The sequence below is a fragment of the Paractinoplanes lichenicola genome, from assembly GCF_016785085.1.
In the GTDB taxonomy this organism is placed as follows: Bacteria; Actinomycetota; Actinomycetes; order Mycobacteriales; family Micromonosporaceae; genus Actinoplanes; species Actinoplanes lichenicola.
This window is the reverse complement of record NZ_JAENHO010000018.1, coordinates 1-57,671: the sequence shown is the minus strand read 5'-3', so window position 1 is coordinate 57,671 and position 57,671 is coordinate 1. Positions and strand designations below refer to the sequence as shown.

Sequence of the window (57,671 nt, the reverse complement as noted above, 5' to 3'; positions counted from 1 at the left end):
TCCTCGCGTTCGGCCGCGTTGACGCGCACGTCCTCCACGAAGCTACGCACCGACTCGACCAGGCCGCCAGCGGATTGCGACAGCGAGGTGGCGATGCCGGTAGGGGTGAACTCGTTCGCCTTCTGAGTGAGCTTGCGAACGACGATGGCGCCGACGGCGAGGCCGACGCCCAGCCAGAGCAGCCGCTTCATGGCGGGTTGGTTCCCTTCTTTTCGATTAGCGGCGGGCTGCCTTGCGGCGCTGCTTCATGGTCTCGCGTACCTCGCGAGCCTCGTCGGCGTTGCGGCGAGCCTGGACGGTCTTGCGCAAGCCGTACCCGAACGAGGCCACCTTGACCAGCGGGTTGGCCGCGGCGGCGGCCACGACGGTGGACAGGTTGGCCACGTTGGCGGTGACGTGGGCGGCGTGCTCGGTGATCGTGTCGACCTTGCCGAGCTGCACGTTCACACCGTCCAAAGAGACCTGCACCTGACCGAGCGCGACGTTCACGCCACGGACGGTCTCGTTGACATCGGTCAGCAGCGGGCCGGTGCGGTCGGTCACGTCGTTGATGGCCCTGGTCGCGGCGTCGACCGTGCGCCCCAGCTTGAGCAGCGGAACGGCGAGCACGATGACGAGCATCAGAAAGGCGCCCGCCGCGATCAGGCCTGCAATTTCTCCGGCGTCCATCAGGCGCGTCTCCCTCAAAAAGTCACGGGTGGGCGGGTCAACGTGCAGACCCTACCGTCCGTGACCACAGCCCGCGTCACGACGCTGTGGGTGTCGGCTCCAAGAGAGGATCGAGATCGGAGATGACCGGCTCCGGCGTCTCCCCGGTGAACGGGCTCTTCTCGGGATCCACCTTGCCCCGGGTGTCGGCGATCGCGGTCTGCACCTTGATGCTGACGTTCGAGCCGTTGCACGAGCCCGGAGCCGGCGGGGTCGGGGCCACCGAGCCCGCGACGGCCGGGTCGTTCGCGGTCACCTGGTCGACCTGGCAGTCCGGCGGGCTCACCTGCAGATCCAGTGTGAACTCGTCCCGCTTGAAGCAGGTGTACGTGCTCTCAGCCGGGTTGACGGCCTGCTCCGGGCAGTCGGCGACCTTCCAGGGCTGCCACCCGGCCGCGGTCAGGGCCGACGTGTAGGCCGCGGTGGTCTCCTTGAACGGCCGCTGCGAGTCGGCGGTGCGCTCGCGGAACGTGCACTCCTCGAAGCACCACTGGCTGCCGAACTGCTGGTCGTCGACCTTCTGCTCGGCCCACGAGGGCACGTTCAGCGAGTCGAGCGAGCCGAAGACGGGGTCGTTGCCGGCCGCGCGCAGCCCGAAGAACACGGGCAGCACCATCAGGACGACCACCGCGAGGGACACCAGCGTCACGACGCGCAGCCGCCGCTGCGACTTGAGCTGCTCCCGAATGCCGTTGAGACCGCCCGCGGCCGCCGGCTCGTCGACTTCGCCGGGCGGCAGCGCGGCGGCCGCCTTGGCCCCGACCACCGGGGACGCGCCGGGCAACGGCCCGCCACCGGTCTCGACGACCACCCGGCCGGGCGCGGCGGCCCGGGCCTTGGCTGCTCCCGCGGCCACACCGGCGGCGCCACGCACGCTCGCGCTGCCCTTCGGGGCCTCGGGCGGAACGGCGGCCCCACGCGCAGGTCGCACCGGGGCAGCGCCGAGCGCGCCCTCCGGGCCCCGAACCGACGCCGAACCATGGGCGCCGCCGTCGGCGTCGGCCAGGCTCGCCGCCCCGCGGGCACCACGCAGCGAGGCCGCACCGTGCGCGCCGCTGTCCGCGTCGTCGCCGCCGGCCTGATCGACCCGGGCCCGGCCACGCCCACCATGCACGTCGCCGCTGTCGGCGTCGTCCACGCCGGCCTGATCCACCCGGGCCCGGCCACGCCCACCATGCACGTCGCCGCTGTCGGCCTCGTCCACGCCGAACCGGCCCCGTGCGCCACGCACATCGCCGCTGTCGTCCACGCCGAACCGGCCGCGACCGCCGCGACCGTTGTCGGCGTCGTCCAGGCTGGCGGACCTGTGCCCGCCCCGGACGGGGGCCACGCCGCTGCTGGCATCGTCCAGGGCCGGGCCGCGTGCGCCACGCACCGGGGCGGCGCCGACGGAAGCGGCACCACTGGCCACGGCGGCTCCCGCGATCCCGCCCACGACGGCGGCGCCTGCGGCTCCCCGCGCGGGGCCTCCGGGAGCGTTCGGATTGCGGCCGGGGGCACCCAGAGCGTTGGGGTTGCGGCCGCCGGGGCCGTTCGGGTTGCGGCCGGGGGCACCTGGGGCGTTCGGGTTGCGGCCGCCGCGCACGGCGCCCGTCGACTGACCCGGCTCGAGCTGCGGCTGCCCGGGGACGGCCTGAGCCTGCGAGAGCTGCCCGTACTCCCCCGGCACCTGATCGGCGTCGCCCCGCGGCGGGGGCGGCACATTCTGCGCCCGCGAAAGCTGGCCGAACTCACCCGGAGCCTGGCTCCGCGGCGCCTGACCGTAATCACCTGGGGTCTGGCCTCGCGGTGGCTGACCGTATTCACCCGGGGCCTGCCCCTGCGGCTGGCCGTACTCGCCCGGGGCCTGTCCCTGCGACGGCGGCCCGTAGACGTTCTGCCCGGGTGAGACCGGCCCGGCCGGCATACGGCCGTAGACGTTCTGCGAGGGCTGGCCCGGCGACACCGGTCCAGCCGGCGACGAAACTTGACCGGGGGGAACGGCCCGGCCCCGGCCCTGCGGCTGTCCTGGGCCCTGCGCGCCCGGCCCTTGTGCACCTGGGCCCGGCTGACCAGGCCCCGGCTGCTGTCCGCCACGGGCCGGAATCCGCCCGGAAGCGTCACCAGGACGCGGAACCACTCCGGACGTCTGCCCGGCCATGGCACCGGCCCGCCCCGGAACGGCGGGGGCCCGCACACCCTCGCGCCCCGGCACCACCGGCGGCACGACGGCCGCGGCCCGCACCGGCCCGGTGCCCGGATTGGCCGCGGGGAAGCTGCCCGTGTGCCCGGACATGCCCGGCCCACGCCCGCCCTGCTGCGGATTGTTGCCCTGGGCACGCCCCTGAGGCCCGCCCGGCCCGGGAGCTCCCGGCTGCCCCGGCGCTCCGCCACGCCCCGGCGCCCCGGGACCGCCCTGCGGCCCAGGCTCCTGCGAACCCGGACCGTGGGAACCAGGACCTTGCACTCCGGGGCCGGCACCCTGAGGCCCGGGACCCTGAGGCCCGGGACCCTGAGGCCCGGGACCATGCGCCCCGCCCTGAGGCCCGGGACCTTGCGGCCCGTCCTGGGGACCGTAACCCTGCGGTCCGCGGGAACCAGGGCCCTGTGCCCCGCCCCCTGGCGGACCGCCGTGGAGTCCGCCGCCCTGGGGGACACCCTGAGCGGGACCGCCGTGGCGCGGGATGTTCTGGCTGCTGCTGCCTGGTTCGGGTGCGCCCGGTCGAGGCCCCTGAGCAGGCACGTTGCCCCGCCCGGTCCGTCGGCTGCGCTCCCCCGGCTCGGCGCCGCCGCCGTGCCGTCCGGTGCGCTCGCCCGGCGCCTCGTCCGCACCGCGACCGTGCCGGCCGGTGCTCTGCCCCGGCCCGTCGGCCCCTGGATAGGCCCCGGATCCGGCCTGCCCGGGCGCACCGGAAACCGGCCGTCCAGCCCCGCCGTACTGCCCCGGCGCCGATCCGCGCCCACCGAAGCCCACACCGTCCGGCGCACCCGAGACCGGCCGCCCGGCCCCGCCGTAACCGTCCGGTGAGCCCGAGACGGGCCGTGAAGAGCCGGCCTCGCCGTAACCGGCGCCGGATACCGGACGGCCCGACGGAGCGCCGTCGGGGCGGAAGCGGTCGCGGCCGCGAGTGGGCCCACCGGGAGAAACCGGGCGTGAGGCCGGAGACACCGGGCGTACGGGGGGAACCTCGGGCGCGTTGCCCGAGAGCGGAACCATTGAGCCCGCGTCGGGCGTGCGAGGTTCGACATCGCGTCGCCCGGGTGCCGCCGCGCGGCCGTACTGCTGCCCGCCGGGAGCCGGGTTGCCATAGCCCGGACCGTCCTGCGCCGGGGTGCCGTATTGCTGTCCGCCCGGCGCGACACCCTGCGGCGGCACTCCCGCGCGGCCCGGAGATGCGGGCGCCGGCCGCGCACCCGAGGTCTGCCCCGGACCAGGGCCGGGCGCCGGCGCCTGCGGCGGGATGGCCCCCGACCGCTGGCCGGGCCGGCCGTTGTCGACCGGGAACTCGCCGCTGCCGGACTGCCAGCCCGGGGCGGCCAGGTCGTCGTCCGGCTTGTCGTCGGGGCCGGGGGCGACCCGGCCCGACTTGCTGTAGCGGGTCTCGCCGGCGAGGGTGCCGGGGCCGATCGCGGAGCGCTGCTGCTTGGCCGTGCGCAGGTCGTCGAGCCAGCCCGTCTCCTCCTGGGCGACCGGCTCGTCCTCGATCGGCTCCTGTCGCCCGCGGCCGAAGCGGCGCCCCTTGCGCCCGCCGGCCTGCTCGTTGCGCAGGTCAGCGTCGTCGTCGGGCCGATCGGCACCGCGCGGGGTCACGGCTGTTCCTCTCCGGCGGCTGGGCCGCTTTCGTCTGGCGTCGTCCCGTCCCGCTCGGTTGCCGCGGGCGGACGGGCGAGACTACCAGTCCCATCTGTGGACACGCTCCCATCGGAGTCGCCCCCGGAGTCAGTGGCGGCCGTCGATGCGGACTCGCCCGGCTCCGGATCAGCGCCGACGGGGATCTCGGTCTTTTCCGGTGTGATGTTGGCAGCAGGGGTCAAGGTCGCACCACCCGCCGCCCGGCTGGTCCCGGCCACCGAAGCGTCCCCCGTACGCGGTGTAGCCGCGCGACCACGCACGATGCGCCGCAGCCGGGGGACCCGTTCGCCGATCGCCCGTTCGGCGCCGTGGTCGGTCGGTTGGTAATACTCCGCGTCCGCCAGATCGTCGGGCAGATACTGCTGAGTTACCACCCCGCGAGGGTCGTCGTGCGGATAGCGATAACCTCGGCCGTGCCCTAATCCGCGCGCGCCGGGGTAGTGCGCGTCACGTAGTGCGGACGGCACCGCTCCCCCGCGCCCGGCCCGCACGTCGGCCATGGCCGCCCCGATCGCGGTGGTGGCGCTGTTGCTCTTGGGGGCGGTGGCCATGTGGATCACGGCCTGGGCCAGGTTGAGCCCCGCCTCGGGCAGCCCGATCAACTGGACGGCCGAGGCCGCGGCGGTGGCCACGAGCAGCGCCTGCGGGTCGGCCATGCCGATGTCCTCGCTGGCGAAGATGACGATGCGCCGGGCGATGAACCGCGGGTCCTCGCCGGCCACGAGCATGCGGGCCAGCCAGTGCAGGGCCGCGTCGGGGTCGCTGCCGCGCATGCTCTTGATGAACGCGCTGGTCACGTCGTAGTGCGCGTCGCCGTCCCGGTCGTAGCGCACGGCGGCCACGTCGACCGCCTTCTCCGCGGTCGCGAGGTCGATCTCCTTGACGCCCTGGGCCACGGCCGAGCCGGCGGCGGCCTCGAGGGCGGTCAGCGCCTTGCGCACGTCGCCGGAGGCCAGCCGTACGAGATGCTCCTCGGCCTCGGCGGAGAGGGTGACCTCGCCGCCCAGCCCGCGCTCATCGGTCACCGCCCGGCGCAGCAGGCCGCGGACGTTGTCGTCGTCGAGCGCCTGCAGGGTGAGCAGCACGCAGCGGGACAGCAGGGGCGAGATGACCGAGAAGTACGGGTTCTCGGTCGTCGCGGCGAGCAGGGTGACCGTACGGTCCTCGACCGCGGCCAGCAGCGAGTCTTGCTGGGTCTTGCTGAAGCGGTGCACCTCGTCGATGAACAGCACCGTGGGCGGCCCGCCGTAGCGGCGCTCGCGGCGGGCCGTGTCGATCACCGCGCGCACGTCCTTGACGCCGGCCGAGAGCGCGCTCATGGCCACGAACTTGCGGTTGGTGGCGCCCGCGACGAGGTGGGCGATGGTGGTCTTGCCGGTGCCGGGCGGGCCCCACAGGATCACCGACATGGGGCTGGACCCGGTGACCAGCTGCCGCAGCGGGGCGCCGGGGGCGAGCAGGTGTTCCTGGCCGACCAGCTCGTCGAGGGTGGCGGGCCGCATCCGCACCGGCAGCGGCGAGTCGGCGGCGGGGGTGGTGAAGCCGGCGGCCGGTGCCGGGGCCTGCGGGACCCCGGGCTGCGCCACGGAGAAGAGGCCTTCAGCGGGTTCAGTCATCGGCAAAAACAGTACCGGCCCGCCGACAATGGTCGACGGGCCGGTTTCGAGCCGTGCCATGCGGGGCGCTGGTGGCTCGAGGGGGTGGTCTGCGGAGGTCAGCCGCGGCCGGGGCGACGGCCGTAGAAGCGGCGGCCCGAGGAGCCGCTGCCGGCGCGCGGTCCGCTGCCGACACCCGCGAGGTAGAGCGCGAGCAGCAGGAGGCCGAGCGAGGCCATGGTGGGGAAGTTGAAGAGGTCGGGGGCGCCGAGGTTGGTGTCGAGCAGGTCCAGCAGGAGCCAGACCCCGAAGACGACGGCGGCGGCGATGGCAAGCATTTATGTCCTCCGAGGGGGGTGAGAGCCTTGTCACGGCAGATACCCCGAAGGCCATCGAAACCAAACTCAGTCCGCGAGCTTGAAAAACAGGTCGGTACGCCATTTGTGCATGTCGGGTTCCTCGGCCGGGTTGCTCATCAGCACCTCGAGGCGGCAGCCCCACACCTCGCCGGTCGGGGTGGGGTGCATGTCGAACCGCAGGTCCTGCTCGCGGGCCCAGTCGAGCAGGCGGGCGGTGACCTGCATCAGCTCGTCGGGGTGGCCGATGTGGCTGACCGTCGCGTACCGGCCCGCGGGCAGCGACTCGACGAACATCGGCGGCCCGACCTCGACCGGGGCGGTGATCGGGATGCCGGCCTCGACGACCAGGTCGGCGGACATGTCGATCACGCGATAGCGGAAGAAGGGGGCGCCGGCCACGGGCACCCCGCGCTCGCCGAGCCGGGCGAACATCGTCGGCAGGTGATCGGCGACCCGCGCGAACTGGGTCATCGTGATGGTCTCGCGACGGCCCACGTACGGCTGTAATGCCAGCTCGACAATCTTCGGCTCCACCCGGTCAGTCTCACACGACCGGCGGGATCGGGCCGGGCTACACGATGGACGACACCGGCCGGAGCGAGGTCCGCAGCACCGAGCGGGCCAGCGAGATGTCGAGCCGCACGTCGAGCGGGCGCGGACCGAGCCCACCCTCGGCGCTGAGCCCGACCGGGAGCGCGTCAGCGTCGAGGCCCCGGGCGCGGGCGACCAGCCGGCCGAAGTCGGCCCGCGAGATCGCCTCGGGGCCGGCCACGTTGATGATGCCCGCGAACCGCGAGTCGGCCAGTTCGAGCAGCGCCGCGGCCAGGTCGGCGACGTGGACCGGGCAGCGGATCTCGTCGCTGAACAGCAGTCCGCGGTGCCCGTTGAGCAGGCCGAGCACGAACGACTCGTGCCCGCTGGTGTCGCCGCCGTAGATCAGGGACGTGCGCACGATGACCGCGGACGGGTCGATCGCGGCCACCGCCGTCTCGGCCGCCGCCTTGGCCGCGCCGTACAGGGAAACGGGGGTTGGCTCGTCGCTTTCGGTGTACGGCGTCGGTCGGCCCGCGTGCAGGGCGTCGGTGGAGACGTGCACGAGCCGGGCCCCGACCGCCACCGCCTCGGCGGCCACAGTGGCCGCCCCGTCCGCCTCGACCCGCCAGCCGCCCCGCGTGCTGTTGATCACAAGCTTGGGCCGTACGGCGGAGATGAGCGCCCGCACCGCCTTGCGATCGGTGATGTCGACCGGCACCCACCCACCCGCGACGGTGGTGGCTGTCCCCACCACCGCCTGGTCGGTGGCCATCGCCTGACGGGCCACTTCGGAGCCGAGGAAACCGGACGCGCCGACGATGAGTGTGCTCATGCCGCCGCCTCCGCTTCGCTACGGCGGAGGCCTGAGCCGGGCACTGTGCCTGATGATTCGCTCGCAAGCTCGCTCATGCTCTGATCAAATCAGTTTGAGCGCTCCACAGGAACAGCCTGGCCGTCGGTGCCGGGGGTGCCGGCCGCCGGCTTGGGCTTGGCGTCGATGCCCGCCTCGAGCCGCTGCTGCGTGGTGATCGGGGTGGGCGCCGTGGTCAGCGGGTCGTAGCCGCCGCGCGTCTTGGGGAACGCGATGACCTCGCGGATCGAGTCGTTGCCGGAGAGCAGCATGCAGGTGCGGTCCCAGCCGAGCGCGATGCCGGCGTGCGGCGGCGGGCCGTACTTGAAGGCCTCGAGCAGGAAGCCGAACTTGTCCTGCGCCTCCTCGGGCGAGATGCCGAGCAGGTCGAAGACCCGGCTCTGCACGTCGCCACGGTGGATACGGACGCTGCCGCCGCCGATCTCGTTGCCGTTGACGACGATGTCGTACGCGTAGGCCAGCGCCTGGTCGGGCGCCTCCTCGAAGCGGTCCACCCACTCGTTGTTGGGCGAGGTGAAGGGGTGGTGGACGGCCGTCCAGCCGCCCTCGTCGGTCTTCTCGAACATCGGGGCGTCGACGACCCAGCAGAACGCCCAGGCCGACTCGTCGATCAGGCCGGACCGCTTGGCGATCTCGATGCGGGCCGCGCCGAGCAGCTCCTGGGCCTCGCGGCGCTCGTTGGCGGCGGCGAAGAAGATCGCGTCACCCGGCTTGGCACCGACCTGATCGGCCAATCCAGACAAATGCTCAGACGACAGATTTTTCGCGACAGGCCCGCGGGCCTCGCCGGTCTCCGCGTCCAGCACGACATAAGCAAGGCCCCGGGCCCCCCGCGCCTTGGCCCAGTCCTGCCACCCGTCGAGTTCTTTGCGGGTCTGCGACGCGCCACCCGGCATGACGACCGCGCCGACATACCCTCCAGCGGCGATGGCGCCGGCGAACACCCGGAATTCCGTGCCGGTCAAGAACTGCGTGAGCTCGACCAGTTCGACGCCGTAGCGCAGGTCGGGCTTGTCGGAGCCGTAGCGGTTCATCGCGTCGGTCCACGTGATCCGCGGGATCGGCAGCTGCACCTGATAGTCGGCGAGCTCGCTCCACAGCCGGGAGACGATCTCCTCGCCGAGGGCGATGATGTCGTCCTGCGTGACGAACGACATCTCGATGTCGAGCTGGGTGAACTCGGGCTGCCGGTCGGCCCGGAAGTCCTCGTCGCGGTAGCAGCGGGCGATCTGGTAATACCGCTCCATGCCCGCCACCATCAGCAGCTGCTTGAACAGCTGGGGCGACTGGGGCAGGGCGTACCAGGTGCCGGGCTGAAGCCGTACGGGGACCAGGAAGTCACGCGCGCCCTCGGGAGTCGACCTCGTGAGGGTCGGCGTCTCGATCTCGTTGAAGTCGCGGGCGTGCAGCACCTCGCGGGCGATCTGGTTGGCCCGCGACCGCAGGCGCAGCGCCTTGGCCGGGCCGGAGCGCCGCAGGTCGAGGTAGCGATACTTCAGGCGCAGGTCGTCGGAGGCGGTGATCGCGTCGTCGACCGGCAGGGGCAGCGGCGCGGCCTCGGAGAGCACCGTCAGCTGCGACGCCACGACCTCGATCTCGCCGGTGGCCAGCTCGGGGTTGGCGTTGCCCTCGGGCCGCGCGTTGACCTCGCCCACCACGAGCACGCAGAACTCGTTGCGCAGCGCGTGCGCGTCCTCCTCGCGGAAGACCACCTGCACCACGCCCGAGGCGTCCCGCAGGTCGACGAAGATGACCCCGCCGTGGTCGCGCCGGCGGGCCACCCACCCGGCGAGCGTCACCGTCGTGCCGGCGTCGCTCGCGCGAAGAGTGCCGGCTTCATGGGTACGGATCACGGGAAGGTCTCCTCACAGCTGTCACGGGGCGCCTGCACATTCTGTCAGGGGCGCCCGACGCGACCGCCGTCAGGCCGCTACTTTCCAGGAGGTCGCCCGCATACCAGCGGTTCCGGTCCTGCCGACGTCGGTGATCTCGACCAGCACCATCCGGGCCGGGCTGGCCGCCGTGAGCACGCAGAGCACGGCCCCCTTGCGTACGGGAACGCTCGCCCCCGGCCCGATGGGGCTGGTGCGGATCGCCCGCGCGCACCCCGCCGCGTCCGTGTCGTTGCTCCTGACCTGGCTGCCGCCCGCCGCCCCGGAGCCCAGGGTCAGGCTGGGCAGCTGATCACCGCAGCGGCTGTCGTAACGCAGGTCGCTGACCTTCTCGCCGGCGTTGGACCGGGGCTCGTCGAGGTCGAGGAAGAGCACGGCCGAGCAGCCCACCTGCACGCGCAGCGGCTCCTGGGCGTACGAGACGTCGAAGTCCCCGGCCGGCGCGGCGGCGGTTGCCGCGACCGGTTGCTGCTGCAGCGCCGCCCGGGCCAGGTAGGAGGCCCGCCAGGCCACGAAGATCGCCACCCCGGCCACGTTCAGCGCGAACAGGGCCAGCGCGGTGGCCAGGAACAACCCCCAGTTGCGGCGCTTGACCGGCGGCCCCTCACCCAGCTTCTCGGTCGGGCCGTCCGGGATCTCGCTCCTGGGCGGGCCCGCCGGGAACGGGTCGCGGGCCTTGGGCGGCGTGTTGCTGGTCGCGCGGAACGTGGACATCGGCGGCTCCTCGATCCAGCGTGGCAAATCGGTTGAACGACCCTAAGACGGTCATCCGGCGTGTTCCCATCCCTCGCCGAGGGGACAAGGTCACCTCGGCCCGGACCCGTAGAATCCCCTGGTGGCGCCCGACCGGATCGATCAACAGATCCTGCACGCGTTGCAGCTGTTCCCCCGGGCGCCGTTCGCCCGCGTCGCCGCCGTGATCGGCGTCTCGGAGCAGACCGTCGCGCGGCGCTATCAGCGGCTGCGCTCGGCGGGCGTGGTGCGGGTGCTGGCCCGGGCCAACCCGACCCGTCAGCCCGGCAAGTCGTATTGGACGCTGCGGATCGGCTGCCGCCCCGGCACCGCGCAGGCCCTGGCCGACGCGCTGGCCCGCCGCGACGACACGTCCTGGGTCAGCATCGGCGCGGGCGGGGCCGAGATCACCTGCCAGGCCCTCGTCGACGACCAGCGGGCCGGCCTGCTGCACCAGCTGCCCCGGGCGTCGAGCGTGCTCACCTTCAGCGCCCACCAGCTGCTGCACCGCTTCGTGGGCCGCGGCGAGTCCGACTGGCTGGCGCCCGGCCACGAGCTCGACGCCGGCCAGCGGACGGCTCTGCTCGAGGGCGTCCCCGAGATCCACCACGACCAGTCCGTACGGGTTGAGGAGGCCGACACCCCGCTGCTCGAGGCGCTGGTGCGCGACGGCCGGGCCAGCTGGGCCTCGCTGGCCGCGGCCACCGGCTGGACGCAACGCCAGGTCGCGCAGCGGGTAGCGACGCTGACCACGGCCGGCGCCGTCTATTTCGACCTGGACGTGGCGAACACGGCGGTCGGCATCCACACCGTGGCCACCCTGTGGTTCACCGTCGCCCCGGCCCACCTCGCCGACGTGGGCGCCCAGCTGGCCGACCACACCGAACTGGCCTACGCCGCCGCCGTCACCGGCAAGACCAACCTGATGGCCTCAGCCATGTGCCGCGACGCGGCCGCGCTCTACCACTACCTGACGACGAAGGTGGCGGCCATCCCGGGCGTGCAATCAGTCGAGACGGTGCCGCTGCTGGCCCGCGTCAAGCAGGCCCACTTCCTGATTCGCGATGGCCGCGTGCGAGAACACTGACCGCCCGCGGAACGGCCGCGTCGCCGATGTTGCCGTAGCCGAGCACCAGCCCCGGCGGCCCCGGCGCGACCCGGTAGTCGGCCAGCGTCATCACGGCGACGCCGGCCGACCGCGCGGCCGCCGCCAGCGCGCCCTCGTCGAGCCCGGGCCACGAGCAGACCACGTGCAGACCGGCCGCGACACCCTGGGTGGTGCAGCCGGGCAGGCTTTCCCGGAGCGAGGCGATCAGCAGGTCACGGCGGGCGCGGTAACGCTGACGGGCGCGATGCAGATGCCGATCGTACCGGCCCGCGGCGACGAACCCGGCGAACGCCGCCTGGTCGATCGGCGACGCCGGGGCGCCGGTGGCCAACGCCGTACGCCATTGCGGTGGCGCCACCGCCCAGCCGACCCCGACCGCCGGGGCCAGCGTCTTGTGGGCCGAGCCGACCAGCACCACCCGCGACGGGTCGAGGCCCTGCAGGCACCCTACCGGCTTGCGGTCGTAGCGGAACTCGCTGTCGTACTCGTCCTCGACGATCACCCCGTCGACCGACCGCGCCCAGTCGATCAGGGCCGCCCGGCGGGCCGGGGACAGGACGGCCCCGGTCGGGAACTGGTGGGCCGGGGAGAGGAGCACCGCCCGTACGGGGGAAGGAAGCTCGGCCACCCGCAAGCCGTCACTGTCGACCGGGACCGGCCAGGGCCGCAGGCCCGCGTCGGCGGCGACCGCGCGCAGGGCGCCCCAACCCGGATCCTCGACGGCGATCGCTCGATGACCGGCGGCGAACAGGCCCCGGCAGAGCCGGCCGACCGCGTCGCGGATGCCGTTGCAGATCACGACGGAGGACGGGTCGGCGGCGGCTCCCCGCGAGCGGTTCAGGTATTCGGCGAGGACCGTTCTCAGTTCCGGCAGGCCGTCCGGGGGTGGATAGCCGAGGTCGGCGGTGGCGGCTGCTGCGGACAACGCGTCGGCCCACTGGCGGCGGGGGAAGAATCGAAGGTCAGGCAGGCCGGGGGCCAGGTCGAGCGGCTTCTTGTCCGGAGTCATCGGGACCGTTGGTGGCTGGCTGCCCTGATACCGCACCCGCGTGGCCGAACCCGTCCGGCCCTCGACGTAGCCCTCCGTCGCCAGCTGGGCGTACGCCTGCGTGACGACCCACCGCGAGCAGCCCAGCGCCGGCGCCAGCAGCCGGCTCGGCGGCAACGCGGCCCCGGCCGGCACCCGCCCCGACCGGATCGCCGAGCGCAGAGCCGAGGCCAGGGCGACGTGCCGGGGACCTCGCGCGGGCAGCTCGAGTAGCGTCTCCCAGGCCAGATTGGTACGGGAAACCGGCATGGAAATGGATCGTAGGCGCAGACCGATCCGATCGTAGGGTCGCCACCATGCGCTATCGATTTCTGGGCCGCACCTCCCTGGCCGTCAGCGAGCTCTGCCTCGGGGCGATGACCTTCGGGCGGGAGGCCGACGAACAGACCAGCATCCGCCTGATGGACCGGTTCGCCGAAGCCGGCGGCATGTTCCTCGACACTGCCGACGCCTACGGGGCGGGGCGCAGCGAGGAAATCGTCGGCCGCTGGCTCAAACAACACGACCGTGACGACTGGGTGATCTCGACCAAGGTGCGCTGGGGTCCCGGCGGCAACCGCGCCGGGCTCGGCCGCAAACACATGCTGGCCGCGGCCGAGGGCAGCCTGCGCCGGCTCGGCACCGACCACATCGACCTCTACCACGTGCACGGCTGGGACCCGGCCGCCTCCGTCGACGAGGTCGTCCGCACCCTCGACCTGCTGGTGACCAGCGGCAAGGTGCGCTACCTGGCCGTCAGCAACTGGGCCGCCTGGCAGATCCAGAAGGCGCTCGGCGTCGCCGACAAACGCGGCTGGGAACCGTTCGCCGCCATCCAGCCCCGCTACAACCTGCTCGACCGCGAGTTCGAATGGGAGCAGGGCCCGCTGGCGGCCGACGCCGGGCTGGGCGTGCTGCCGTGGAGCCCGCTGCGCGGCGGGTGGCTGACCGGGCGCTACACGCGGGGCGGCTCGGCCCCGGCGAACAGCCGGATCGGCATGGCCGAGGCTCAGAACTGGGGCGAACGCTGGGGCGTCTACGACAACGACCGCACCTGGCGGGTGCTGGACGAGCTGACGGCGGTGGCCAAGGAGATCGGGCGGGAACCGGCTCAGGTGGCGCTGAACTGGCTGCTGCAGCGGCCGGCAGTGACAGCGCCGATCATCGGGGCGCGAAACGTGGAACAGCTGGAGTCCAATTTGGGCGCTGCCGACTGGGACCTGGACGCCGCGCTGGTGGACCGGCTGAACGCGGTGACCGTGATTGATCCGCTGCCGTTCCCGTACGACACCCTCGCCAACAGCGGCCACGACGCGGCACCCGAGTAAGGCCGGGACGACCCCGGAATCGGGTGGATGATCGGCGCGGACGGATGGATGTTCGTTCGGTATTGATGGAGTGACGTCGCTTCCGTGACTCGGCGGCCCGGTGGTTTGGTGGTTGATCGGCAGTCACTGAGGAGGCGTTGTGGGTCGGTTGCTCGTCGCGGTCCGATCATGACGGTGATCGCGGTCCGGGAACGGTCGGCGGGCGCCGACGGCTCCTTCTCGGTCGACGTACGGGTCGGCGACGCCGAGCACACCGCGGTGGTGGCCGGCCCGTTCGACGCGGCCCAGGAACAAGAACTGGTCTGGTATTTCGAGGAGCACCTGCGCTACCCGTTCCTCGACTGGGACCGCCGGGACGCGGCGGCGCTGGCGGTGGCCGACTACGGCCGCGCGTTGTTCGGGCAGCTCTTCGCCGACGAGGAGGCGCGGCACAGCTACCGGAAGCTGCGGGAGTCCGGGTTCGACGGTTGCCGGATCGAGGTGGTCGGCTCGGCCGGGCTGCACCGGTTGCACTGGGAGACGCTGCGCGACCCGGAGTACGCGACCCCGCTGGCGGTGCGGTTGCCGCTGACCCGCCGGGTGACCGGGCAGGGGACGCGGTTCGACCTGCCGGCCGATCGGGCAGCGGTGAACATTCTGGTGGTCACGGCCCGGCCCGACGGGCCTAAGGACGTGGGCTACCGGACGGTGTCGCGGCCGCTGCTGGAGGCGCTGCGGCAGGCCGACGTGCCGGTGACGGTGGAGTTCGTGCGGCCGGGCACGTGGGCGGCGCTGCGGGATGCGCTGCAGGCGAAGTCGGAGACGGTCGGCACCGGCTGGTTCCAGGTGGTGCATTTCGACGTGCACGGCCTGTTCGGTGCCCACAAAACCCTGGAAGAGGGCCGTCGGGGCGGGCGGTTGACGTTCGATCCGGCCGAGGTGCCGGCGTTCGAGGGGCAGCAGGGGGTGCTGTTCTTCGAGACCGCTACGGACGGAGTGGCCCAGCCCGTGCCGGCTAAGCAGGTGGCGGAGCTGCTGGCCGAGCATCGGGTCCCGGTCGCGGTGCTCAACGCCTGCCAGTCGGCGACCCAGTCGGCCACCGAGGCCGGCCTGGCGCAGCAGCTGGCGCAGGCCGGTGTGCCGTTGGCGGTGGGGATGGCGTACTCGGTGACAGTCTCCGCGGCCGCGGCGGCGATGCCGGTGCTCTACGGGAAATTCGCCGCGGGGTCGAGGCCGATCGAGGCGGCTCATGCCGCGCGGCGGGCGCTGTTCGAGAAGCGGGGGCGGCGCGGCTACTTCGACCAGGTCATCGACCTGGAGGACTGGGTGCTGCCGGTGGTCTTCAGCCAGCGGCCGTTCGACCTTCGGCTGCGGGCGCGCACCCCGGCCGAGGAGGCCGAGTTCTACGAGCGGGAGGCCGAGGTCGGTCCGGAGCCTTCACCCCGGTACGGGTTTGTCGGCCGTGACCTGGATGTGCAGGCCATCGAACGCCGGCTGCTGATGGCCGGCAACGAGCTGCTCGTACGGGGCATGGCCGGGGCCGGCAAGTCCACGTTGCTGGCGCATCTGGGCTGGTGGTGGCACCGCACCGGGTTGGTCGAGCGGGTGTTCGCGTTCTCGTACGAGGATCGGGCGTGGACGGCTGACCAGATCGTGCGGGAGATCGCCAAGAAGCTGCTGACCGCGGTCGAGCAGACGGTGCTCGACTCCTTCAGCGAGTCGGCCCGGCTGGAACGGATCGCCGGGCTGCTACGGGCCCGCCGCTTTCTGCTCGTGCTGGACAACGCCGAGTCGATCACGGCCAGCCCGGCGGCCATCCCGCACGCTCTCGACTCGCCGCAGCGGGATCGGCTGGTGGAGCTGCTGCGGCGGCTGCGCGGGGGCCGCAGCCTGGTGCTGATCGGTTCGCGGCAGGACGAGGGCTGGCTGGTCGCGGGCAACTCGTACGACCTGCCGGGGTTGGACCCGCAGGCTGCGTCCCAGTTGGTCGAGCGGATCCTGCACGAGCATGGGGGCAGCCACTATCGCAGCGACCCCGGCCATCGCGATGCGCTGCGGGAGCTCGTCAAGTTGCTCGGCGGTTATCCGTTGCCGATGACTGTAGTGCTGCCGGCGCTCGGCACCACGACGCCGGCCGAGATCCTGGCGCAGCTACAGCAGGGAGATGTCGCCGCCGACCCGGTCGGGATCATCAGGCGCGCCATCGAATACAGCCACGGCAACCTCGATCCCACGGTGCAACAGTCGATGTTGTTGCTGGCCCCCTTCACCGCCACCATCCCCACTGGTCCGGTCCTCTCCGCATATCAAGAGGAATTGGAGGCAATCGATTCGGTTCGGGCTCTCGGCACCATCGACCTCGCGGCGGCGATCAACGAGACCGCCCGGGTCGGCCTGGCCACGCCCCATCAGTTCCTCCCACTCGCGGAGGTGGTGCCGATCCTGCCGTACTTCCTCCGGACCCGGCTCAACAATCAACCCGACCTGACGGCAGCGGCCCGCCATGCGCATTATCGGCTGCACCTCGGCCTGGCCAAAGCAATCCACGACCTGCTCACCGGGCTCGATCCTCGAAGTCGTGCCGTGGGGCAGGCGCTCGCCCAGGCCATGTACGCCAATCTCATTACCGCGATCGAGCACGGCACCGATACGGGCCAGTACATCGAGGTTCTCGTCGCGGCAATCGCCGTTTACCTTCGACGCCGCAATCAATTAGCCGCTTTCGCCCAGCTTCTGGCCGATGTATTGAACCGGCATCGGGCGGACGGAGGTGGACACAGCCAACTCGAAAGCGCCTTCTTGAACGGCTTCGCCGGCCGTACGGCTCTGGACCAACACCGCCTCGACGACGCCGAACACTATTACCGGGTGGAACTGACCATCCGCGAGAACACCGATGACCGCAAGGGTCAGGCCACCGCACATCATCAACTCGGTGTGGTGACGCGGACCCGACGCCGGTTCGGCGAAGCAGAACGCCACTACCGACAAGCCCTCGACATCTACTTAGATCTCGAGGACCGGCACAGCGCCGCCATCACCTACTACCAACTCGGCTCGACGGCCCAGGAGCGACAACGGGTCAACGAAGCCGAACGCCACTACCGACAAGCTCTCGACATCTTCCTGAGCTTCAACGACCGGTCGAATATCGCCACCGTCTATCACCAGCTCGGCGTGCTTTGCCATGTGCAGGATCGCCATGAGGAGGCGCTCACCGCAATGCTCAGCTCCGCGATCTACTGGCACGAGGACACCGGGTTATGGCCTGGCAATGCCCTCGTTGGCATCGTCAAGGTACGAGAACACATTGCCGACGAAGCGTTCATCGCCGCCGTCAGGAGCATCGTGCCCGCGAGCATGGTTGACGACTTTCTCGAGGCGCTGCGCGGCACATCAGACGGCGAATAAGAGCCGACCCATCAGACCAACACAGCTTCGGGCTTAGGCGCGGGCCTGACCAACAGGAACACGGCCAGGGCGGCGAGCAGGGCCACACCGGCGGCCACGGCGAAGCCGACGTCGAGGCCGGTCGCGGCGGCTCCGCGGAGCAGCGGCTCGGGGATGGAGCCGAACACCTGGCCCGAGGCCAGCCCGTGGGCCACGTCGGAGGAGTCGCGGACGCCCGCCGAGGACAGGAACGACGTGGCGCGCGAGGCGAACGCCGACCCCACCACGGCGACCCCGATGGCGAAGCCCAACTGCCGTGCGGTGTTAAGCGTCCCCGCGGCCATGCCACCCCGATCTGCCGGCACGGCTGCCATCGCCGACTCGGCCAGGTTGGGCATGACCAGCCCCACGCCGAGGCCGATGATCGCGAACCCGGGCAGCAGCGCGGGCCAGCTTGATGACGGGCCGACCAGCCAGACCGCAAGCAGGCCGCCCGCAAAGATCAGCAGCATGCCCACGCCGATCAGCACTCGGGGTGAGCGGCCGTGCAGGCGGGCGCCGGCCACCCCCGAGACGATCAGTGAGAGCACGCCCATCGGCAGCGCGGTCAGGCCGGCCTGCAGCGGGGTCAATCCGAGCAGCGACTGCAACCAGATCGACGTGTAGGTGAGCATCGCAAAGGCCGCGAAGTTGACCAGCAACGCCGCGATCAGCACCCCGGTGAAGGTGCGGTTGCGCAGCAGCGCGAGGTCGATCATCGGGGCCGGCGAGCGGCGTTCGATCAGCACGAACAGGGCCAGGGCGACGGCGCTGACGACGTACAGGGAAGGAATTGATCTGATCACCGCGAGCGTCAGGGCCGTGGCGGCGACGGTGAAGGTCAGGAAGCCGGCGATGTCGAACCGGCCGCCGCGGAAGACGGGAGACGGCCGGAGAACAGTCAGCGTGAGCACAAGGGCAGCCACGCTGATGGGCAGGTTGACCAGGAAGATCCAGCGCCAGCTGAGGGCGTCGGTGAGCACGCCGCCGAGCACGGGCCCGATCGCGGCCGCGGCGCCCGAGACCCCACCCCAGATCCCGTACGCCACCCCGCGCGAGCGGCCCTGGTAGGAGGAGTTGAGCAGCGCGAACGTGGTCGTGAAGAGGGCCGCCCCGCCGATGCCCTGCACCACCCGGGCGGCGATCAGCAGGGTGTCGTCGCTCGCCAGCCCGCAGGCCAGCGAGCTCAGCGCGAAGACGACGAGCCCGGCCGCGTACAGGCGCCGGTGCCCGATCCGGTCGGCCAGCGAGCCGGCGCCGAGCAGCAGCACGCCGAGCGACAGCGCGTAGCCGTCCACAACCCACTGCAGCGAGTCGAACGAGGCGTACAGGTCGCCGGCCATCCGGGGCAGGGCCACGTTCACGATGGTCACGTCGACGAGCAGCATGAAAGTGCCGAGGCAGACCGTTACGAGCGGCCACCACTTACGCATGGAGTTGAACACGGCTCAACGATCGGGCCCCGACCTCGAAAACTCGCAGCCAGCCGACCGAAAAACGCCATAACCTCCACCGTGGCAGTCAGAACGGGTGGGTTCCGCCAGGCACGAACCATCCGTCGCGCAATACCGGCACGACCGGGCTGGCCCCCACGTCCCCGGCCACCGTGACGTCCCCGGCGAACCCGTTGGCCCGCAGCTCCAGGCCGCTGGCCGACTCGGGCAGCTCCGTCTCGATCCGCCCGGCCACCCCCCGGTACGCCGCCAGGGCGGTCAGCGCCTCGGGCGAGAACCCGTCGGTCCCGTCGAGGTCGGCCAGCCGGGCCAGGAAGGCGCCCGCGCCCCACAGATCCTCGACCGCCGGGCGCAGCGACCCGTCCGGCCACCGCTCCCCGGCCGCCACCACGGCCACCGGCTTGTCCCCGGCCCGCTCCCACACCCAGGCCGCGGCGGCCGCGGCGTTGCGCAGGCAGACGCCGACCACCGTGCAGCCGGCGTCGGCGAGCCGCACCGAGATCGCCGACCCGTTGGGCGACGGCAGCACGAGCCGGTCGATCTTCGCCGCCTCCAGATCCGTCCGCAGGATGCTCTCCGGCGACAGCGTGACCTGCCCCGGCCCGGCCTGCGAGCGCAGCACCGCGAGCATCGCCCCGTGCCGGTGGGCCACGGCCGCCGCCGAGTCGTCGCGCCACCTGTACGGCAGGACGCTGATGCCCTGCTCGACGGCGACGGTCAGCGTGGTCGTGAACGACAGCACGTCGACCACCGCCACGAAGGCCGCGCCGGGGGCCACCGCGTCGGCGCCCAGCGGACCCCAGTCGAATCGAACCCGAGACATGTTCGCAGTCTGCCAGCCGCGGCCTGGTCAGAAGTACGTGGCGAGCACGTCGACCACGCGCCGGTCGTCGTCAACCACCGGAATGTGCCGCCATTTGTCGAAAGCCGTGCACGGATGGGAGATCCCGAACCGGACGAGGTCGCCCGGCTCCAGCGTGAACTCCCCGGTGGACAGATAGGTGTGGTGGTCGTTGAGCTTGGTCACCTCGATGCCGGTGGTGGCCGCGTACGTGCCGTCGGCCCGGCGGATCTCCATCGGCACCGGCAGCCCCTCGTCGAACGGCGCGTCCCGCTTGCCCATGCCGGCCAGGGCCAGGCCCGGCTCGGGGGCCGAGATCACCTGGGCCCAGATGTCGAGCGCGGCGGCCAGCGGACCCTCCTGCGGCACGCGCAGGAACGGCGTGCGCTCGCGATAGAAGCCGTCGTCGTGGGTCACCGAGGCGCCGCTGCGCAGCACGAGCGTGGCGTCCACGGGTTTGACCCGCTCGACGACGCGGTCGAACCACGCGCTGCCGCCGGCCGACAGCATCGGTCGTTCCGGCAGCAGACCCGCGTTCTCGAGGCGGCGAAAACCGGCCACCACCTGGTCGAGAAAGTCGTCCACCTCGCGCTGAGCCTGCAACTGCCCCTCGTACGCGGTGAGGCCCGCGAGCTCGAGGCCGGGCGCGTCGGCGACGACTCGGGCCACCTCCTCCAGGGCGTCGAGCGACCGGATCCCCGTACGACCGTGCTCGTGCCCCAATTCGACGAGAACCCGCAACCGGCCCGCCGCGGCCGCGGCCCTCGCCCCCGCCACCGAGTCGACCTGGAAGAAGACCTCCCACCCGGCCGCGGTCTCCTGGGCCAGCCACCGCAGCGTGGTCGGGTCGAGCACCTGGTTGGCGATCAGCACCCGCGGCACGCCCAGCCGGCGCAGCACGAGCGCCTGGTTGGCCGTGGCCACGGTCAGGCCCCAGGCCCCGGCCGCCAGCTGCGACGCGAGCAGCCCCGGGGCCATGGTCGTCTTGGCGTGCGGGCTGAACTCCCAGCCGTGGCGCCGGCAGTAGGCGGCCATCGTCGCGATGTTGGCCTCGGCCGCCTCGCGCCGCAGCACCAGCAGGGGCCAGGTGAACTGCCCGCCGAAGAGGCCGGCCGGCAGGTCGAGCTTCCCCTCGGGCAACCAGAAACCCTTGCTGCGCCAGTCGACGGTTACTTCAGGCACGTCCATCGGTCACTCCGATCCCGAGATCACCCATCGGCTCCAACGCGTTGAGCACCGAGACGAGCCGCTTCTCCTCGCCGATGAAGTGCGTCTCCAGCACGGCGCTGACCGCGTCCAGTTCCTCGTACGTGGTGGACCGCTCGAGCCGCCCCAGCATGTGCGCCAGCATGTTGTGGTCGCTCCTGAGCCCACGCAGGAACGCCTCGAGCTCGGGATGGCGCGCGGCCAGCAGAGGAAACACGTTGGCGTCCTCGGCTTTGTGGTGCTTGGTGACCGCCCCGCACAGGGTCATGCAATAGACATGCAGGTCGCGGCCCTCGTCCAGCGCCACGTAGAGGTCCTCGACCATCTCCCGCAGCCGCAGGTGCGCGCTGATCAATTGATCGCCGTAGGCACGGAACCGCGCCCGTTCGTTGTCGTAACTGTCCACGGATGTCCCATGGTTCCACGCCTCCATGCCCGCGGCGGTCTCTTTGCCGGGTACACGCGACGCTTCCCGCAGCTCATCAGACTCACCCGCCGGATGGCAAGCGCTTGGTCATCTCGCGCAGCTCGGCGAGCCGGTCGGGCAACGAGCGGGGGTTGCCTGGCGCGTCGGGCCGGGCGTCCCACGGGCGGGGCCCGGCCGGCGGCCGATAGTTGACCCCGAGCGCGTCCAGCCGGGCCAGGTGATCGGGCAGGCGCGCCTCGAACTCCCCGTACGTGCGGGGCCCCCACACGGCCTCGGCGAACGCGCTGATCCGCGGGTACGTCATGTAGTCGACGGCCCGGGCCGAGTCCATGTGCTCGGTCCAGACGTTCACCTGCCCGCCGAGCACCAGCTCCCGTTCCTGCGGCGACAGGCCTTCCGGTACGGGGTGGAACGCGTACACGTCGGCCAGGGTGAGCCGGGTGCCCACCGGGGTCGGCTCGCCCGGGTCGTCGGACTGGCGGTAGTCGAGGTAGGCCTCGATGTCGGGGCACGCCACCACCGGATGCCCGAGCCGGGCGGCGACGGTCGTCGGCTCGGGCCCGCGCCACGCGGCGATCACCGCACCGGCCGGGGCGCCGCCCTCGAGGATCTCGTCCCAGCCGAAGACGCGCCGGCCGCGCGACGCCAGATGCTCGGCCATCCGCGCGGTGAACCACGGCTGCAGATCCTTATCGGCCCACTCGTCGGTCGGGCACTCGTCGCCGCCGATCCCGATCAGCTCGCTCGGGAAGATCTCGCAGAGGTGGTCGAGCACGTCCCGGCAGAAGTCGAGCGACTCCTCCTTCAGGTTGAGCACGTGTGTCGAGATGCCCCAGCTCGTTCTGGTCGTCACCTTGGTTGCGCCGAGGCTCGGATACGCCGCCACGGCCGCCTGCATGTGCCCCGGCATGTCCACCTCGGGCACGACCCGGACGTGCCGCTCCTCCGCGTACGCCACGATCTCGCGCAGGTCGTCGGTCGTATAGAACCCGCCGTGCGGCCGGCCGTCGAACTTCCCGTGCTGCCGCGCGCCCAGCATCGACTCGGACCGCCAAGCCCCGACCTCGGTCAGCCGCGGCCACCCCGGCACCTCGAGCCGCCAGCCCTGGTCGTCGGTGAGGTGCAGGTGCAGCACGTTGAGCTTGTGAAAGGCGGCCAGGTCGACGAAGCGCAGCACGTCGGCGACCGGCATGAAGTGACGCGCCACGTCGAGCATCACACCCCGCCACCCGTACGCGGGCCGGTCCTCCACGGTCACGGCGGGCACGAGCCAGTCGGTGGGCCCGGCCCGGCGCAACGCCTCTGGCGGCAACAGCTGGCGCAACGTCTGACACCCGTAGAACACCCCGGCCGCCGACCCGCCCGTGATCGTCAGCCCGTCCAGCACGTACGCCTCGGCACCCAGCCCCGGATCGAGGCGCAGCTCGACGCCGCCCTCGCCGCCCGGCCCCTCGCCGACCGGCAACGGCAGGCGCAGCGCACCCCGCAGCCACTGGGCCACCCCGGCCAGCTCGGGCGGGCAGTCCAGCGGCGTGCTCGCCCACAACCGGAACTCGCCCTCCCGCGCCCGCACCGACCCCGGCTCCGGCACCAACCCCCGCATGATCACCTCACCAAGATCGTTTTGCTGTTTGCCAACCTGCCGCCCCCTCCCCCGCCCATCAAGGGTGGGCCGACCCTACCCCCGCGAAAAGGCCGAACCGCCGTTGTCCACAGGCCCGCCGCGCGTTGTCCACAGGCCCGCACCGCCCCGCCATGATTCGGATAGGGTCGGCCCGGGAGGTGGCCTTGACGCACGACTTGCTGCTCGCCGGCGGCGACCCGTTCGACGTGGCCGTCACCGCCGGCGTGATCGCCGAGACCGGCCTTTCCCTGCCCCGAGACGCCCACACGGTCGTCGACGTCTCCGGCCACCTGGTCACCCCTGGCCTGATCGACCTGCACACCCACGTCGGCCCCGGCTATTGGGGCATCGCCCCCGACCCGATCGCTTGGCACACCGGCGTCACCACCTGGGTCGACGCCGGCTCCGCCGGGGCTTACACGCTCGACGGCCTGCGCCGCGTCGCCGCCCGGGCCGCGGTCCGGGTCCCCGCCCTGCTCAACATCGCCGCCCTCGGGCTGGCCGGCCGCACAGGCGAGAGCCGCGACCTGGCCAACTGCGACGTCCCGCTGGCCATCGACACCGTGCAGGCCAACCGTGATCTGGTCCGCGGCCTCAAGGTGCGCATCGATCGCGACACGGTCGGCGACCACGGCGTCGAGCCGCTGCGCCGCGGTCTCGCCGTCGGGACGGCCTGCGGCGTGCCCGTCATGGTCCACATCGGCACCACCCCGCCCCCGCTCGACGAGGTGCTCGAGCTGCTGCGTCCGGGCGACATCGTCACCCACAGCGCCAGCGGCATCGCGTCGCCGCTCGGGCCGTCCGTGCGCGCGGCCGTCGACCGGGGCGTGCTGCTCGACCTCGGCCACGGTTCCGGCGGGTTCGCCTTCGACGTGCTCGAACGCCAGCTCGACCTCGGCCTCGGCCCGCACACGATCTCGACCGACCTGCACTGCCGCTCGCTCTACGGCCCGGTCTTCGACCTGCCGACGACGATGGCCAAGGTGCTCGCGGCCGGCGTCCCGCTGGCCGACGTGCTCGCCATGGTCACCACGCGTCCGGCGGCCGCCCTGGGCCTGCCCGGCGGCACCCTCGAGGTGGGGGCCCCGGCCGACCTGGCGGTGTTCGAGGTGCGCGCCGAGCGGCACGAGCTCGTCGATTCCCACCGCCAGACCCGCACTTCCCCCGTACGGCTGGTGAATGTGGCCACGTACGTCGGCGGCCGCCGCCTGCCCCCGGCCTGGCCCGCCGCTCCCCCGCCGTGGTCGCCGCTGACCCCGGCCCAGCAGGAGGCGCTCGCCGCCCGCGAATCAGCGCTGCGCGACCTGCTCAACACCCCGCTCGTCGGCGCCGAAGCCCTCGAAGAACAGTTCCCACGCGACTCCTAGGAGACCAGAGATGCCCAAGCGCGCCATCAAGGCCGAGCAGGCGGCCCCGGCCGGCGGCCCGTATTCGCACGCCGTCGTGGCCGGCGACTTCATCTACCTGGCCGGCTCGGTGCCCGCGCTGCCCGACGGCACCCGGGTGACCGGCAGCTTCGCCGAGCAGGCGCACGCCGCGTTCCGCAACCTGGCCGCCGTGGCCGAGGCCGCCGGGTCCAGCCTCGACCAGGCCGTGCGGGTCGGCGTCTACCTGCGCGACTTCGGCGACTTCGCCGAGATGAACGAGATCTACCCGCAGTACATCAAGGGCTCCGCCCTGCCCGTACGCACGACGCTGCCGGTGCCGCTGGTCGGCTTCGACATCGAGATCGACGCGGTCCTCTACACGGGGGCCTGACCCGTTTCTCCCCTGGGAAGCGCCCCGCGTCTGCTTTGATCGACATGGGTAACACGTCGGAAACGTCGAACTGCGAGCATCGCGGGGCGCTACCCAGGGGAGGGATCCGTTTGTTCCTCAGCCAGCACGAGCAGGAACGTCTGCTCATCCATGTCGCGGCCGACGTGGCCCGGCGGCGTCAAGAGCGCGGCCTCAAGCTCAACCATCCCGAGGCGACGGCCATCATCACCGCCTTCCTGCTGGAGGGTGCGCGCGACGGGCGTACGGTGGCCGAGCTGATGGACGCCGGGCGGCGCGTGCTGACCCGCGAGGACGTCATGGACGGCGTGCCCGAGATGCTGGCCGAGGTGCAGGTGGAGGCCACATTCCCCGACGGCACGAAGCTGGTCACCGTGCACGGGCCGATCTCATGATCCCCGGCGAGATCCTCTTCGGCGACGGTGACATCGAGATCAATCCCGGTCGCGACGTGCTGACTTTGACCGTACGCAACACCGGCGACCGCCCTGTGCAGGTCGGCTCGCATTTCCACTTCGCCGAGTCCAACGAGGCCCTCGATTTCGACCGCCGGGCGGCCTGGGGCTTCCGCCTCGCCGTTCCGGCCGGCACGTCCGTACGCTTCGAGCCCGGCATCCCGCGCGACGTCTCCTTGGTCGCGCTGGCCGGCGCCCGCATCGTCCCGGGCCTGCGCGGCCTGGCCGGCGGCCCGCTCGACGACGGCCCCGCCTCGCCTGACGCCACCCCTCCCGCCACCACTCCCTCGCGCCCGGACAAATCCGACTTATCCGATTCGCCGACCGGCGACCACGACCCGGCGCAACCCGAGAACGGAAGCCCGCGATGACCACCCTGGATCGCGGCCGCTACGCCGCCCTCTACGGACCCACCGCCGGCGACCGCATCCGCCTGGCCGACACCAACCTGCTGATCGAGGTCGAGGAGGACCGCAGCGCCGGCCCCCGCCCCGGCGACGAGGTCGTGTTCGGCGGCGGCAAGGTGATCCGCGAGTCGATGGGCCAGTCCCGGGCCACCCGCGCCGAGGGCACGCCCGACACGGTCATCACCGGCGCGGTCGTGCTCGACCACTGGGGCATCGTCAAGGCCGACATCGGCATCCGCGACGGCCGGATCGTGGCGATCGGCAAGGCCGGCAACCCGGACACGATGGACGGCGTCCACCCCGACCTGGTGATCGGCCCGGGCACCGAGATCATCGCGGGCAACGGCAAGATCCTGACGGCGGGCGCCATCGACAGCCACGTCCACCTGATCAGCCCGACGATCCTCGACACCGCGGTCGCGTCCGGCATCACGACGATCATCGGCGGCGGCACCGGCCCGGCCGAGGGCACCAAGGCGACCACGGTCACCCCGAACGCGTGGCACCTGGCCCGCATGCTCGAGGCGATCGACGCGTACCCGGTCAATGTGTTGCTGCTCGGCAAGGGCAACACCATGTCGGCCGAGTCGATGTGGGAGCAGCTGCGCGGCGGGGCGGGCGGCTTCAAGCTGCACGAGGACTGGGGCACGACCCCGGCCGTGATCGACGCCTGCCTCCAGGTCGCGGACGCCTCCGGCGTACAGGTGGCAATTCACACCGACACGCTGAACGAGGCCGGCTTCGTCGAGGAGACGCTGCGCGCCATCGCGGGCCGGTCGATCCACGCATATCACACCGAGGGCGCGGGCGGCGGTCACGCGCCGGACATCATCACGGTGGCCGGGCAGCCCAACGTGCTGCCGTCGTCGACCAACCCGACCCGGCCGTACACGCGAAACACCCTCAGCGAGCACCTCGACATGCTGATGGTCTGCCACCACCTGAACTCGGCCGTGCCCGAGGATCTGGCCTTCGCCGAGAGCCGCATCCGCCCGTCCACGATGGCCGCCGAGGACCTGCTGCACGACCTGGGCGCGATCTCGATGATCGGCTCCGACTCGCAGGCGATGGGCCGGGTCGGCGAGGTCGTCATGCGCACCTGGCAGACCGCCCACGTCATGAAGGCCCGCCGCGGCGCCCTGCCCGGCGACACCACCGCCGACAACACCCGGGCCAAGCGCTACGTCGCCAAATACACGATCTGCCCCGCGGTCGCGCACGGCATGGCGGAGCAGATCGGCTCGGTCGAGCCCGGCAAGCTGGCCGACCTGGTGCTGTGGGATCCCGCGTTCTTCGGCGTACGCCCGGCGCTCGTCATCAAGGGCGGCATGATCGCCTACGCGCAGATGGGCGACGCCAACGCCTCGATCCCGACTCCGCAGCCGATGCTTCCCCGGCCCATGTTCGGCGCCAAGGGCGTGGTCCCGGCTCAGACGTCGCTGGCTTTCGTGGCCGAGGCCGCCATCGACGCCATGCTGACCGACCGGATCGGCGTCAAGCGGACCTTCACCCCGGTCGCCAGCACCCGCGAGGTGACCAAGGCCGACATGCCCCGCAACGACGCCCTCCCCCGCATCGAGGTCAACCCCGACACGTTCGAGGTCCGCGTCGACGGCGAGATCATCGACCCCGACCCGGTGACCGAGCTCCCCATGGCCCAGCGCTACTTCCTCTTCTGACGTGAGCCTCGCAACGCTCCTCGTGCTCGCCGACGGCCGCCTGCCGTCCGGCGGGCACGCGCACTCCGGCGGGCTCGAGGCCCAGGTCTCGGCCGGCCGCGTCCGGGATCTCGACGCCGTCGCCGGGTTCCTTCGGGGCAAGCTCGCCACCGCCGGGCTCGTCAACGCGGCGTTCGCGGCCGCGGCCTGCGCGCGACCGGGTGAGTGGGCAGATCTAGATCAAGGGCTTGATTCCCGTACGCCGTCACCCGCGCTCCGGAAAGCGTCGCGCGCGCAAGGCAGGGCCCTGCTCCGGGCCGCCCGCGCCATGTGGAGCCTGCCGCCGATCGGCCGCGACGTGCACCAGCCGATCGCCCTCGGCGTGGTCGCGAGCGCGGGCGGGCTCGGGCCGCAGGAGGCAGCCGTGGCCGCGGCGCACGGGACGGTCAGCGGGGTCGCGTCGGCCGCCGTACGGCTCCTTGGTCTTGACCCTTTTGCGGTGCACGGGTTGCTGGCCCGGCTCGCCCCCGAATGCGACCGGATCGCTACCGAGGCGGCAGCCCGCAGCGACCGGCCCGTCGACGATCTGCCCGCCGCGAGCGGTCCCCTGCTCGATGTCGGCGCCGAGCTCCACGCCACCTGGGAGGTGCGTCTCTTTGCATCCTGAACACTCCGTCGCCGGTGGGGCCCTTCCCCACCCCTCGGACGGCTACGTCGCCCCGCACACGCACGGGCCCGACGAGGTGCCGCACACCCATCCCGACCCGGGCGTCGACCCGCACCAGCCGTTGACCAGCGGGCCGCGGGCGCTGCGGATCGGCATCGGCGGGCCGGTCGGCTCGGGCAAGACCGCGCTGGTGGCCGCCCTGTGCCGGGCCCTCGGCGACGACCTGCGCCTGGCCGTGGTCACCAACGACATCTACACGACCGAGGACGCCGACTTCCTGCTGCGCAACGGGGTGCTGCCGGCCGACCGGGTGCGCGCGGTCGAGACCGGCTGCTGCCCGCACACCGCGATCCGCGACGACATCTCGGCCAACCTGGACGCGGTGGAGGATCTCGAGGCGGCGCTCGGCCCGCTCGATCTCGTGCTGGTCGAGAGCGGCGGCGACAACCTCACGGCCACGTTCAGCAAAGGGCTGATCGACCGGCAGATCTTCGTGGTCGACGTGGCCGGCGGCGACAAGGTGCCGCGCAAGGGCGGCCCCGGCGTCACCACCGCCGACCTGCTGGTGATCAACAAGACCGACCTGGCCCCGCTGGTGGGCGCCGACCTCGCGGTGATGGATCGCGACGCCAAGGCCCGGCGCGGCGATCTGCCGACCGTCTTCCTGTCGCTGGTCGGCGATCGCACCGCCACGCCGGTCGCCGAGTGGATCCGCGGCCTGATCGCCACGGCGTGAAGGCGTTCGCCCGGGTCGTCGCCGAGAAAGGCACCCGGCTGACCGTCCTGCGCAGCGAGTCGCCCCTGCTGCTGCGCCGCACCGGTCCGGAAACCGTGCACCTGGTGGGTGGCGGCGCCGGCCCGCTGCGCGGCGACGACCTGCGGCTCGACATCACCGTCGGCCCCGGCGCGGTCCTGGAGATCCGCAGCGTGGCCGCCCAGCTCGCACTGCCCGGCCGCGCTCATCTGCCGCCCTCGCGCCTCGAGATCACGGCGACCGTCGCGGCCGGCGGCACGCTGCGCTGGCTCCCGGAGCCGCTGATCGCCGCGGTCGGCTGCGATCACGTCACGGTCACCCGGGTCGACGTCGAGGACGGCGGCGAGCTGCTCTGGCGCGACGACCTGGTCTGCGGCCGCCACAACGAGACCTCGGGCGACGTCCGCACCGACACCACGATCCGGTACGCGGGCCGCACGCTCTATCGCCACGAGCTCGCGGTCGGCCCGGCCGCCCCGGGCTGGTCGGGCGCCGCGGTGCTGGGCGGCGGCCGGGCGATCGGCACCCTGGTCGCCGCGCCCACCGGCCCCGCGCCGCGGTCGGGCCCGGGCGACTTCGCGGTCATGCCGCTGGCCGGGCCGGGCGTGCTGGCCACCGCGATCGGCGCCGACATCCGCCCGGTGCGAGCCGCCCTCGATCCGCTCAGCGAACAGGGATCGAGGGCGTTCTCGGCAACAACGGTCTAGGCCGCGACCGCGATCGGCACGCCGTGCTCGTCGGTCAGCGCCAGCCGGGTGTGCAGGTTGCCCTGCTGGGCGACCCGGGCGAAGTACTCCGAGCGCCGCCGTTGCATACAACCCTTGCGCGTACGGGGTCCGCCCGCGGCCACCGTGAGCAACTCCGGCGCCAGCGAGCTGTTGAGCCCCTCGCGCAGCAGCTGCAACGCCTCGGTGCGGAGCTGGGAGATGCGCGACTCGGTCACGCCCAGCCGCGCCGCGACGTCGCTGAGCGGCTGCTCCTGCAGGAACGACTCCGTCACCACCATGCGCAGCCGCTCGGGCAACGCCTGGATGGCCTGGTGCAGATAGCCGAGGCGCTCCCGCTTGAGGAGCAGATCCTCCGGCCCCTCGGACGTCTCCGGCACCATCTCCTCGGCCGCGCCCGTGGGGAAGCCCTGCAGGCTGAGCAGGGCCGCCTTCTGCACGTCGTCCTCGACCGTGGCCAGCTCCGCGATGCCGATGCCGAGCAGCTCGGCCACCTCGGCGTCGGTCGGGGTCCGGCCCAGCTGCGCGGTCAGCTCCTGCCGGGCGGTGGCGCTCTTGCGGGCCCGGGCGCGCACCGATCGGCTGGCCCAGTCCTGCCCGCGCAGCTCGTCGAGGAGCGCGCCGCGGATGCGAACCGCGGCGAAGCGGTGGAACGGGATGCCTCGGGTCACGTCGAAGGAACGAGCGGCCCCCAGCAGCGCGGCAAAGCCGGCCGAGGACAGGTCGTCCGCATGGACGTGACCCGGTACCCGGTTCAGAAGTTCCCGGACCAGATGGCCAACCATCGGCATGTGTTCGCGGACCAGGTCCTCGATGTCACGCGCGGACGGCGCGTCGTGGGTCGTGCCGATGGTGGCGGGGAGTTGGGTCGCGTCGGTCACGTAGTCCTCCTCGCTCGTACTACCGGTTGGGTGAAAACCGGCTGACGAGGAGAACTTTTGCCGTCGAAAGGTGCGAAGGCGGCCGAACTCGGTTGCTTTTAGGGTGCTTTTCGCGAGAAAAGCTCAGGTTTTCAGTGGAAGGCGGCGGCGCGCCGGGGCTCCAGCACCTCGGTCAGCTCCGAGTGCACCCAGTGCATGCGGCGCACCGCGACATCCGGGTGATCGCCGAACTCCAGCGCCACCTCGGCCGCGCAGCCGTCGCTGCCGTACTGCAGGATCATGGCGGTCACGGCCTGCTCCACTGCCTCGTTGCTGGGGCACTGGGACGGCTGCAGGTCGGAGACGAACAGAGCCTCCGCCGCCAGATCCTTGACAATGCTGATCATGTCGAACTCCCCGATGGACGACCTGCTGCGCGCGGCCGTACTGCCCGAATGCCGGCGCACAGTTCCGCTATCTCATCTTTTGCCTACGCACGGTCCCCGCCCGGCTGACACGCCGGGCGAAACGGAGGAAAGTGCCTGATGCATCGGTTTCACAGTAACTCCGCTGCGTGCGGCGTCGCGTCCGATTTTGGCCGTTGCCCTGTTCACCACCCGACCCTGACGCTCCCGGGCGGGCACACCCACGACCCCAGACGCGCTCAGCCGCCCCTGCGGCACCGCCCCGGCCGGGCACGAAAAAGGCCGGCTCGGGTGAGCCGGCCTTTCTCTCGAGCGACGTCGGTCACGGCGCCGACGGGCAGTCCTCCGGGACGTCCGCGTCGCACTCGGTGCCGACACCGGGGTTGTCCGGTGGACGCTGAGTGGTGACCGGGGGTTCCGTCGTCGCCGGCGGGGTCGTCACCGGCGGCGCGGTCGTATCGTCCGGCGGCTTCGGAGCCGTGGTGTCCGGTGGCGTCGTGGTCTCCACCGGCGGCGTCGTCTCCACCGGCTTCTCGGTTTCCTCGGGCGTGCCCTTCGGCGGATCCACCACGCCCGGGTTGCCCGGCTTCGTCGTCGTGCCCGGCTTGGTCGGGGTCACGTCGATCACGCCACCGTCCCCGATCGTGATGCCCGGGATCGGCGACGACGTGTTCGGCGACAGCCGCGTCTGCCCGTTCGCCAGGTGCTCGACGTAGCGCGAGGGCTCGCCCGGCTTGGCCGACACGAAGGTCTCGCACTGCTCGCCGTTGAGCCGGAAGGCCATCGGCGGGTTGTTGCTGGAGACGTATTTTCCGCTCAGCTTGAGCGAGGCGGTCTTGAGAGCCCCGATCTGTTGCTCCGAGTTGACCGTGATGGCGCCGCCCGTGGGCGAGTCCTGCTTGAGGTCGATCTGACCCGCGCCCGACACCGTCTGGTCGCCCGGCATCATGAACCAGAGGTTCCAGTCCTTGATCGGCGTCTGGTTGCGGTTGGCCACGGTCACCTGGGCCACGAAGCGATTGTCCTTGTCGCTCCACACCGCGTAGCTGACGACGCACCGCTCCGTCTGCGGCAGCTCCGCGGGCGGCGCGCCCTTGGCCGTGCCGCCGTTGGCCCCGGTCAGGCTCCACCCGTAGGTGCCCACGCCCAGCAGCAGCACGCCGAGCGCCACCACGAGCACGCGGCGGGTCTTGGTCTGCGAGATGCGGGCCCAGGACGGCGCGGTCGTGCGGCCGGACTCCGACGGCACGTCCTTCTGGTTGCCGTAGGCCGGACGCAGCCCGCCCGAGCCCGCAGGGGACACGGGAGCGGCGTTGTAGACCGGGCCGGACGGCAGGTCGCCGAAGCGGCTGTTGCGGGCCGGAGCGACCGGCTCAGGCTCGCCCGCCTGGGCCGCGGCAGCACCGGCGGCCGCGGCAGCAGCGCCGGCACCCGCAGCGGCGGCAGCCGGCGGAGTCTTGGCGGCCGGCGGAGCGGCGGCCGGCGAGACCGGAGCCGCGCCCGCACCGAGGATCTCGGCGTACGCCTGCGGCGACGGCAGGATCGTCGTGTCCTCGCCGCCGTCGGACCAGTCGGGAACGTAGCCCCGGGCCGTGGCCGGCGCCCCCAGCGCGAGCGCGGCCAGGGTGCCCGCCAGCTCGGCGCTCGACGGCCGGTCGTCCGGTCGCTTCTCGAGGCAGCGCCCGACCAGGGCGTCGACCTCGTCGGGCAGGCCGTCGACTGGCGGCAGCGGCTCGGGCTCGGTGTATTGGTGAGCCCGCAGCAGAGCCGTCGTCGTGCCGACGTCCCACGGCAGCTGGCCGATCAGCGTGCGATAGATGAGCAGGCCCACCGCGTAGACGTCGGTGGCCGGGCTCACCTGGCCGCCCTCGAGCCGCTCGGGCGCGAGATAGGCCGGCGTGCCGAGCAGGCTGCCGTCGGGGTCGATGTCGTTCTCGCCGATCAGGGCCGAGATGCCGAAGTCGACGACCTTGGCCCCGGTGGCGGTGAGCATGACGTTGGCCGGGGTGACGTCGCGGTGCACGATGCCCCGCGAGTGCGCGGCGGCCAGCGCCGCGGCCACCTCGGCAGTTATCCGCACGGCGTGCTGCCAGGGCAGCTTGCGCACGCGCGCGAGCACGGCGGCGAGCGACTCGCCGTCGATCAGCTCCATGACGACGTACGGCACGGGCTCACCGTCGACGGTGGTCGCCTCGCCGTAGTCGTAGACATTCGTGATGTTTGGGTGGCTGAGCCGAGCCGCAGCCTGAGCCTCCGCACGGAGTCGGCGCCGGAACGCCGGGTCCGTGCTTGTCGACGGTGGCAGAACCTTCACCGCGACCTGGCGCCCGAGGACCTCGTCGAACCCTCGCCACACCACTGACATCCCGCCGGCGCCGAGCCGCTCGACCAGTCGATAGCGACCGGCCAGCAGACTCGAACCCGGAAGGTCCGTCGTGCTCATGTGCCCCCACATGCGCGCTTCGAAGAAAACACCGAGCTGCACCGCCATGCCCCTCGGCGTCGGGGTGCCCGGACACGGCCGGACGTTCCCCATCGACGGAAGGGATGCTAGCCGATGATCGGCCCCCTCACGATCCCGCGCACACACCGTCTTACCTGCGGTTCATCACCGTCCGTTTCCGAACGAATCGCACCCGCGACGGGTGCCCGTCCAGTACCCGAAAGTCGGATCTAGGACTGCCAACCGGTGGCATTGCGGGCCTACACCCCGGTATGCCCGCTTTATCGGAAGTTTCTTCCAGCAAGACTTTGCCTCTGTCCAGCATGGACGGTTCCACTAGTCGTGACACGACCGTCACGCAAGGCAATGTGACCCGATAGTCGACAAAAGCTCGCCCTAGGACAACTGTTGGTGGATCTACCTGTGCAACCCCGCCTGAACGGGTGATCCCCTCGGCTGATCAGCCTATTTTGCGTGCCAACCTCCCCGAACGAAGGATCAGGCGTGATAACCGGGGATCGGAACCCGGTCGTTCCCCATTAGCGCCTTCGCCGGCGGTCGCACGGCCCCGGGCGCCCGGCCGGGCAGGGCCGGTGGCGCCTCCACGGCGGCCACGGCGCCCAGCTCGTCCAGCAGCGCGAGCACGGGGGCCAGCTTCTCGTAGATGACCAGCACCACGTCGCCGGGACGGGCCAGCCGGAGCGCCTCGGTCACGGCCTCCCGGCAGCCCTCGGCCCGCACCGAGGCCAGCTTGGGCCGCCGCGCCCGCATCTCGCGCTCGACCAACGAGGACACCTCCCCCGGCGTACGGCCGCGGGGGTCCTCGTCGTCGTAGAGCACGACCCGCGTGACGCCGTCCGCCACCACCTGCGCGCACGCCGCGATCAGGTCGTCGCGCCGATCGCCGGGCAGGGTCAGGGCGGCCACGCAGCGATCGGCGCCCCAGAGCCGGTGCAGGGTGCGCAGGGTCGCCGCCAGCGCCGCCGGGTTGTGGGCATAGTCGACGAACACCGACACGTCCCCGAGCCGCATCAGCGTGCCGCGACCGGTGTTCTCGACGGCCGGGTCGAACTCGGTCACCCGCCGCGACACCGCGTCCTGGCCCGCGCCGAGCGCCCGCGCGGCCGCCATCGCCGCCAGCGTGTTGGCCACGACGTGCGGCGCGGCACCCCCGTACGCCCCGGGAATCTCCGCCACCCGCAGCAGCGACGTCCGCCGGGCCCCGGTCGCCTGCAGCACCCACCCGCCGTCGAGCAGATAGGCCGTGCCGCCCCGCGCGAGATGCTCGACCACCACGGGCTGGCCGGCGTCGAGCCCGAACCACACCACCCGCTTGCGGTCGGCCCGCACCCGCGGCCGGCCCACCAGCGTGCGCACCCACGGGTCGTCGGCGTTGAGCACGAGCGTCCCGCCGTCGCGCACCCGCTCGGCCACCAGCGCCTTCACGTGGGCCAGGTCCTCGATCGTGGCCAGGCCGTCCTGCCCCAGATGATCCGCGGTGATGTTGGTCAGCACCCCGACGTCGGTCCAGTCGTAGCCCAGCCCGCGGTTGAGCAGCCCGCCCCGCGCCGTCTCCAGCACGACGGCCTGCACCCCCGGGTCGCCCAGCACCATCTGCGCCGACCGCGGCCCGGTGGCGTCGGCCCGGAAGACCACCCGCCCGTCGATGCGCACGTCGTCGGTGGTCGTCAGCCCCACCCGCAGCCCGGTGTCGGCCAGCAGGTGCGCGGTCATCCGGGCCACCGACGTCTTGCCGTTCGTGCCGGTGATCGCGACCGCCGGGATCCGCCCGTCCGACCCGGCCGGGAACATCGCCCGCACGATCGCGTCGCCCACGTCGCGCGCGCGACCCCGCACCGGCGCCAGGTGCATGCGCAGGCCGGGCACGGCGTTCACCTCGATCACCCCGGCCGTGACGTCGGCGTCGATCTCGACCGGCGGCACCGGCTCGCCGATGCCGGGCAGGCGCAGGTCGATGCCCGCGATGTCGAGCCCGAGCAGCGCGGTGACCCGCAGGCACAGCCGCGCCACCTCGGGGTGCACGTCGTCGGTGACGTCGTGGCTGGTCGCGCCGGTGGACAGATTGCCGGTGGCGGCCAGCCACACCCGCTGCCCCTCGGCCGGCACGCTGCGCCCGGTCAGCCCCTGCCGTTCCAGCAGCGCGGGGTCGGGCGTCACCCGGGTCAGCACCCGCGAATGCCCGACGCCGCGGCGAGGGTCGGCGTTGACCCGCTCGACCAGCTCGTCGACAGTGCCGATTCCGTCGCCCACGACGTGCGCGGCGATCCGTTCCGCGGCCGCCACGACCTCGCCCGCCACCACCAGCACCCGGTAGTCACGCCCGCCCAGCTGCCGCTCGACGATCACGTCCTCGCCGGCCGCCCGGAACGCCCGCTCGACCTCCGCCGGCGTGCTCAGGTGCAGGGTCACGTGCTCGCCCTGGCTGCCCCGCCGCGGCTTGACGACGACCGGGCCGCCGAGCCGCTCGAGCCAGGCCAAGGCGTCGGCACACGTACGGGCGGCGCCACCCGCGGGCATCGGGACGCCCGCCTCGGTCAGCAGCCGCCGGGTCACCTGCTTGTCGCCGGCGATGTCGATGCCCACGCCGCTGGTCCGGTCGGTCATCGCGGCCCAGGCCAGCCGCCGCCGGTTGCCCCAGCCCAGCCGGAGCAGGCTCAATTCGTCGTAGCGCTCGACCGGGATGCCCCGCCGCCGGGCCGCCGCGATGATCGACCGGGTGCTCGGGCCGGCCGCCTCCCGTTCCGCGCGCGCCGCGAGCTCGTCCAAAACCGGTTTCCCCGTACGCCCGGCGGCCACCGAGAGCACCAGGTCAACCGCCGCCTGCAGCAGGTCCCGCGGCACCTCGGAGCCCGGCGACTCGTCGACCGGGCACTCGACGATCAGGTCGTAGCAGCCCGGCTCCCCCGCCGACACCGTGCGGCCGAAGCTCACGTCCCGCCCGATCAGCTGCGACAACTCGAGGCAGACATGCTCGGTGACGTGCCCGAAATAGGTGCCGCCGCGCAGCCGGCTCACGAACCCGCCCGGCGCCCCGGCCGCGCAGTGGTGCTCGGCCAGCCCCGGCAGGCTCCGCAGCAGCCGCTCGGCGAAACCGGTCACGTCGGAGGTCTCGACGCCGGTCAGCTCGCCCAGGCGCAGCCGCGCGACCACGGCCGGGCGGGACAGATAGACGTTGGGCCCACGCAGGTGCCGCAGGCGCTCGATCTTCATGACATCTCCTCAGACCGGCCGGAGCGGCCACCTCTGAGGTTAATTGGAACAAATACGAAACATCTGGCTAATCGGCTTTGTCGGCGGGCAGCAGGTGGGTCACCTCGGCCGGGCCCTCGGCCAGCGCGATCGCCCGTTTCTCGGCCTCCTCGTCGCTGCCGGTCAGCCTGCCCTCGTGCTGCCGCAGATGGTCCTCCCACGTCGGCACCTGATACACCTCCACGTAGCGCACCGGATCCTCGCCGTCGCGGAACAGGCCCCAGCGCGTCGCCCCCGTCCGCAACCGCGTCAGCCGTACGGCCTCCATCGCCTCGACAAAACCGTCCGCCTGCTGATCCCGTACGCGGTAAATCGCGGTCACCAGCACGGGACCCTCATCGAGATGCGGCTCCAACATGATGTGCGGCTCGGCCCAGAAAATCGCCGGGCTGCGATCGGCGTCGTCGTGCTCGTGCACCGGCAGCCACCACACGGTCGCCGTGCCCAGCAGCATGACCACGGCGGCCCCCACAAAAGCCGCGGGCAACCCGAACGCCTCGGCCACCTGCCCCCAGACCAGTGCACCCACGGCCTGCGACCCCGCGAAGACGACCTGATAGATCCCGAACCCGCGGGCCCGCACCCAATTCGGCAGCAACAACTGCAGGCTCGCGTTCATCCGCGACACCAGGCACATCCAGCCGGCCCCCGCCAGCACCAGCACCCCGGTGACCGCGAACTCGTCAGGCACCAAAGCCACAACCAGCAGGGCAGCGGCATAACCGACCCCGGCCCCCACGAACAGCCGATCAGCCGACAACAAATGGCGCACCCGCGGCATCAACAATGCGCCGGCGACCGCCCCCACTCCCAGCGCCGCCAGCAAAACCCCGTACCCGCTGGCGCCCAGCCCCAATTCCTGCCGCGCGACAACAGGCAGCAGCCCCCACACGACACTGCCCGGCACCACGAACAACACGACACGAATCAGCAGCCGCCGAACGTCAGGCGAATACCGAACAAACCGCCCACCAGCCCGAACAGCAGGCCCGAACCGCTCCGGATGAGAGGGCCCCCGCCGAGCCGGCCGCCGCCACAACACAAGAGCAACCGCAAAAACCCCGTACGAGAGCGCATTGAGCCCGAAAACGGCCGCCGACCCCACCTGAGCCACCAACAAACCCGCCACGGCAGGCCCAGCCGAACGAGCCAGATTGGTATTCACCGCCCCCAGAGCGGAAGCAGCAGGCAACTCCTCCCGCGACACGATCTCGGGGATAACGGCCTGCCAGGTAGGCAAAGTAAGAGCCTGCCCAACCCCGAGCAGAAACGTAAAACCGAGCAACAACCCCGGAGGCATCCGCTCGACCAAGGTCAGGACAGTGAGCGCAGCCCCGACGAAGAACAAAGCGATCTGCACGCCAAGCAGTAACCGCCGCCGATCAAGCACGTCGGCAATCGCCCCGGCCGGCAGAGCCAACAGCAGAACAGGCAGCATCGTCACGGTCTGCACAAGACTGGTCCAGGTAGCCGCATTCGGCTCCTGCACCACAAGCCACTGCGCCCCAACCGTCTGCATCCAGGTGCCGACGTTCCCAGCCAGCACGGCAACCCAAAGCATCCGAAAAACACGGCCCCGCAGCGGCGCCCAGGGTGATTCCACCGCCGAAACCTACCGACGCCCCACCCCCACCCCACTGTTAGGCAACACTTCCCACCCCACGGCCGCACTCACCCCACCAACCCGCACGACCATCCCCTCGCCCACTCGCTCAATCTCCCCGCTCGAACCTTTCTCCTCGCCCGGCCCGCCGCCTCACTCAGCCCGCCCTCGCCGGGGCTTGGCCCTCACTCAGCCCGTCCTCGCCTCCAGCCGCCCCCACGCCCGGGCCGCCGCTCGCCCGGCCCTTTCCCTCTGGCCAGCCTCCTTCCTTTGCTCGGCGGTTTGGGTTCCCTCGATTTGCTTGCGCTTGGACGGCCGGGGGATGGGGTGCCCACTGAAGCTAGACAGAGCGTTTTTACGCTTTCAGTGGTCACCCCATCCCCCGGCCTTGCATGGGAACCGCTGACGGCCAGGCGTTTGGTCACCCGCTGCTGGGTGCATGGCTGAGGTGAGTAATCCCCTTGCGCTGGGTGGTCGGGCTGCCGCGCTGTGGACGAAGCCAGGGGATTTCTCTCACCCGGGCGGGCCTGAGTGGTGGGTTGCGCCACCTAACCGCGCCGCCTTGCGCTCCGACGCTTCGCGCCTGGAGTCTTCGCTTCGCTCGGGAACCGGCAACCAGCCAGGTGCATGGCCGGGCCCACCGGTGCCGTCACGCCACGACATCAACCGCGCGACCTTGCACGCCGAGCCCCGCGGCGCGCCCATGCCACGACGTCAGTTGCGCGGCCTCGCACGCCAAGCTGGCGGCGCTCTCACGACACGCGAGCAACCGGGACTCGGCTCGAACGACGGCTGATCGCGGCCCACCACGTGGGCACGCCGTCGGTACGTCGCCGCGCGACCATCCACATCGGCCACTAGTGCTCATGCCTCGCATACATCTGGCCACGGCCACATCCCGCCTAACGGTCACCAACCCTTGGCCGCCCAACCCGTCGGCTGTCCCGCCAACCTGCATCGCTGCCCCAGCCTCGCCATTGACCTTTCAACGCAGGTCAATCCGCCTGAAACAGCCCACGGGCGCGACGCCTAGGGCCGGTTGAACGGCTGGCACAGCCGACGGGCGCGACGAGCAGCGCAAGTTGACTGCTTGGACCAGGCGACGGGTGTGACGAGCAGGGTGGGTTCACTGCTTGGGGCGGTCGGCGGGCGCGACGCCTGGGGTTAGGTGGGCGCGCGCTGAGGGTGGGTTGGGTGGTCGGCTCAGCCATGCACCAGGCTGCCCGAAGCACCGTGGTGTCGTAACAGCAACCGACGGATCAGCCATGCACCAAGCCCGTTGCGGGTTCCGAGCGAAGCGATGACACCAGGCGCGAAGCGTCGGAGCGCAGGGCGGCACGGTTAGGTGGCGCAACCCACCACTCAGGCCCGCCCGGGTGAGGGAAAGTCCTGGCTTCATCCACAGCGCGGCAGCCCGACCACCAGGCGCAAGGGGATTACTCAGGCCGAACATGCAATCAGCAGCGGGTGACCAAAGTCCTGGCCGTCAGGGAAAACCATGCAAGGTCGGGGGATGGGGTGACCACTGAAAGCGTAAAAACGTTCCTCCTAGCTTCAGTGGGCACCCCATCCCCCGACCGTCCAAGCGCAAGGAAGACGAGGAAACCCAATCAGCGAGCCAACCGCACCCGGCGAGCCTCACGCTTCTCCTCAAACCGAGCAGCCTGCACCTCAAGGGAATCCATATGAGAAGCCAAGGAATCCCGAGCAGCCTCCCCATCACCGGAGAGATCCGTACGGGAGAAGACGTTCCACTGACGCAACACAGGCTGAAGGACCTCGTCCCGATGCTGGCGCAGGTCATAGATGCCGGCCAAAGCGATAGACAACGCCTTGCGACCGAACCCTTCGATGTTGGCTCCCGGCATCTGGAAGCCGGCGACCACATCGGTGACCGCGCGCATGGACGCGTTTGGGTCCAGGTCGAACGCCGCCGCCAGCAGGTTTCGGTAGAAGACCATGTGCAGATTCTCGTCCGCCGCCACCCGGGCCAGCAGCTGCTCGGCGATCGGATCCCCGGTCGCCTTGCCCGTGTTCCGGTGTGAGATGCGCGTGGCCAGTTCCTGGAAGGCTACGTACGCGATCGAGTGGAGGATCTCGTCCGGATGGTCGTTGGAGTAGCCGGCTTCCATGTGTGTCATCCGGGCCCGCTCGAGCTCGACCGGATCCACCGCCCGCGTCACCGTCAGATAGTCACGCAATGCGATTCCGTGCCGGCCCTCTTCGGCCGTCCACCGATGCACCCATGTCCCCCACGCCCCGTCGCGGCCGAAAAGCGTCGCGATCTCGTGGTGGTAGGACGGCAGGTTGTCCTCGGTCAGCAGGTTGACGATCAGCGCCGTCCGCGCCACGTCGGGCAGTTTTGAGTCGTCGGGAGAATACGCCTCGCCACCCAGCAGCCCGTCGAATGTGCGCCCTTCGCTCCACGGCACGTATTCGTGCGGGAACCATTCTTTGGCCAGCGACAAGTGCCGGTCGAGGTTGGTCGCCACGACGGGCTCGAGCTCGATGAGCAGGGCGGTCTGATCCAACGGCATGACGATCACTCCCTACGGTGGCGTAACTTACGGCACCGTAGGTAAGGGTACGCCCGTGCCCCGCCCCACCCTGCGGGACCTGCGCCGATCCCGCAAGGTGGGGCGATGAGGCGGCGGCCGGTCAGCCCGCGATAACGGGGTGCAGGTCGCCGGTGGGCGGCTGCCAGGTGGCGGCGTCGGCCTCGACCTGCTCCCCCGAGCGGATGTCCTTCACGGTGTCGGGGTCGCCCGGGAACCACACGTACGGGATGCCGCGGCGGTCGGCGTACTGGATCTGCTTGCCGAACTTGGCCGCGGTCGGCGCGATCTCGGTCGGGATGCCGCGCTTGCGCAGGGCCGCCGCGATCCGGGTGCTGGCCGGGCGCAGCTCGTCGCTGGGCAGCGCGACCAGCACGCAGGTCGGCACCGAGCGGGAGACGCTGAGCGCGTTCTGCCCGAACAGCACGCCGAGCATGCGGGACACGCCGATCGAGTAGCCCACGCCCGGGAACCGCTCGTTGCCGCTGGTGGCCAGGTTGTCGTAGCGGCCGCCGGAGCTGATCGAGCCGAACCGCTCGTAGCCTTCGAGCTGGGTCTCGTAGACGGTGCCGGTGTAGTAGTCGAGGCCGCGGGCGATCTTCAGCTCGGCCCGGACCAGGCCGGGCGCGTGCTCGAGGGCGGTCTCGACGACCTGCAGCAGCTCGCCCAGGCCCTCGTCGAGCAGCGGGTCCTCGACGCCGAGCTTGCGTACGGCGTCCACGAAGGAGCCGTCCTCGGCCGAGATCGCGGCCAGTTCGAGGCACGCGTCGGCCTGGGCCCGGGTCGCGCCGGCCGTCTCGATCAGCGCCTCGGCCACCCGCGCCGGACCGATCTTGTCGAGCTTGTCGACCGTACGGAGAACCTGGGCCGTGTCGGTGAGGCCGAGCCCGCGATAGAAGCCCTCGCAGACCTTGCGGTTGTTGACCTGGATGCGCACGCGCGGGATCGGCAGGCCGCCGAGCGCGTCACCGATCACCAGCGGCATCTCGCAGTCGTAGTGGAACGGCAGCTCGCCGCGGTTGACCACGTCGATGTCGGCCTGCAGGAACTCGCGGTAGCGGCCCTCCTGCGGCCGCTCGCCGCGCCACACCTTCTGGATCTGGTAGCGCCGGAACGGGAACTGCAGCTTGCCCGCGTTCTCCACCACGAACCGCGCGAACGGCACGGTCAGGTCGAAGTGCAGGCCGAGCGCGTCGTCGTCCTTGGCGTTCTCGTCGGCCTGCAGGCGGCGCAGCAGGTACACCTCCTTGGAGGTCTCCCCCTTGCTGACCAGGGTCTCGAGCGGCTCGACGGAGCGGGTCTCGAGCGGGGCGAAGCCGTACAGCTCGAATGTGGTGCGAATGCGGTCGAGCACGCGCTGCTCGATCATGCGCTGCGGCGGCATCCATTCGGGAAAGCCGGAAATGGGCATGCTCAAAATCTCCTAGGAGTTACGTCAGAGTCCACGGCGCGGCGCGGCGACCAGTTCCCGCAGGTACGGGTTCTGGGCGCGCTCGCGGCCGATGGTGGTGGCCGGTCCGTGGCCGGGCAGCACGACGGTGTCGTCGGCCAGCGGCAGGATCTTGTCCCGCAGGCTGGTCATCATCGTCTCGGTGCTGCCGCCCGGCAGGTCGGTGCGTCCGATCGAGCCGGCGAACAGCACGTCCCCGGAGAGGCAGACCTGTTCCGCCTCGAACTCCGAGCCCGCGCCGGGCAGCCGGAAGAGCACCGACCCGCCGGTATGGCCGGGCGCATGATCGACAGTCACCTCGAGGCCGGCCAGCGTGAGCGTCGCGCCGTCGGTCAGCTCGGCCACGTCCTCGGGCTCCGAGTAGGTCAGCCGGCCGCCGAACAGCTGCGCGAGGTCCGTGCTCAGGCCCTTGGCCGGGTCGGCCAGCATCTCGAGGTCGGCCGGGTGCACGTACGCCGTGATGCCGCGCGCGCCGCAGACCGGGGCGACCGAGAACGTGTGGTCGAGGTGGCCGTGGGTGAGCAGCACCGCGGCCGGGAAGAGCCGGTGCTCGGCGAGCACCTCGTCGAGCTGGTCGAGCACGCCGATGCCGGGATCGACGATCAGGCATTGCTCGCCCGGGGCGGCGGCGACCACATAGCAATTGGTGCCGAAGGCCTGAGCCTCCACGCCGGTGACAAGCACAACGAGCCCTTCCGAGAAAACCTTGAACAAAAGCGGGAGCAAATCGTAACGAGCCTAGCCCGGCGGGCGCACACCACTTTCTCAGGAGGTACCCGTACACTCTTGCGGGCGTGTGACATGGGTCGTACGAGAGGACAGCATTCGGTGGCATCCAGCAGGGACCGGCAGCGCAAGCTGGCGCGCGCGAAGCTCGATCGGCAGATGGTTCGACGTGCCGTCAAGGAGCGCCGCAAGCGCCGCATGCTGGCCGGCGTCGGCGCCGGCGTCGCGGTCCTGGTCATCGTGGCCGGCGTGGCGTGGATGGGCGGGGCCTTCGACTCCGACGACACCACCACCGACGCCGCCGATCAGGATGTCTGCCTCTGGACCCCGCAGAACGCGAGCACCAACTCGAACCTCAAGGACGTGGGCACGCCCCCGACCAAGGACATCCCGACGCTGGGCACGCAGACGATGACGGTCACCACCAACCAGGGTGCCCCGATCGTCGTCGGCCTCGACAGCGAGCTCTCCCCGTGCGGCACGGCCGACATCACGTATCTGGCGAGCAAGCAGTTCTACGACAACACGGACTGCCACGAGATCACCTCGTACGGGGCGCTGCGCTGCGGCGACCCGAGCGGCACCGGGCTCGGCGGCCCGACGTACAGCATCTACAACGAGAACGTGCCGACCGCGCCCGAGCCCAGTGCCTCGCCCGCCCCGGAGGCGAACGCGAAGACGCCGCTCTATCCCAAGGGCACAGTGGCGCTGATCGGTGATCCGCCCGGCACCAACGGCAGCCAGTTCCTGATCTTCTTCAAGGACTACAGCCCGCCGACCCCGGAGTATTCGATCGTCGGCAAGGTCACCGGCGGGCAGGCGACGCTCGACAAGATCGCCAAGATCCCGACGTCGAACAACGACGCGGACGAGAAGGTCCGGCCCACGCAGAAGATCACGATCAAGACCCTGACCGTCGGCGACGCTCCAGCGTCCGCAGCCCCGTCGGCGAGCACCCAGTCCTAGGAACATCCCCAGGCCGACATATTCAGCAGGAGGAACACCGTGTCGTCGATCAAGGACCGGCAGCGCGCGGCGGCGCGGGCCCGGCTCGAGAAGGAGATGGCCGAGCGCTCCGCGGCCGCTCGCAAGCGCCGGCAGAAGCAGGCCATCATCGGTTCCGCGATCGCCGTCGTGCTGATCGCGGGCGCCGCGGTGTGGATCGTGACCGCACTCGGTGACGACGACAAGCCCGCCGACTCCACGGCCGCCAGCAGCGTGCCCGCGGGCCAGGTCGCCTGCACGTGGACGCCCGACCCGGGCGGCGGCGGCAAGGTCAAGGACGTCGGCACCCCGCCGGCCACCGCGGCCAACACGGGCAGCGACGTGCTGACCATGAACACCAACCTGGGCGTCATCAAGGCGTCCGTCGACAAGACCAAGGTGCCGTGCACGGCGGCCAGCTTCGAGTTCCTGGCGAGCAAGAAGTTCTGGGACAACTCGAAGTGCCACCGCCTGGTCAACGAGGCGACGTTCAAGGTGCTGCAGTGCGGCGACCCGTTCGCGACCGGCAAGGGCTGGCGGGAGACCGACGGTCAGGGCGGCCCGAGCTACACCATGAGCGAGGAGAACCTGCCGACCGACACCCAGAAGCCGTACCCGGCGGGGTCGATCGCGATGGCCAACACCGGTCAGCCCGGCAGCACGGGCAGCCAGTTCTTCATCGTCTCGGAGGACACCCAGCTGCCGGCGAACTACACGCTGCTCGGCACGATCACCGAGGGCCTCGACCTGGTCAAGGACGTGGTCAAGGCGGGCGACGACGGCGCGTTCGCGCAGCAGGCGGGCGGTGGCCACCCGAAGAAGGAGGTCACCATCAAGCAGCTGACCATGGCCGCCGCGTAACAGGGATTTCGGGAAGCGGGGCCTCCACTCGGAGGCCCCGCTTTTTCATGCTCCTGAAGTGACCCGGTACGCGTCGAAGACGCCGTCGACCTTGCGCACGGCGGCCACCAGGTGGCCCAGATGCTTCGGGTCGGCCATCTCGAACGTGAACCGGCTGACGGCCACCCGGTCGCGGGTCGTGGTGACCGTGGCCGACAGGATGTTGACCCGTTCCTCCGACAGCACCCGGGTGACGTCGGCCAGCAGCTTGTGCCGGTCGAGCGCCTCGACCTGGATGGCCACCAGGAACGTCGACGCGCTGGTCGGCTTCCAGGTCACCTCGACGACGCGCTCCACCTGGTCGCGCAGGTCCTCCGCGTTGGCGCAGTCCTCCCGGTGCACGCTGACGCCGCCCGAGCGGGTGACGAAGCCGAACACCGCGTCGCCGGGCACCGGGGTGCAGCAGCGGGCCAGCTTGACCCACACGTCGCTGACGTCCTTGACCACCACGCCCGGGTCCTGCGCCGTGCTGCGGTTGCGCGGCGGCCGGGTCGCGACGGCGGTCTCGGCGATGTCCTCGACCGCGCCCTCCTCGCCGCCGAACCCGGCGACCAGCTTCTGCACGACCGACTGGGCCGAGACCGTGCTCTCGCCGATCGCCGCGTAGAGCGAGGCGACGTCGGGCAGGTGCAGGTCGCGGGCGATCGTCGTGAGGTTCTCGTTCGTCAGCATGCGCTGCAGGGGCAGGCCCTGCTTGCGCATCGCCTTGACGATCGCCTCCTTGCCGACCTCGATCGCCTCTTCGCGGCGCTCTTTGTTGAAGTACTGCCGGATCTTGGTGCGGGCGCGGGGGCTCTTGACGAAGCCGAGCCAGTCCTGCGTCGGGCCGGCGTTCGACGACTTCGACGTGAAGATCTCGATGACGTCGCCGTTGGACAGCGTCGACTCGAGCGGCACGAGCTTGCCGTTGACCCGGGCGCCGATGCACTTGTGCCCGACCTCGGTGTGCACCGCGTACGCGAAGTCGACCGGGGTCGAGCCCGTGGGCAGCGGGATGACGTCGCCCTTGGGCGTGAAGACGTACACCTCCTGGCTCGACAGGTCGAACCGGAGGGCGTCGAGGAACTCCGACGGGTCGCTCGCCTCGCGCTGCCAGTCGAGCAGCTGCCGCAGCCAGGTCATCTCGTCGATGTGAGCCGGCGGGCCGACGATCGTCGCGCCCTTCTGCTCCTTGTACTTCCAGTGCGCGGCGATGCCGAACTCGGCCGTGCGGTGCATCGCGAACGTGCGGATCTGCATCTCGACCGGCTTGCCGGTCGGGCCGATCACCGTCGTGTGCAACGACTGATACATGTTGAACTTCGGCATCGCGATGTAGTCCTTGAACCGGCCCGGCACGGGCTGCCAGTTCGCGTGGATGACGCCCAGCGCGGCATAGCAGTCGCGGACCGTGTCGACCAGGATGCGGACGCCGACGAGGTCGTAGATGTCGTTGAAGTCGCGGCCCCGCACGATCATCTTTTGATAGATCGAGTAGAGGTGCTTGGGGCGGCCGGTCGTCTCGGCCTTGATCTTCGCGGACTTGAGGTCGAGGCTGACCCGGTTGGTCACCTGGCGCAGCAGCGCCTCACGCTGCGGCTGGTGCTCCCCGATGAGGCGGTTGATCTCCTCGAACCGCTTCGGGAAGAGCGTGCCGAACGCGAGGTCCTCGAGCTCCCACTTGATCGTGTTCATGCCGAGGCGGTGGGCCAGCGGGGCCAGGATCTCGAGCGTCTCCTTGGCCTTCTGCTCCTGCTTGGGCCGCGGGAGGAAGGTCAGGGTGCGCATGTTGTGCAGGCGGTCGGCCAGCTTGATGACCAGCACCCGCGGATCCTTGGCCATCGCGACCACCATCTTGCGGATGGTCTCGGCCTTGGCCGCGTCGCCCAGCTTGACCCGGTCGAGCTTGGTGACACCGTCGACCAGCAGCGCGACCTCGGGGCCGAAATCGGTGCGCATCGACTCGAGCGAGTAGTCGGTGTCCTCGATCGTGTCGTGCAGCAGGGCCGCCACCAGGGTGGTCGTGTCCATGCCGAGGTTGGCCAGGATCGTCGCCACGGCGAGCGGATGCGTGATGTAGGGGTCGCCGGATTTACGGTATTGACCCGAGTGCCACCGCGCGGCGACGTCGAACGCACGCTGGAGCATGCGGCCGTCGGCCTTGGGGTGGCTCGCCCGGTGGGTGGCGATCAGCGGCTCGAGAACCTCGCTGACCTGGGTGCTCTGCCACGGCGCGTTGAACCGGGCCAGGCGGGCTCGCACCCGGCGCCCGGTCGGCGCGCTGGCCAGCCCGAACCCGCCCGCCGAACCGTCGGCAGGCGGCATCGGCTGGGTGACATCGGGGTCAGAGACCTCGGCCGGCCGTGCCTCGTCGGCGGGCACCGCGGCGCCCTTGCCGTCTTGTGAGTCCTCGGTCGGCTGCACCGTGCCCTCCGCCGGAGGGACGACGTCGCTGGACACCGGCCTCCTCACACCATCGCTCGGGACCTCGCCGGTCGTCTCCGGCCGGAGAAGTCCACCAATGCCAGGGTTGGTCACCTGGTTAGGAACGCCATCCTACCCGCACACTCTTCCCGGATGGCCCGGCCGAACCTCCGAAAGAGCGGCGGCGGCCGGGCAAAGGGTCAGGAAACGGTCAGCAGCGCATGGACCGTACGGGGGCTGAGGCGTTCGCGGCCCTTGAGGAAGGCCAGCTCCATCAGCACGGTGAAGCCGACGACCGTGCCGCCGGCCCGCTCCACCAGCTCGAGGGCGGCCCCGGCCGTGCCCCCGGTGGCGAGCACGTCGTCGACCACCAGGACGCGCTGACCGGCGATGAACGCGTCCTCGTGCACCTCGAGGACCGCCTCGCCGTATTCGAGCTCGTACGAGGCCGAGAGGGCCTGCCGCGGCAGCTTGCCCGCCTTGCGCACCGGCACGACGCCCACCCCGGTCGCGTACGCGATGGCGGCCGCCACCACGAAACCGCGCGCCTCGACGCCGGCCACCACGTCGAACGACTCGGGCCCGTAGTGCCCGACGATGCCGTCGATCACCTCGTGGAAGGCCCGCCCGTCGGCGAACAGCGGCATCAGGTCCTTGAAGACGACGCCCGGCTTGGGGAAATCCGGCACGTCGATCGTGCCGCCGAGCACGACGGCGGCCAGGTCGCGGCCGCTGTCGCCGGTGGCGCGGGGGATCTCATCTGTCACCGCGCCAGCCTAACGACAGCGGGGGCGGCCGCATCCCGGCCGCCCCCGCTGTCACACCTTGTCCTTATCGCCGCTTGTTGCCGCCGCTGGGCCGGGGCCCGGCGCCACCGGGACGTCCGCCCCGGTTGGTGTTGCGCTTGCCGGTGGGCCGCGAACCGGGCCGCGGGGCGGACGACGCGAGCGCCGGCGCCTCCTCGTCCGTGTCGGTGGCGTTGGCGTTGCGGCCGGTGCGCTCGGGGCGCGGGGCCACATCGCCGGAGCGGACCGCGGCCCGCCGGGCCAGCACCCGGGCGGTGTGCGCCTTGATCTTGGGCTCGCGCTCCTTGAGGGCGGTCAGGACCGGCGCCGCGAACATGATCGAGAAGAGCACGCCGAGGCCCATGCCGACGAACAGCACCAGGCCGAGGTCCTTCAGCGTGCCCGCGCCGAGCAGGCCGGCGCCGATGAAGAGCAGACCGCCGACCGGCAGCAACGCCACCAGACCGGTGTTGATCGAGCGCATCAGGGTCTGGTTGACCGCCAGGTTGGCGGCCTCGCTGTAGGTGCGCGTGCTGCCCGCCGTGATGCCGCGGGTGTTCTCCTGCACCTTGTCGAACACCACGACCACGTCGTACAGCGAGTAACCGAGAATCGTCAGGAAGCCGATCACCGTCGACGGCGTGACCTCGAAGCCGACCAGCGAATAGATGCCGGCGGTGACGATCAGGTCGAGCAGCAGCGACGAGATGGCGGCCACGGCCATCCGCCACTCGAACCGGACGACCAGATAGACCATCACCAGCACGAGGAAGATGACCAGACCGAGGAGGGCCTGCTGGGTCACCTGACCACCCCAGGCCGCCGACACCTGGTCGTCGCTGATCTCCTCGGACGGCACGCCGAGGTCCTCCACCAGAGCCGCCTTGGCCTGCTCGGCCTGCTGCGCGGTCATCGCCGAGGCGCGAACCGTGAACCGCGCCTCGTTGCTGCCCAGGCCGGAGACCTCCTGGGCGGCGCCGATCTCGGCCCCCGGGTCGACCGACTGGATCGCCCGCTCGACGGCGTCGGACGCCTCGGCCTGGGTCAGCGTGCGGCCCTCGCCGACCTTGGCCGGCACGCTGAACGACGTGCCACCGGCGAACTCGATGCCCAGGTGGAACTTGTTGATCGCGAAACTGCCGATCGACAGCAGCACCAGCGCGGCGGCGATCGCGAACCAGATCTTCCGCTTGCCGATGATGTTGACGTTTGCCTCACCCGCGTACAAGCGGGCGGCGAGACCTTCGCGGGCCATGTCAGGCCTCCTTGGGGTCGGTCGAAGCGCGGCGCAGGACGCGGCCGAGACCGCTGACCCGCGGCGACAGGAACGCCTTGGTGCTCGCGAACATCGTCATGATCGGGTGACGGAAGAGGAACACCACGAGCAGGTCCAGAACCGTCGACAGACCCAGCGCAAAGGCGAAGCCCTGCACCGCGCCGACCGAGACGATGTAGAGCACGACCGCGGCCAGGATCGTGATCGCGTTGGCCGAGATGATCGTACGCCGGGCGCGGACCCAGGCTCGGGGCACCGCACTGCGCGGACTTCGACCCTCGTGGATCTCGTCCTTGAGTCTCTCGAAGTAGATGACGAACGAGTCGGCCGCGACACCCAACGACACGATGAAGCCGGCGATACCGGCCAGGGTCAGGGTGAAGCCCATTGACCGGCCCAGCACGACCAGCGCGCCGAACGTGAGCAGACCCGAGATGATCAGGCTCAGGAAGATGACGGAGCCGAGCAGGCGGTAGTAGAAGAACGCGTAGATCGCGACCAGGCCCATGCCGATCGCGGCGGCCAGCAGACCGGCCTGCAGCTGCTGGATGCCCAGGGTGGCCGACACCGTCTGGGCCGGGCCCGAGGTGAAGGTGACCGGCAGCGCGCCGAAGTTGAGCTGGTCGGCCAGCTGCTTGGCCGAGCCCGCGTTGAACTGGCCGGTGATCTGCGAGGTGCCGCTGAGCACGCCCTGGATCTGCGGGGCCGAGACCACGGTCTTGTCGAGCACCACGGCGACGGCGCAGTGCTCGACCTGGCCGTAGAGCGACTGGGCGGCCACGAAGCACGGGTCACTCTGGGTGGCCTCGTACGCCTTGCGGGTGAGCGCGGCCCACTTGGCCGAGCCCTCGCTCTTGAAGTCGAGCGAGACGACCCACTGGCCGGACTGCTGCTCGATCTGCGGGCTGGCCTTGGAGATGTCGTCACCGACGACCTCGGCCTTGTCGAGGAGCACCTTGGCGCTCTGATAGCAGACGGCGGCCTCGGACTTGACGTCGTCGATCGTGCCGTTCGGCCGGTCGTCGAGCTGCTTGCAGCTGATCGTCGGCACGTTGAACTGCATCTGCGCCGGCAGCGTGCCGACCTCGGGGCCGGTCAGCTTGGCGAAGTTCGCGAACTGCTTGCCGGCCTCGGGGTTGCTGCTCAGGTCGACCGGGGCGGTCAGCTTCTCGGCCGCGGCCCACGCGGCGGCGCCGACCTTCTTCTCCACGTCGGCCCGCTCGGCCTGCTGGGCGGGCGTGGCCGGCGCCTCGGCGCTCGCGGAGGCCGACGCGCTCGGGGTCGGGGTCGGCGTCGGGGCCTTGGCCAGCTCGCCGCCGCCCTGGCCACCCGACGACGGGCTGCTGGTGGCGGCGGGCGCGCTGCCGCCCGGGGCGGCCGGGGCCGAGGCCGGGGCGCTGCCCGACGGAGCCGCGCTGGGCTGGGCCGACGGCGGGTTCAGGGCGACCGAGGAGACGTCACCGGTCGTGCCGATCAGCAGCCGGAACCGCATCTGCGCGGCCTGCGACAGGTCCTTGAGCTGGTCGTCGGCCTTGCCCGCGAGCGAGACCACGATGTTGCTGTTGCCCTGGATGACAACCTCGGCCTCGGAGACGCCGAGCGCGTTGACCCGGTTCTCGATGATGTTGCGGGCCTGCTCCATGCTTTCCTTCGACGGCACCTGGCCGCCCTGCACCGACGCGATGTATGTGGCTTGGGTGCCACCCACCAGGTCGAGGCCGAGCTTGGGGTGCAGACGGTCGGTGAAGCTTCCGCTCGCACCGCCCGTGAAGAAAACCAGCAGGTACAGGACTACGAAGATTCCGCCGAGCACGGCTAGCTGCCGTCCGGGATGCATCTGTCCCTGTGGTGGTCGTGCCACGGCTTCGGTCTCCCTGTGTCTTACGGCTTTGGTCTGGTCTGGTCGGTCAAGCTCACGCGGCTGGGTCCGCGCACACCCGACGAACCGGCCCGGCGGCTATGAGTCGCCGCGGGCCGGCCCGTAGGGACTAACGTCAGTCCTTTTTACGCGTATCGGTCACCGGGTCGACAACCGGCTCCTCCACCGCGGGCTCGAGGGGCTCCTCGATCTCCTCCGCGACGGGAACGGCGGACTCGGCGGGCAGGACGCGGGCGATCGCCGGGCGGGCGAACTGCACGTGGACGCCGTCGGCGATGTCGAGGGTCACAACGTCGTCGTCGACGGAGACGACCGTGCCGTGCAGGCCGCCGATGGTGACGATGCGGTCACCCGGGCCCAGGGCATTCTGCATCTGCTGAGCCTCACGGCGCCGCTTCTGCTGCGGCCGGATCATCAGGAAATACATCACGGCGAAGAGCAGAACGATGAGGAGCAGCGGCGTGAAGCTGCCACCGCCGGATGCCTCGGCTGCCTGAATCACGAATTAAAGCCTTCCGTTGGCCACCGGCGGCGCGGATCACGCGCACCGGGGCGATAAGCACATCCCGGGTTGAACCGCGGCGAGTCTAATCGGTCAACCTGGGAAGTCCGAATGCGGCACACATCACGTTCGCATTACGAGGGGATTTCATGCATCCCGTGCGAACAAATCACCTTGGATCGTGCCGGACGGCGGTGTCTTTCCCAGGTGCGCCCAGCCCGCCTCGGTCGCGACCCGCCCGCGCGGCGTGCGCGCGAGCAGCCCCGCCCGTACGAGGAAAGGCTCGCAGACCTCCTCGACGGTGTCGGACTGCTCGCCGACGGCAACCGCCAGCGTGGACAGACCGACCGGGCCGCCCTTGAACGACTCGATCAGCGCACGCAGCACGGCCCGGTCGAGCCGGTCGAGACCCAGAGCGTCCACGTCGTACACCTTGAGCGCGGCGCGCGCCGTCTCCTCGGTCACGACCCCGTCGGCGCGCACCTCGGCGAAGTCTCGCACCCGCCTGAGCAGGCGATTCGCAATACGCGGGGTGCCTCGCGAGCGACCCGCGATCTCGGCCGCGCCGCCCGCGGTGATCGGCACCCCGAGAATGCGGGCCGACCGGTGCAGCAGCGAGTCGAGATCCTCGGGCGAATAGAAGTCGAGATGCGCTACGAAACCGAACCGGTCGCGCATCGGCCCCGACAGCAGCCCGGCCCGCGTCGTCGCCCCGACCAGCGTGAACGGCTCGACGTCGATCGGGATCGCGGTCGCCCCCGGCCCCTTGCCCACGATGACGTCGACCCGGAAGTCCTCCATCGCGCTGTAGAGCAGCTCCTCGGCCGGCTTGGCGATGCGGTGGATCTCGTCGATGAACAACACGTCACCCGGACCCAGGCTGGTCAGGATCGCGGCCAGATCCCCCGACCGCTCGATCACCGGCCCGCTGGTCGTCCGAATGCTCGTCCCCAGCTCAGCGGCGGTGATGTTGGCCAGTGTGGTCTTACCCAAGCCAGGCGGCCCGGAGAGCAGGATGTGGTCGGGTGGGGTGCCGCGGCCCATCGCGCCCTTGAGGAGGAGCTCGAGCTGGTCGCGGACGCGGTGCTGGGCGATGAAGTCGGCCAGGCGGCGCGGGCGGACGCTCGCCTCGGCGTCGAGCTCGTCGTCGCCGGCGTCGGCCGAGACCAGGTCGCTCATCGGGCCTTGCCCAGCAGCCGGATGGCCTGGCGCAACAAGACGGGCACGGGCGGGACGTCGCCGTCGATGCCCTCGGCGACCGCGGCCACCGCCTGGTCGGCCTGGGCGGCGGACCAGCCGAGCGCGAGCACGCCCTGGCGCACCTGATCCTGCCAGGCGCCGTTGAGCACCCCGGCTGGGCCGCCGTCGGCGATCGGCATCGGGCCGATGCGGTCGCGCAGCTCGAGCACCATGCGCTCGGCGCCCTTCTTGCCGATGCCGGGCACCCGGGTCAGCGTGGCCAGGTCGCCCCCGGCGATCGCCCGGCGTACGGTCTCGGGCTGGTGCACTGCCAGCACGGCCTGGGCCAGCCGGGGGCCGACCCCGCTGGCCGTCTGCAGCAGCTCGAACAGGTGCTTCTCGTCGTCGTCGGCGAAGCCGTACAGGGTTAGCGAGTCTTCCCGCACCACCATGCTGGTGGCCAGGCGGGCCTCGGCGCCGGCCTTGAGATTGGCCAGGGTGCCGGGGGCGCACTGCACCTGCAGGCCGACGCCGCCGACCTCGATGACCGCGCCGTCCGGCATGATCGCCGCCACTACGCCGCGCACGCTGGCAATCATCTTCTCCGGGCCCCCTTACGAGCGGCAGCCACCGCGGCCGCCTGAATCCTGGCGCGGGTGCCGCCGCGCCAGATGTGGCAGATGGCGAGCGCGAGCGCGTCGGCCGCGTCGGCCGGCTTGGGCGGCGCGTCGAGCGACAGCAGCCGCGTGACCATCGCCGTCACCTGGGCCTTGCCGGCCGTGCCGGAGCCGGTGACGGCCGCCTTGACCTCGCTCGGCGTGTACGTCTCGACGGGGAGCCCGGCCCGCGCGCCGGAGAGCACACCAACCGCGCTGGCCTGGGCCGTGCCCATGACCGTACGGACATTGTGCTGGGAGAACACCCGTTCCACGGCGACGCTGTCGGGCTTGTGCTCGGCCACCAGCTCGGCCAGGGAACGGTCGAGATGCAGCAGGCGCAGCGAGATGTCGTCGCCGGGGTCGGTGTAGACCACGTAATAGCCGACCAGCTTGCACGGCCGGCCCGGCACGCCCTCGACGACCCCGACCCCGCAGCGGGTGAGACCCGGGTCGATTCCGAGCACGCGCACCACGGACCTCCCCTGCCTCACGTACGTGTGTTCGACACCCTAATACCCCGCCCTCTTGCGCCCGGCGGCGACACGCCTCGACGATGAGGGGCGGGGGTGAGTGATGTATCTCGTTCCACCCATGGATGACGAGCCGCCACCGGGCTACGTCACCTTCGTCGCGACCCACCTGGACGACCTGCGCCGTGAGACGAACCGGCTGGTCGGCGGGGATGCCGAGGCCGCACACATCTACATGGACGTGCTGGCCGACGTCGCCGGTCACTGGCGCCGCCTGTCGTGGCGCCGGCGCCTGCTGGGGCGGCCCCACGCCGTACGCGAATACATGCAGCACCGCCTGGCCGTCCGTACGAAGCAGTGGCGCGACGACCAGATCTACGAGATCGACGTACGGGTGCTGCCGCCGCCCGCCTACTCCCCCGCGCTCTATCGCCGGGGCGGCAGCCTGGCCCTGCGCAAGGCCGAACTGATCCCGGGCACGATCCGCGGCGGGGTGGTCTCGCGGGCCGACGCCGGGATCGCGTGGTGTCAGGCGTACCGGCGTCAGCAGTGGCACGCCGTGGGCCGCCGGATCGCGTTCGGGGTGCTTCTCATCGCCACCCTGATTCAATCCATGCAGTGGCTCTCGGTGGATTACTGAAAGACCGCTGAGATATCGACGGGCGACATTAGCCGACCGCGATATCGGGATACTCCGCCTCGAGTTCGGAGAGCAGCACGTTGCGTTCCCTGCCGTAGATCGGTTCGCCGCCGGCCAGCAGCAGCCGGTGCACGAACACGAAGGCGTCGTCGTCGGCCCGGTCGGGGGTGCGGTCGACGATCCAGTACTCCGGGATGCCGTGCTCGCCGTACCAGGCGGCCTTGTCGGTGTATTCGCCGTTCGCCGCGCCCTCGGAGACGATCTCGACGACCAGGCTGAACGAGCTGGCGGGCAGGTTGGAATACGTCGCCAGGCCGGCCGGCAGGCGCGAGACGACGCCGAGGTCGGGAACGCGGTTGTCGCGCGGCCGATCCCCCCGTACGCCGGGATCTTGGAAGACGTTGAGGCCTGACGCGTGCAGCATGAGCAGGACGCGGCGGGCCATGACCTTGTGCCAGAAGCTGGACGGCGCGGCGATCACGAGATTGCCCTCGCGCAGCTCGTAGCGGTAGGGCTTGGGCAGCGCCGCGAGGTCGTCGATCTCGAGATCCTCGATGGGCGGCAGCGAGAGCCCGGACATGGCAGGTCACACCCCCGAGACGGCGAAGCGGGGCCGATCACTGACCGGCCCCGCCACCATACTGTCTGTGTTGTCAGGCGTCGATGGCCGCCATGATCTCGTCGCTGATCTCCGCGTTGGGGTAGACCTCCTGGACGTCGTCGCAGTCGTCGAGGGCGTCGACCAGCTTCATCAGCTTGCGCGCGCCTTCCTCGTCGAGCGGGACGGACATCGTCGGCAGCAGCGGGGACTCGGCCGAGTCGTACTCGATGCCGGCGTCCTTGAGCGCGGTGCGCACCCCGGCCAGGTCGGTCGGCTCGCTGACGACCTCGAACGAGTCACCGAGGTCGTTGATCTCCTCGGCGCCCGCGTCGAGCACGGCCAGCATCAGGTCGTCCTCGCTGAGGCCGCCCTTCGGGACGATCACGACGCCCTTGCGGTTGAACAGGTAGGACACCGAGCCGGCGTCGGCGAACGTGCCGCCGTTGCGGGTCAGCGCCGTGCGCACCTCGGTCGCCGCGCGGTTGCGGTTGTCGGTGAGGCACTCGATCAGCAGGGCGACACCGTTCGGGCCGTAACCCTCATACATGATCGTCTGCCAGTCGGCGCCGCCGCCCTCGAGGCCCGAGCCCCGCTTGACCGCGTTGTCGATGTTGTTGTTGGGGACCGAGCTCTTCTTCGCCTTCTGAATGGCGTCGTAGAGGGTGGGGTTACCGGCCGGATCCCCGCCACCGGTACGCGCGGCGACCTCGATGTTCTTGATGAGCTTGGCGAACATCTTGCCGCGCTTGGCGTCGATGACGGCCTTCTTGTGCTTGGTCGTCGCCCATTTTGAGTGGCCGGACATGCGAAACCTCCGTGTCGTACCTAAGCGTCTACGGCCTGGCGGACCATCTCGACGAAGTACCGGTGGACGCGAAGGTCGCCGGTGAGCTCCGGGTGGAAAGCCGTGGCGAGCAGGTTCCCCTGCCGAACGGCGACAATCCTACCGGCGGCCGGCCCGTCCGTGACGCGGCCCAACACCCGCACGTCGCCGCCGACCTCCTCGACCCATGGCGCACGGATGAAGACGGCGTGAAAATCCCCGCCCTCGATACCGTCGATCGCGACGTCACCCTCGAACGAGTCGACCTGCCGCCCGAACGCGTTGCGCCGCACAGTCATGTCGATCCCGTCGAACGACTCCTGATCGGGCCGCCCGTCCAGCACCTTCGTGGCCAGCAGAATCATGCCCGCGCAGGACCCGTAGACCGGCATCCCGTCGGCGATCCTCTTGCGGATCGGATCGAGCAGCCCGAACGACACGGCCAGCTTGCTGATGGTGGTCGACTCCCCACCCGGCACGACCAGGGCCTCGACGTCGGCCAGCTCCTCGGGCCGCCGGATCGGCCGGGCCAGCACATCACTCTCGGCCAGCGCGGCCAGATGCTCCCGCACGTCGCCCTGCAGGGCCAGCACTCCGATGTTCACGTTTCTCACCTTAGGCTCAGGCCGTGTTCGCCTTGCGCAGGGTGCGTGACCACATCGACCGCCACAGCGCGGAGCCGCTCACGCTGACCGGCCTGGCCGCACTGTCCGGCATGTCGCGCTTCCATCTCGTACGGGCGTTCCAGGCCGCGTACGGGGAAACTCCGATGCGATATCTGTCGCGCCGTCGCATAGCCAGGGCTCAGGAGCTGCTCCGGTACGCGAATCTGACCGTCACCGAGGTCTGCATGGCGGTCGGCTTCGCCTCCCTGGGGTCCTTCTCGTCCCGTTTCCGGGCGCTGGTGGGTGAGAGCCCGCGCGCCTACCAGCGGCGTTATGCGGCCGGGGCGCCGCGCATCCCCGGGTGCTGGCTCTTCATGCACAACGCAATTCCGGAGAAGTCTTCCCACCCCGTACGCCCTAGCGTCGAACCATGATTCTCAACGTCTCGCTGATGACCGTGTACTGCCTCGACCAGGACGCCACCCGCGACTTCTACGTCCGGCACCTGGGTTTTGAGCCCCGGGTGGACGCCCGGATGGGGGAACTGCGCTGGGTCACGCTGGCCCACCCCAACCAGCCCGAGCTCGAACTGACCCTGATGACGCCGGGGCCGCCGCTGTCGCCCAAGGCCGCGGATTTCATCCGGGGACAGCTGGAGGCGGGGCAGATGGGCGGCTTCGGGCTGCGGGTCGACGACTGCCGGAAGACGCACGCGGAGCTGGCGGCGGCCGGGGTGGAGTTTTTGCAGGAGCCGGCGGAGCGGCCGTACGGGGTGGAGGCGGTCATGCGCGACAACACCGGCAATTGGCTGGTGCTGGTCGAGAAGAAAGACTTCACCCCGGACGACCTGACGTAGACCGAGCAGTCCAGGCCGAGCTCAGTGATCATGGCCCTACGTAGTCAACATAGGCCCACCCCACCGGGGGCCTCCACCCTCACCGATTTTATCGAACTGGGCTGATCTTGGCGGTCGAGCAACGGGGCGACTGTGGATAACTCCGGATTGTGGATAACTGCGGGCGGCAAGACATTGGTCCAGCTCACTACATTCAGCGCGGCCCGAGCGGGACGGGGCATTGGGGCTGTCCGGGCTGACGAGCCGTCTAGCCGGGGCTGGCCGGGCTGACGAGCCGTCTGCCCGGGGCTGGCCGGGCTGACGAGCCGTCTGCCCGGGGCTGGCCGGGCTGACGAGCCGTCTGCCCGGGGCTGGCCGGGCTGACGAGCCGTCTGCCCGGGGCTGGCCGG

Annotated in this window: 50 protein-coding genes (1 of these 50 running past the window's edge); 16 read left to right on the top strand and 34 right to left on the bottom strand. The window is 71.1% G+C overall.

The genetic code is table 11. The features are described from left to right. From JKJ07_RS43915 to JKJ07_RS43875, 9 genes are all read right to left on the bottom strand, one after another. Positions 1 to 191, bottom strand: partial view of a hypothetical protein gene (locus JKJ07_RS43915; RefSeq protein WP_202997981.1) — the 5' portion only. The gene continues 85 nt to the left of window position 1, outside the view; only the first 191 of its 276 coding nucleotides appear in the window; it begins with the start codon at positions 189 to 191; its stop codon lies off the left edge, out of view. A gap of 25 nt (positions 192 to 216) precedes the next feature. Beyond that, positions 217 to 669, bottom strand: coding sequence for a DUF948 domain-containing protein (locus JKJ07_RS43910; RefSeq protein ID WP_202997980.1), 453 nt, complete (start codon positions 667 to 669; stop codon positions 217 to 219). A gap of 76 nt (positions 670 to 745) precedes the next feature. Then, the gene (locus JKJ07_RS43905; RefSeq protein WP_202997979.1) at positions 746 to 2,410 is read right to left on the bottom strand and encodes a hypothetical protein; all 1,665 of its coding nucleotides are present in this window, start codon (positions 2,408 to 2,410) and stop codon (positions 746 to 748) included. A gap of 2,084 nt (positions 2,411 to 4,494) precedes the next feature. Next, on the bottom strand, positions 4,495 to 6,156 hold the full coding sequence (locus tag JKJ07_RS43900) for a replication-associated recombination protein A (RefSeq protein ID WP_202997978.1): 1,662 nt from the start codon (positions 6,154 to 6,156) through the stop codon (positions 4,495 to 4,497). Between the two features lie 98 nt (positions 6,157 to 6,254). Beyond that, positions 6,255 to 6,473 (bottom strand): hypothetical protein, encoded by a 219-nt coding sequence (locus JKJ07_RS43895; RefSeq protein WP_202997977.1) that lies wholly within the window; start codon positions 6,471 to 6,473, stop codon positions 6,255 to 6,257. Positions 6,474 to 6,539: 66 nt separating this feature from the next. Then, positions 6,540 to 7,028, bottom strand: coding sequence for a GyrI-like domain-containing protein (locus JKJ07_RS43890; protein WP_202997976.1), 489 nt, complete (start codon positions 7,026 to 7,028; stop codon positions 6,540 to 6,542). Between the two features lie 37 nt (positions 7,029 to 7,065). Continuing rightward, complete coding sequence (locus JKJ07_RS43885) at positions 7,066 to 7,860, bottom strand: SDR family oxidoreductase (RefSeq protein ID WP_202997975.1); 795 nt, start codon at positions 7,858 to 7,860, stop codon at positions 7,066 to 7,068. A gap of 89 nt (positions 7,861 to 7,949) precedes the next feature. Beyond that, positions 7,950 to 9,752: an aspartate--tRNA ligase gene (gene aspS / locus JKJ07_RS43880; protein ID WP_202997974.1), complete on the bottom strand. Its 1,803-nt coding sequence runs from the start codon at positions 9,750 to 9,752 to the stop codon at positions 7,950 to 7,952. Positions 9,753 to 9,821: 69 nt separating this feature from the next. Beyond that, positions 9,822 to 10,505, bottom strand: a complete 684-nt coding sequence (locus JKJ07_RS43875; RefSeq protein WP_202997973.1) for a hypothetical protein — start codon at positions 10,503 to 10,505, stop codon at positions 9,822 to 9,824. Positions 10,506 to 10,626: 121 nt separating this feature from the next. Here JKJ07_RS43875 and JKJ07_RS43870 point away from each other — a divergent pair, with 121 nt between their 5' ends. Further along, positions 10,627 to 11,610 carry an Lrp/AsnC family transcriptional regulator gene (locus JKJ07_RS43870; protein WP_307834751.1) on the top strand — a complete coding sequence of 328 codons (984 nt, stop codon included), beginning with the start codon at positions 10,627 to 10,629 and terminating at the stop codon, positions 11,608 to 11,610. Here the strand turns inward: JKJ07_RS43870 and pdxR are convergent. After that, entirely contained in the window at positions 11,561 to 12,928 is a 1,368-nt protein-coding gene (gene pdxR, locus JKJ07_RS43865) for a MocR-like pyridoxine biosynthesis transcription factor PdxR (protein ID WP_202997972.1), read from the bottom strand. The two genes, JKJ07_RS43870 and pdxR, sit on opposite strands and share 50 nt — an antisense overlap. 47 nt (positions 12,929 to 12,975) lie before the next feature. On the opposite strand from pdxR, the gene JKJ07_RS43860 reads away from it, so the two are divergent. Next, positions 12,976 to 13,986, top strand: a complete 1,011-nt coding sequence (locus JKJ07_RS43860; protein ID WP_202997971.1) for an aldo/keto reductase — start codon at positions 12,976 to 12,978, stop codon at positions 13,984 to 13,986. A gap of 168 nt (positions 13,987 to 14,154) precedes the next feature. Next, positions 14,155 to 17,376: a tetratricopeptide repeat protein gene (locus JKJ07_RS43855; RefSeq protein WP_202997970.1), complete on the top strand. Its 3,222-nt coding sequence runs from the start codon at positions 14,155 to 14,157 to the stop codon at positions 17,374 to 17,376. An 11-nt stretch (positions 17,377 to 17,387) separates the two neighbouring features. Here JKJ07_RS43855 and JKJ07_RS43850 read toward each other — a convergent pair whose 3' ends face one another. From JKJ07_RS43850 to JKJ07_RS43830, 5 genes are all read right to left on the bottom strand, one after another. After that, positions 17,388 to 18,839, bottom strand: coding sequence for an MFS transporter (locus tag JKJ07_RS43850; protein ID WP_307834750.1), 1,452 nt, complete (start codon positions 18,837 to 18,839; stop codon positions 17,388 to 17,390). Between the two features lie 76 nt (positions 18,840 to 18,915). Beyond that, positions 18,916 to 19,671, bottom strand: coding sequence for a 2-phosphosulfolactate phosphatase (locus tag JKJ07_RS43845; RefSeq protein ID WP_202997969.1), 756 nt, complete (start codon positions 19,669 to 19,671; stop codon positions 18,916 to 18,918). Between the two features lie 27 nt (positions 19,672 to 19,698). After that, on the bottom strand, positions 19,699 to 20,877 hold the full coding sequence (locus JKJ07_RS43840; protein WP_202997968.1) for an alanine racemase: 1,179 nt from the start codon (positions 20,875 to 20,877) through the stop codon (positions 19,699 to 19,701). After that, positions 20,864 to 21,301, bottom strand: coding sequence for a hemerythrin domain-containing protein (locus tag JKJ07_RS43835; RefSeq protein ID WP_202997967.1), 438 nt, complete (start codon positions 21,299 to 21,301; stop codon positions 20,864 to 20,866). The genes JKJ07_RS43840 and JKJ07_RS43835 overlap by 14 nt, the downstream gene beginning before the upstream one ends. Before the next feature lie 82 nt (positions 21,302 to 21,383). Beyond that, positions 21,384 to 22,925 (bottom strand): beta-N-acetylhexosaminidase, encoded by a 1,542-nt coding sequence (locus JKJ07_RS43830; RefSeq protein WP_202997966.1) that lies wholly within the window; start codon positions 22,923 to 22,925, stop codon positions 21,384 to 21,386. Between the two features lie 179 nt (positions 22,926 to 23,104). On the opposite strand from JKJ07_RS43830, the gene JKJ07_RS43825 reads away from it, so the two are divergent. From JKJ07_RS43825 to JKJ07_RS43790, 8 genes are all read left to right on the top strand, one after another. Next, a complete protein-coding gene (locus JKJ07_RS43825) occupies positions 23,105 to 24,313 on the top strand; it encodes an amidohydrolase family protein (RefSeq protein WP_307834764.1) in 1,209 nt (402 codons plus the stop codon). A gap of 10 nt (positions 24,314 to 24,323) precedes the next feature. After that, complete coding sequence (locus JKJ07_RS43820) at positions 24,324 to 24,704, top strand: RidA family protein (protein WP_202997964.1); 381 nt, start codon at positions 24,324 to 24,326, stop codon at positions 24,702 to 24,704. A 110-nt stretch (positions 24,705 to 24,814) separates the two neighbouring features. Next, positions 24,815 to 25,117: an urease subunit gamma gene (locus tag JKJ07_RS43815; RefSeq protein WP_202997963.1), complete on the top strand. Its 303-nt coding sequence runs from the start codon at positions 24,815 to 24,817 to the stop codon at positions 25,115 to 25,117. Continuing rightward, positions 25,114 to 25,548, top strand: coding sequence for an urease subunit beta (locus tag JKJ07_RS43810; RefSeq protein WP_202997962.1), 435 nt, complete (start codon positions 25,114 to 25,116; stop codon positions 25,546 to 25,548). The genes JKJ07_RS43815 and JKJ07_RS43810 overlap by 4 nt, the downstream gene beginning before the upstream one ends. Then, positions 25,545 to 27,263, top strand: a complete 1,719-nt coding sequence (locus JKJ07_RS43805; protein ID WP_202997961.1) for an urease subunit alpha — start codon at positions 25,545 to 25,547, stop codon at positions 27,261 to 27,263. The genes JKJ07_RS43810 and JKJ07_RS43805 overlap by 4 nt, the downstream gene beginning before the upstream one ends. Before the next feature lies 1 nt (position 27,264). Next, on the top strand, positions 27,265 to 27,909 hold the full coding sequence (locus JKJ07_RS43800; protein WP_202997960.1) for an urease accessory protein UreF: 645 nt from the start codon (positions 27,265 to 27,267) through the stop codon (positions 27,907 to 27,909). Beyond that, positions 27,899 to 28,645 (top strand): urease accessory protein UreG, encoded by a 747-nt coding sequence (ureG, locus tag JKJ07_RS43795; RefSeq protein ID WP_438871498.1) that lies wholly within the window; start codon positions 27,899 to 27,901, stop codon positions 28,643 to 28,645. Before JKJ07_RS43800 ends, ureG begins: the two co-directional genes overlap by 11 nt. Continuing rightward, a complete protein-coding gene (locus JKJ07_RS43790; protein ID WP_202997959.1) occupies positions 28,642 to 29,370 on the top strand; it encodes an urease accessory protein UreD in 729 nt (242 codons plus the stop codon). Before ureG ends, JKJ07_RS43790 begins: the two co-directional genes overlap by 4 nt. On the opposite strand, the gene JKJ07_RS43785 is transcribed toward JKJ07_RS43790, so the two are convergent. From JKJ07_RS43785 to JKJ07_RS43750, 8 genes are all read right to left on the bottom strand, one after another. Then, entirely contained in the window at positions 29,367 to 30,269 is a 903-nt protein-coding gene (locus JKJ07_RS43785; RefSeq protein ID WP_202997958.1) for a sigma-70 family RNA polymerase sigma factor, read from the bottom strand. The two genes, JKJ07_RS43790 and JKJ07_RS43785, sit on opposite strands and share 4 nt — an antisense overlap. A gap of 131 nt (positions 30,270 to 30,400) precedes the next feature. Further along, positions 30,401 to 30,655: a hypothetical protein gene (locus JKJ07_RS43780; protein WP_202997957.1), complete on the bottom strand. Its 255-nt coding sequence runs from the start codon at positions 30,653 to 30,655 to the stop codon at positions 30,401 to 30,403. Positions 30,656 to 30,995: 340 nt separating this feature from the next. Continuing rightward, positions 30,996 to 33,116: a serine/threonine-protein kinase gene (locus JKJ07_RS43775; RefSeq protein WP_202997956.1), complete on the bottom strand. Its 2,121-nt coding sequence runs from the start codon at positions 33,114 to 33,116 to the stop codon at positions 30,996 to 30,998. Positions 33,117 to 33,614: 498 nt separating this feature from the next. After that, positions 33,615 to 36,347 carry a cyanophycin synthetase gene (cphA, locus tag JKJ07_RS43770; protein ID WP_202997955.1) on the bottom strand — a complete coding sequence of 911 codons (2,733 nt, stop codon included), beginning with the start codon at positions 36,345 to 36,347 and terminating at the stop codon, positions 33,615 to 33,617. 67 nt (positions 36,348 to 36,414) lie between these two features. Next, positions 36,415 to 37,989 (bottom strand): MFS transporter, encoded by a 1,575-nt coding sequence (locus JKJ07_RS43765; protein WP_202997954.1) that lies wholly within the window; start codon positions 37,987 to 37,989, stop codon positions 36,415 to 36,417. A gap of 1,610 nt (positions 37,990 to 39,599) precedes the next feature. After that, positions 39,600 to 40,526 carry an acyl-ACP desaturase gene (locus JKJ07_RS43760; RefSeq protein WP_202998142.1) on the bottom strand — a complete coding sequence of 309 codons (927 nt, stop codon included), beginning with the start codon at positions 40,524 to 40,526 and terminating at the stop codon, positions 39,600 to 39,602. 121 nt (positions 40,527 to 40,647) lie between these two features. Beyond that, entirely contained in the window at positions 40,648 to 41,955 is a 1,308-nt protein-coding gene (gene hisS / locus JKJ07_RS43755) for a histidine--tRNA ligase (RefSeq protein WP_202997953.1), read from the bottom strand. 24 nt (positions 41,956 to 41,979) lie between these two features. After that, positions 41,980 to 42,678 (bottom strand): MBL fold metallo-hydrolase, encoded by a 699-nt coding sequence (locus tag JKJ07_RS43750; protein ID WP_202997952.1) that lies wholly within the window; start codon positions 42,676 to 42,678, stop codon positions 41,980 to 41,982. 144 nt (positions 42,679 to 42,822) lie between these two features. Between JKJ07_RS43750 and JKJ07_RS43745 the strand changes: the two genes are divergently transcribed. After that, a complete protein-coding gene (locus tag JKJ07_RS43745; RefSeq protein WP_202997951.1) occupies positions 42,823 to 43,686 on the top strand; it encodes a peptidylprolyl isomerase in 864 nt (287 codons plus the stop codon). Between the two features lie 39 nt (positions 43,687 to 43,725). After that, positions 43,726 to 44,565: a peptidylprolyl isomerase gene (locus JKJ07_RS43740; protein WP_202997950.1), complete on the top strand. Its 840-nt coding sequence runs from the start codon at positions 43,726 to 43,728 to the stop codon at positions 44,563 to 44,565. Positions 44,566 to 44,610: 45 nt separating this feature from the next. Here the strand turns inward: JKJ07_RS43740 and JKJ07_RS43735 are convergent, their stop codons facing one another. From JKJ07_RS43735 to ruvC, 8 genes are all read right to left on the bottom strand, one after another. Beyond that, positions 44,611 to 47,043, bottom strand: coding sequence for a RelA/SpoT family protein (locus JKJ07_RS43735; protein WP_202997949.1), 2,433 nt, complete (start codon positions 47,041 to 47,043; stop codon positions 44,611 to 44,613). Between the two features lie 164 nt (positions 47,044 to 47,207). After that, positions 47,208 to 47,774 carry an adenine phosphoribosyltransferase gene (locus JKJ07_RS43730; RefSeq protein ID WP_202997948.1) on the bottom strand — a complete coding sequence of 189 codons (567 nt, stop codon included), beginning with the start codon at positions 47,772 to 47,774 and terminating at the stop codon, positions 47,208 to 47,210. 64 nt (positions 47,775 to 47,838) lie between these two features. Beyond that, the gene (gene secF / locus JKJ07_RS43725) at positions 47,839 to 49,047 is read right to left on the bottom strand and encodes a protein translocase subunit SecF (protein ID WP_202997947.1); all 1,209 of its coding nucleotides are present in this window, start codon (positions 49,045 to 49,047) and stop codon (positions 47,839 to 47,841) included. Position 49,048: 1 nt separating this feature from the next. Then, positions 49,049 to 50,905 (bottom strand): protein translocase subunit SecD, encoded by a 1,857-nt coding sequence (gene secD, locus JKJ07_RS43720; protein WP_202997946.1) that lies wholly within the window; start codon positions 50,903 to 50,905, stop codon positions 49,049 to 49,051. A 157-nt stretch (positions 50,906 to 51,062) separates the two neighbouring features. Beyond that, positions 51,063 to 51,449, bottom strand: a complete 387-nt coding sequence (yajC, locus tag JKJ07_RS43715; protein ID WP_202997945.1) for a preprotein translocase subunit YajC — start codon at positions 51,447 to 51,449, stop codon at positions 51,063 to 51,065. A 147-nt stretch (positions 51,450 to 51,596) separates the two neighbouring features. Beyond that, positions 51,597 to 52,628 carry a Holliday junction branch migration DNA helicase RuvB gene (gene ruvB, locus JKJ07_RS43710; RefSeq protein WP_202997944.1) on the bottom strand — a complete coding sequence of 344 codons (1,032 nt, stop codon included), beginning with the start codon at positions 52,626 to 52,628 and terminating at the stop codon, positions 51,597 to 51,599. Then, the gene (gene ruvA / locus JKJ07_RS43705) at positions 52,625 to 53,227 is read right to left on the bottom strand and encodes a Holliday junction branch migration protein RuvA (RefSeq protein ID WP_202997943.1); all 603 of its coding nucleotides are present in this window, start codon (positions 53,225 to 53,227) and stop codon (positions 52,625 to 52,627) included. Before ruvA ends, ruvB begins: the two co-directional genes overlap by 4 nt. Further along, entirely contained in the window at positions 53,224 to 53,757 is a 534-nt protein-coding gene (gene ruvC / locus JKJ07_RS43700; protein WP_202997942.1) for a crossover junction endodeoxyribonuclease RuvC, read from the bottom strand. The genes ruvA and ruvC overlap by 4 nt, the downstream gene beginning before the upstream one ends. A 121-nt stretch (positions 53,758 to 53,878) precedes the next feature. On the opposite strand from ruvC, the gene JKJ07_RS43695 reads away from it, so the two are divergent. After that, positions 53,879 to 54,397, top strand: a complete 519-nt coding sequence (locus JKJ07_RS43695) for a hypothetical protein (RefSeq protein WP_202997941.1) — start codon at positions 53,879 to 53,881, stop codon at positions 54,395 to 54,397. A gap of 28 nt (positions 54,398 to 54,425) precedes the next feature. On the opposite strand, the gene JKJ07_RS43690 is transcribed toward JKJ07_RS43695, so the two are convergent. The 3 genes from JKJ07_RS43690 to pdxT form a co-directional block, all read right to left on the bottom strand. After that, positions 54,426 to 54,977 (bottom strand): Uma2 family endonuclease, encoded by a 552-nt coding sequence (locus JKJ07_RS43690; RefSeq protein ID WP_202997940.1) that lies wholly within the window; start codon positions 54,975 to 54,977, stop codon positions 54,426 to 54,428. A 73-nt stretch (positions 54,978 to 55,050) separates the two neighbouring features. Further along, positions 55,051 to 55,803, bottom strand: a complete 753-nt coding sequence (locus tag JKJ07_RS43685) for a YebC/PmpR family DNA-binding transcriptional regulator (protein WP_202997939.1) — start codon at positions 55,801 to 55,803, stop codon at positions 55,051 to 55,053. A gap of 20 nt (positions 55,804 to 55,823) precedes the next feature. Further along, positions 55,824 to 56,426, bottom strand: coding sequence for a pyridoxal 5'-phosphate synthase glutaminase subunit PdxT (pdxT, locus tag JKJ07_RS43680; protein ID WP_202997938.1), 603 nt, complete (start codon positions 56,424 to 56,426; stop codon positions 55,824 to 55,826). Positions 56,427 to 56,449: 23 nt separating this feature from the next. On the opposite strand from pdxT, the gene JKJ07_RS43675 reads away from it, so the two are divergent. Together JKJ07_RS43675 and JKJ07_RS43670 are read left to right on the top strand one after the other, a co-directional pair. Then, a complete protein-coding gene (locus tag JKJ07_RS43675; RefSeq protein ID WP_202997937.1) occupies positions 56,450 to 56,860 on the top strand; it encodes a helix-turn-helix domain-containing protein in 411 nt (136 codons plus the stop codon). Beyond that, positions 56,857 to 57,282 carry a VOC family protein gene (locus JKJ07_RS43670; RefSeq protein WP_202997936.1) on the top strand — a complete coding sequence of 142 codons (426 nt, stop codon included), beginning with the start codon at positions 56,857 to 56,859 and terminating at the stop codon, positions 57,280 to 57,282. Before JKJ07_RS43675 ends, JKJ07_RS43670 begins: the two co-directional genes overlap by 4 nt. The last annotated feature ends 389 nt before the right edge of the window (positions 57,283 to 57,671 follow it).

Excerpts from the sequence above, each read along its gene's own strand:
- JKJ07_RS43845 (WP_202997969.1), bottom strand. The coding sequence starts at position 19,671 with ATGTCTCGGGTTCGATTCGACTGGGGTCCGCTGGGCGCCGACGCGGTG.
- JKJ07_RS43685 (WP_202997939.1), bottom strand. The coding sequence starts at position 55,803 with ATGTCCGGCCACTCAAAATGGGCGACGACCAAGCACAAGAAGGCCGTC.
- JKJ07_RS43855 (WP_202997970.1), top strand. The coding sequence starts at position 14,155 with ATGACGGTGATCGCGGTCCGGGAACGGTCGGCGGGCGCCGACGGCTCC.
- JKJ07_RS43805 (WP_202997961.1), top strand. The coding sequence starts at position 25,545 with ATGACCACCCTGGATCGCGGCCGCTACGCCGCCCTCTACGGACCCACC.
- secF (WP_202997947.1), bottom strand. The coding sequence starts at position 49,047 with ATGGCCCGCGAAGGTCTCGCCGCCCGCTTGTACGCGGGTGAGGCAAAC.
- JKJ07_RS43810 (WP_202997962.1), top strand. The coding sequence starts at position 25,114 with ATGATCCCCGGCGAGATCCTCTTCGGCGACGGTGACATCGAGATCAAT.
- hisS (WP_202997953.1), bottom strand. The coding sequence starts at position 41,955 with ATGCCCATTTCCGGCTTTCCCGAATGGATGCCGCCGCAGCGCATGATC.
- JKJ07_RS43820 (WP_202997964.1), top strand. The coding sequence starts at position 24,324 with ATGCCCAAGCGCGCCATCAAGGCCGAGCAGGCGGCCCCGGCCGGCGGC.
- JKJ07_RS43840 (WP_202997968.1), bottom strand. The coding sequence starts at position 20,877 with ATGGACGTGCCTGAAGTAACCGTCGACTGGCGCAGCAAGGGTTTCTGG.
- JKJ07_RS43760 (WP_202998142.1), bottom strand. The coding sequence starts at position 40,526 with ATGCCGTTGGATCAGACCGCCCTGCTCATCGAGCTCGAGCCCGTCGTG.
- JKJ07_RS43775 (WP_202997956.1), bottom strand. The coding sequence starts at position 33,116 with ATGAGCACGACGGACCTTCCGGGTTCGAGTCTGCTGGCCGGTCGCTAT.
- JKJ07_RS43860 (WP_202997971.1), top strand. The coding sequence starts at position 12,976 with ATGCGCTATCGATTTCTGGGCCGCACCTCCCTGGCCGTCAGCGAGCTC.
- secD (WP_202997946.1), bottom strand. The coding sequence starts at position 50,905 with ATGCATCCCGGACGGCAGCTAGCCGTGCTCGGCGGAATCTTCGTAGTC.
- JKJ07_RS43670 (WP_202997936.1), top strand. The coding sequence starts at position 56,857 with ATGATTCTCAACGTCTCGCTGATGACCGTGTACTGCCTCGACCAGGAC.
- JKJ07_RS43895 (WP_202997977.1), bottom strand. The coding sequence starts at position 6,473 with ATGCTTGCCATCGCCGCCGCCGTCGTCTTCGGGGTCTGGCTCCTGCTG.
- JKJ07_RS43910 (WP_202997980.1), bottom strand. The coding sequence starts at position 669 with ATGGACGCCGGAGAAATTGCAGGCCTGATCGCGGCGGGCGCCTTTCTG.
- pdxR (WP_202997972.1), bottom strand. The coding sequence starts at position 12,928 with ATGCCGGTTTCCCGTACCAATCTGGCCTGGGAGACGCTACTCGAGCTG.
- JKJ07_RS43885 (WP_202997975.1), bottom strand. The coding sequence starts at position 7,860 with ATGAGCACACTCATCGTCGGCGCGTCCGGTTTCCTCGGCTCCGAAGTG.
- JKJ07_RS43695 (WP_202997941.1), top strand. The coding sequence starts at position 53,879 with ATGGATGACGAGCCGCCACCGGGCTACGTCACCTTCGTCGCGACCCAC.
- JKJ07_RS43830 (WP_202997966.1), bottom strand. The coding sequence starts at position 22,925 with ATGCGGGGGTTGGTGCCGGAGCCGGGGTCGGTGCGGGCGCGGGAGGGC.
- ruvB (WP_202997944.1), bottom strand. The coding sequence starts at position 52,628 with ATGAGCGACCTGGTCTCGGCCGACGCCGGCGACGACGAGCTCGACGCC.
- JKJ07_RS43690 (WP_202997940.1), bottom strand. The coding sequence starts at position 54,977 with ATGTCCGGGCTCTCGCTGCCGCCCATCGAGGATCTCGAGATCGACGAC.
- ruvA (WP_202997943.1), bottom strand. The coding sequence starts at position 53,227 with ATGATTGCCAGCGTGCGCGGCGTAGTGGCGGCGATCATGCCGGACGGC.
- JKJ07_RS43900 (WP_202997978.1), bottom strand. The coding sequence starts at position 6,156 with ATGACTGAACCCGCTGAAGGCCTCTTCTCCGTGGCGCAGCCCGGGGTC.
- JKJ07_RS43875 (WP_202997973.1), bottom strand. The coding sequence starts at position 10,505 with ATGTCCACGTTCCGCGCGACCAGCAACACGCCGCCCAAGGCCCGCGAC.
- cphA (WP_202997955.1), bottom strand. The coding sequence starts at position 36,347 with ATGAAGATCGAGCGCCTGCGGCACCTGCGTGGGCCCAACGTCTATCTG.
- JKJ07_RS43780 (WP_202997957.1), bottom strand. The coding sequence starts at position 30,655 with ATGATCAGCATTGTCAAGGATCTGGCGGCGGAGGCTCTGTTCGTCTCC.